Below are 56123 nucleotides of genomic sequence, written 5' to 3'. Positions count from 1 at the left end.
GACTGGTCCGAGGCGGAGTCGGCGTGGCCGTTGATCGTGTGCGGCGCGTCGTCGACGTAGTTGAGGATGTCGTGGCGGAACTGGTCCTTGGACTCGGTCAGCTCGATGCGGTCCTGCGGACGCTTCGGCCCGGAGATCGAGGGCACCACAGTGGAGAGGTCCAGCTCGAGGTACTCGGAGAAGCGCAGCTCGCGCTCCGGGTCGTGCCACAGGCCCTGCTCCTTGGCGTAGGTCTCCACGAGGGAGACCTGCTCCTCGCTGCGGCCGGTCAGGCGCAGGTAGTCCAGGCTGACCTCGTCGATCGGGAACATCGCCGCCGTCGAGCCGAACTCCGGGGACATGTTGCCGATGGTCGCGCGGTTGGCCAGCGGGACCGCGGCCACGCCCTCGCCGTAGAACTCGACGAACTTGCCGACCACGCCGTGGTCGCGGAGCATCTGGGTGATGGTCAGCACGACGTCGGTGGCGGTCGCGCCGGCCGGGATCTGCCCGGAGAGCTTGAAGCCGACCACGCGCGGGATCAGCATCGAGATCGGCTGGCCCAGCATGGCCGCCTCGGCCTCGATGCCGCCGACGCCCCAGCCGAGCACGCCCAGGCCGTTCTCCATCGTGGTGTGCGAGTCGGTGCCGACGCAGGTGTCCGGGTAGGCCCGCAGCGCGCCGCCGACCTCGCGGGTCATCACCGCGCGCGCCAGGTTCTCGATGTTGACCTGGTGGACGATGCCCATGCCCGGGGGCACGACCTTGAAGTCGTCGAAGGCGGTCTGGCCCCAGCGCAGGAAGCGGTACCGCTCGCCGTTGCGCTGGTACTCGATGTCCATGTTGCGCTCGATGGCGTCGGAGTTGCCGAAGGAGTCGATCTGCACCGAGTGGTCGATGACCATCTCGGCCGGCGCCAGCGGGTTGATCCGGTCCGGGTCGCCGCCGAGGTCGGAGACGGCCTCGCGCATCGTGGCCAGGTCGACCACGCAGGGCACGCCGGTGAAGTCCTGCATCAGCACGCGGCCCGGGGTGAACTGGATCTCGGTGTTCGGCTGCGCGGTCTCGTCCCACCGGCCGAGTGCGGAGATGTGCTCGGCCGTCACATTCGCCCCGTCCTCGTGGCGCAGGAGATTCTCCAGCAGCACCTTGAGGCTGTACGGGAGGGACTCGCTGCCCTCCACGGTGTTCAGGCGGAAGATTTCGTAGTCGGCGCCGTCGACGTTCAGAACGCCCTTGGCCCCGAAGCTGTCCACTGTGCTCACGTGGGACTCCTCATGTAGTTGCCGGACTGACACGGCCGACGCCGTCGATGACGACGCCGACTCCGGGCTCCGCGGGCGACGAGGGCGGCGCGCCCTGCTGGTCCGGGTCGCCCCGGCGCCGGCTCGTCGGCGAGCCTGCGGCGTCGGGTCAGCAGCGCGACCCGGTCCCGGCGCATCCGCTGGTCAGACGCCCGTCGGAACCGTATCCGCGACCATCCTACTCGTTCGTCGCACCTGCGTGGGAGCGCGCGACGGAGCCCGCGGCGCGGGCGTCGCCGGCGTGCGGCCCCCGGCTCCGGCGGCGCCGCACGGGATCAGCGCTCGAAGACCGCCACCGACTCCATGTGGTGGGTGTTCGGGTAGAGGTCGAGCACCTGCAGCCGGCGCATGCGCCAGCCGCGGGCCAGCAGATCCTTGGCGTCGCGGGCGAAGGAGGCCGGCTCGCAGGCGACGTAGACCACGCGTCGCGGCCCGGCGTCGTCGAGCCCGGCGACGACGTCGCGGCCGGCGCCGGCCCGCGGCGGATCCAGCAGCACGACGTCGGAGCCGGAGAGCGCGTCCAGCGCCGCCTCCACCGCCGCGCGCCGGACGGTGACCGTCTGGCTGCCCGCGAAGAGCTCGGCGGCGCTGCTGCTCGACGACCGCGCCCCCTCGACGCTGAGCACCGAGCCCTGCGGACCGACCGCCTCGGCCGCCCAGGCGGTGAACAGCCCTGCGCCGGCATAGAGGTCGGCGACGGCGTCGCCGGGCTCGACCTGGGCCAGGTCGGCCACTGTGCGCACCAGCGCCTGCGGAGCGTGCCGGTGGATCTGCCAGAAGCCCTCGGGGCGCACGGCGACGGTGGAGCGGACTCCCTCGGGGCCGGCCACCGGCGTCGGCAGCGGCTCCTCGACCGTCGGCGATCCGACGACCGTCTCGTGCTCGACGACGGTGGACGGAGCCGGCGCACGGCCGCGGCGCGCACCTCGCCCGCGGCGGCGCGGCGGAGCCTCGGTCCGCGCCAGGGCCAGCACGATCGAGCCGATGCGGGAATCCGCGGCGGCCAGCCGGCGCATCCGCTCGGCCAGCGCGCCGTCGGCGGCCCGCTCGGCGTCGGCATGGACGACCAGGGCCACCGGCTCGGCGCCGCCGGGCGCGACCGCCTCGACGCGCCGGGCGCCGGAGAAGTCGGCGGAGAAGAGGGTCGATTCGTGGATGGCCTCGACGGCCAGCGGCATGCCGCGCAGCTCGATCAGGTCATGGCTGCGATGCGGCTTCATCGCCAGCGAGCCGTGCTCGTCGACGCCGAAGGTCACCCGGGTCCGCCAGTGCAGTCCGTTGCTGTGCGGGGTGCCGATGTCGGAGACGTGGATCTCGCCGTCGGCCGGGTCCTGACACATCGCCGCGTCCTGGGCCGAGATCCCGCCGATGCGCTGCAGCGTGTCGCGGAAGACCTGGGCCTTCAGCCGACGCTGGTGCTGGTCGGTGATGTGGCCGAACTCGGCCCCGCCCACCGGCAGCCGCTCCATCTCATGGGCCCGCAGCGAGTCGGCGAGCTTCCAGATGTGCCGGCGCCGATAGTCGGAGCCGTCGACGACTTCGACGACGTCGGCGCGCCAGAACTTCGCCTGCGGCCCGGCGTCGGTGAGCTTGGCGCGCACGACCTCGCCCGGGATGGCGTGACGCACGAAGATCACCCGCCCCTCGTGGCGGGCGATGCAGTGCCCGCCGTGGGCCATCGGGCCGACGTCCAGGGTCAGGATCCGTCCCGTCAGGTCCTGGGTGGTGGTCATCATCGTCACGCGCGTGGCTCCTCTCCCCCATGTGAGGCCTCATGTCCGGCGTCCGGCGGGCTCCCCGCGGCGGACGTGCCGACCGTCCCCTCGACGGCGACGGGTCGGGTGATCATCCAGCCCACCCAGAGGGCCAGCCCATAGAGCGGCAGACCCATCAGCAGGCGGCTGGTGCCCAGGGCGACGAGCTGGTCGCCGAGGTACAGCGGAACCTGGACCACGAGGCGCAGCGCCAGCACGGCGGTGACGATCCACGTGGCCAGCGCATAGCGGCGCCTCCGCCGCGGCTCGCGCCGCCATCCGAGCCCTTCGCCGCGCACCAGCCCGAAGAGGATCCCCAGGAACGGCCAGCGCACGGCGATGGAGACGGAGAAGGCCAGGATGTAGACGATGTTGGTGATGAAGCCCCACAGGTAGTAATCCCGCGCCTGTCCGGTCTGCTGGGCGACGACGGCGCAGAGCACGATCGCCGCGAGGCCGGACAGCGACTGCACCAGGGGGCCGCGCTGGACCAGCCGGACGACGGTGAACGCCGCCCCCAGCACGACGGCGAGCACCGCCGAGAGCGTCAGGTCCTCGCTGACCACGAAGCTGACCAGGAAGGCCGCCGAGGGCAGCGAGGCCTCGAGCAGGCCGCGCACGCCGCCGACGGAGGACATCACGTCCAGCGAGCCGTCGGCGCGGGTGCTCAGCGAGGAGGCCGCCGCCGACAGCGCCCCGGGCTCAGGATCGTGCGAGGACGCTCCCTGCGCGTCCGGCGTCCGGGGCGCGGACTCCTGCGGGTCGCGGTCGTGCTGCTCCGAGGAGCGTCCGGGCGGTGCGGAGGGGCCCATGATTCACCGTCCGGCGGCGTCGTCGGGGCGCCGGCCGGAATCCGCGGCGTCGGCGGAGCGGCCGTCGTCACCCGCCGCGCCGCCCGACGGCTCGCCGCCCTGGCCGACGGAGGCCGCGGCCGGATTCGGCCCCGCACCGGTGGCGCGCTGCTGGGCGGAATTGCGCGGCACGGGCACGCGCTTGGCCCCCTCCGGCGGATTCAGCGGCAGCAGCTCGCGCGGCGGCATCGGCTCCTCGCCGCGGACGACGACGATCCGGGCGAAGAGCTCCTCCACCTCGCGGGCGGCCTTCGCGTCGATCGCTCCGCGGCCGCCGACGACGCCGCGCAGGAACCACCGCGGCCCTTCGAAGCCGATGAACCGGGCCACGCGCCAGCCCGAGCGGCCGTCCTTCAGCGTGGTGGGCACCCGGGCGGCGACCTCCTTGCCGAACCGGCCGTCGACCTGCTTGACCTTGCCCTTCTGCTGGACCACCGAGTCCTGGATCTGCTCGCGGACCTCGTCCCACGTGCCGCCGGACTTCGGGGCGGAGAACGGCTGGACCTGGATGCTGGCCTGGCCCGCGGCGATCGTCAGCGCGACGACGCGGCGGGTCTTCTGGTCGATGTCGAGCCGGACCTTCTGGTCCTTGCTCGCGGGGATCAGCAGGGAGCCGAAGTCGAGGTAGCCCTTGGTCGACTCGATCTCCTCGACGTCGAAGGGGCCCGAGGCACCGCCATCGGCGTCGGCGGCGTCGACTTCGGTGTCATCGGAGGATTCCGCCGGCTGCTCCGGGGCCGTCTCCGTGTCCTTCTCCGTATCCTTCTCCGCGTCCTTCGGCACGTCCTCCTGCGGGGTCTCCTCCGCAGCGGGCGCGTCCGCCGCCTCCTCCGCGGACGCTGCAGACGCGGCGGACTCCGCCGCGTCCGGAGCGACGCCGGCGGCGGGCGACTCCGTCGCACCGGCGGTCTCGGCGTCGGCGGTCCCGGACTCCTCGCGGGCGGCCTCGCCGGTCCGCGCCTCGCCGACGGCGGCGGGCTCGGCCTGACGCTCCGCCTCCCGGGACTTCTTCCTTCTGCCGAAGATCATGGATGGTTCCCCTCGATCCCTTCGTTCGCTGGTCTGGGCCGGCTCGTCCGGGCCGTCGCGACGACCCGGCGGATGCTCGGACGGGTCCGGACGCCGGTCAGACCCCGGTGGAGCCGAAGCCTCCGGCGCCGCGGTCGGAGTCCTCCAGCGACGCGACCGTCGCGAAGTCCGCCCGCCCGACGGGCTGCAGCAGCAGCTGGGCGATCCGGTCTCCGCGCCGGAAGCTCACCGACGTGGAGCGATCCGTGTTGAGCAGGCACACCTTGATCTCCCCACGATACCCAGCATCGATGGTTCCCGGCGTGTTGACAAGGGTGATCCCGTGCTTGACGGCGAGCCCGCTGCGCGGGTGGACCAGCCCCACCCAGCCGGCGGGGACCGCGACGGCGACGCCGGTGCCGACCAGCCGTCGCTCGCCGGGCTCGAGGGTGAAGTCCTCGCTCGTCACGAGGTCGGCTCCGGCATCGGTCTCGTGGGCGTAGTGCGGCGGCGGCAGCTCGGGGTCGAGCTGCTGCAGGGGCACGGTCACGTGCTCGAGGGAGGTCATGCTCGCTCTGGGGTCCTTCCGAGGCGGTCGGTGGCGGGGACTGTCGGACGGCGCGACGGGCTGCGCGCGGCGTTCCGCGGGAGATCCTGCGGGGATCGTCCCGGGACGGCGCCGACCTGCTCGAGTCTACCCATCCGTGAGAAGCTGGGGATCATGACGACGCAGCCGACGGGACAGCCGGCGCCGCAGCCGGCGCCGCACGCCGAGAAGCTCTGGCCCGCCTGGTGGATCTGGCTCTCCGCCTGGCTCGTCGGCGCCTCGGTCTCGCTGGTGTTCTTCCCCGTCGACGTGGGCGTCGGGATCCTGGCCCTGCTGATCGGCCTGGCGCTGGTCTCGGCGGGGCTGCTGGCGACGACGCCGCAGGTCCGGGTGACCGCCGACGGGCTGCAGGTGGGGAGGGCGCGCATCGACCGCGACCACATCGGCCGCGTCGTCGCGCATCGCGGACCCGCCGCCCGCGAGCAGCTCGGTCCGGGCTTCGACGCCACCGCCTACCAGTGCATCCGCGGCTGGATCGACGCAGTGGTCACTGTCGAGATCGTCGACGAGCGCGACGCGACGCCGTACTGGATCTTCTCCACCCGCCGTCCCGAGGCGGTGCTGCGCGCCCTCGGCTCGGACCAGCCGGTGCGCGAGTCCCGCACCAGCGTGCAGGATTGACGACGGCCCCGGCCGGAGCTTCTCCGACCGGGGCCGTCGTCGTCGCGCGCCGCAGGGCGCCTGCGGGTCAGGTCAGGACTCGCAGTCCTTGCAGAAGTACAGGCCCTTGTCCTCGCGGGCGACCTGGGAGCGATGACGCACCAGGAAGCAGGAGGCGCAGGTGAACTCGTCCTGCTGCGCGGGCAGCACACGGACCTGGAGCTCCTCGTCGGAGAGGTCGGCGCCGGGCAGCTCGAAACCTTCGGCGGCCTCGGCCTCGTCCTCGTCGACGGAGGACGACTGATGGCTCGGCTGCCGAGTCTTCAGCTCCTCGATGGAGTCCTCGTTGGCCTCTTCCTCATTCTTGCGCGGCGCATCGTAGTCAGTTGCCATGAAGCTTGCTCCACACTCCGATTCTCGGCACTCGTGGCGCCCGATCGCGCGGATCTGCCATGCTGACGTTGATGGCGTTCCGGCACCCTCGAGCGCGTTGGGTCGCACAGATTGTGTCTCATCGACGCCGAGGCCACAAATCATGTCGGCCGTGTTGAGCCGAGAGCTGACAAGCCGGTCCTCGGGCGCCTCGACGAGGGGCGTCGCCGCCGACTCGCCGGGCCGCTCATCGTACGCTTCATGGCTCAAGGTTCAAGCTCGGCTCCACCTCCTCGACGCCCTCGCACGCAGCTCCGCGCTACAGTGACCGGTGACAATGCGAGCTCGTCACGAGATCGGCCGGCCACCGGCGGGAGGAAGCATCGATGCAGCACCTGCGGATCATGGGCGTCAGGGAGGCTGAGGAGCAGGACGACCTCATCCTCGCCGACGAGTCGGGCACGAAGTATGCCCTGCCCGTCGACGAGGCCCTGCGGGCCGCGGTCAACCGCTCCGCCCACCGCCCGGCCCCCACGCAGGAGGGCGGGGCGCAGAGCACAGGCCCGCTGAGTCCGCGCGACATCCAGGCCTGGATGCGCGCCGGCGCGACGATCGAGCAGGTCGTCGCCGACTCCGGGCTCGACGCCGCCCACGTGGAGCGGTACGCCGGCCCCGTGCAGGCCGAGCGGGGCTACATCGCCCAGCGGGCCCGCGGCGCCGAGATCGCGCCGGCCTCGACCGCCGAGCAGCACCGGGTGGCCTTCGGCGACGCCGCCGCCACGCTCGAGGCGATGGTCTCCGTGCGTCTGCGGGCCGCCGGGGTCGATCTGCGCAGCCTCAGCTGGGACGCCTGGCGTCGCGAGGACGGCCGCTGGAAGGTGCTGTGCTGGTTCGACGCGCACGGCGCCACCGGCGACGCCCCGACGCCGCCGGCGGAATGGATCTTCACCCCCGAGTCGAAGCACCTGCTGGCCGACGGCCCGACCGCCGAGGAGCTGAGCAGCCTGCCTTCGGCGGCTCGCCCGGCCCGGGGCGGTCGGCGGCTCGCCCCGGTGGACGCGCCCTACGACGTCGAGTCCGACGATCACCCCGGCCGCTCCTCCGGCGCCGTGCGGCGCGGACCGCTGCGCCCGGTGCCCGCCGAGGAGCAGGACACCTCGCCGGTCGAGCCGCCCCACGAGGAGCCCGCGGAGCCCTCCGACTCGCCCGAGTCCTCCGCTCCGGCCGGTCCCGGCGGCGCCGTCGGACCGTCCGGTCCCTCGGGCCCCACAGGCGAGGGCGACGAGCAGGAGGCGCTGCTGGAGATGCTGCGGCGTCGACGCGGCCAGCGTCTCGGAGCCGACGAGCAGGCCGACGACGAGCTGGCGATGATGCTCACCCGGGAGGAGCGTCCCGCCTCGGGCCGGCGCGGCGACGACTCCGCGGACTCCGGCGACGCCGCGGACGACGGCGCCGACGCGTCGGACCGCTCCGGCGACCCGGGCCCGCCGCCGGTGACCCCGCTGCGGCCCGTCGACGACACCGCCGACGAGGACCGAGGCTCCGCCCGTCCGGGCGACGACGCCTCCTCGGACGCGGACCGCGAGCACACTGCCGGGCCCGTCGCCCGACCGGACGAGCCCGGCCCGTCCGGCGGCACCGAGGCCGCCGACGCCACCGACGCCTGGGGCTTCAGCTATGAGGAGGGCGGCGACGACGCGGCGGACCCGGAGGACGCCGAGGACGCCGGACGCTCCGGCGACGACGGCCCCGTCGGCGAGGACGACGCCGAGGACGAACGCGGGGCCTCGCGCGCACGGCGCGGCTCACGACGGCCCAGCATGCCGCGCTGGGACGACATACTCTTCGGCAGCCGCGACGACTGACACCGCGATGTATCAGCCCGCACGGACCTGAGGCCGTGCCGCCGGCGGATCCGTCCGGGGCCTGACGGGCCCTGGACGGACACCGTCATGCCGAGGATCCGCGGCTCAGCCGAGGGAGCCGGCGGAGAGCAGCACCAGCGGCACCGCCCGCTCCTCGCGGGTGAGCGATCCGTGCTGGCCGACCATGTCCAGCGGGCCGGTGCCGATCCGTCCGGTGTCGAAGAGCGCCGTCGAGTCCCGCAGGGCGACGACGACGTCGCCGAGCCGCTCGCGCACTGCGGCCGAGACGTCGCCGAACCAGCCGGCGTCGATCGCCTCCTCCCGCTCGAGCACCCAGGCGCGGTCTCCGAGCTCGCGCCTCCAGCGGTCGGCCACCTCGGTCCGGCGCTCGGCGCGGACGGCCTCGGAGTCGTCGCCGGTCGCCACGCGCAGCTGCAGCAGCCGCGGCTCGCCTGCCGTGGAGACCACGCCGTCGAGCAGCTCGGGATGCTCGGCGAGATCGAGGCGATCTTCGGCGGCGACGTCGATCATCCCGTGGTCGGCGGTGAGCAGCACCGAGACCTGGTCGCCGACTTCACGGTCCAGAGCCGCGACGAGGCGCTCGGCCTCGGCGTCGAGGCTCTCCAGCGCGGCGATCCACTCGGCGGAGTCGACGCCGTGCTGGTGGCCGGCCTTGTCCAGCTCGTCGACGTAGAGGTACATCAGCATCGGCTGCGGCGGCCCGCGACGCACGCCGCCGGCCGGATGCAGGTGCTCGCGGATCTCCTCCAGCGCGGCGGTGAAGCGGGCCTCGAGACGGTTCGCCCCGCGGAACCGCCCGCCCTCGAGCACGGCCTCGGTCAGCCGCGAGTCGGCGAAGCGCGGCCGGGAGACGGTCAGCACGCTCGCGCCGGCCTCCTCCGCCCGGCGCAGCACCGAGGGGTGGGGCTGCCAGGTGCGCGGATCGACCTCCGGATCCCAGCCGCCGAGCATGTTCACCACCCGGTCCAGCTCCGGGGAGTAGACGTCGTAGCCGACGAGACCGTGCTCGCCGGGCGTCCGCCCGGTGGCCAGCGAGGCGATGCCGGCCGCCGTCGTCGCCGGTGCGGTGGAGTCCAGCGTCCGCGCCGCGGAGCCGCGACGCCAGCGGGAGGCCAGGAACCGGGCGTGGCCGGTGTGCCGGGCCAGCTGCTCGTCGCCGAGCCCGTCGACCAGCAGCACCACGGAGACGGCGGCCTGCGGCAGGCCGATCCGGTCGTCGAAGCCCGCCAGCCCCAGCGAGGCGGCCGCGGACGTCATCACATGGCGCAGATGCGCCCCGTCGTAGTCGGGCGCGGCGGGCAGGGCGGGATCGCCGGCCGCGTCCCCCGAGGGCTCAGCGGGCATGGCGGATGCAGGCGCGACGCAGCGCGCGCACGAAGGCGCGGGCCTCCTCCACGGCGGTGTCGCCCTCTGCAGTGGCGGCGATCCGCAGCATGATGTCCTCGGGCACGAAGGTGCCGCTGTCGCCGTGGTCGGCCATGCAGTCCGGATCGCCGCAGTGCACCGGGGCGGTCTCGAAGCGGGCGCCTCCGGTCCAGTTGAGATTGAGCGTGACCTCGGCCAGCCCGCGCTCGGGGTGGAACTGCTCGGGGCTGCGGTGGACTTCGGAGAGGATCAGCGACTGCACCCGGCTGACCGGCACGACCTCGGTGGAGATCCGGGCGACGGTGCCGGTCTCCCCCGCGCCGCCGTCGTCGTCGGCCTCCAGATCGTGGTCGTCCAGATGAGCGACGACGATGACCTCCTCGGCCAGCACCACCACGGTGATGTGCCGGTGGACCTCCTCCATGTCGAAGTGCGTGTCGACATGGACGATCTGATGCGTCGGCTCGCGGCCGTCGAGCGCCTCGGTCACCGTGTGATGGACCAGGTCCGGGTAGAACCCGCCGCGCTCGATGGCGCGGCGCAGGGTGTACGTCGAAGGAGTCGAGCCGTCGTCAGCGCTGGAAGTCATGACCTCCATCGTATCCCCGACGCCGCCGCGGCTTCAGCCGTGGCCGCCGCCCTGTGGAGGAGACCCGCACGCCGGCCGCCGGCCGACGCCCCCGGACGCCGCGCCCGGCCCGCCCGCGCGGACTGAGCGCGCACTGGACGCGCACTGAGGACGTCATGGAGATTCGCCCCTGCGGACCTCCTGCTGGATAATGGAGCGGTGCCCGGAAATGCGACCTTCCATCATCAGAACGCCTCCCTGCTGTCCGTGACCGAGGTCGAGGCGCCGGTGACGCTGACGTCCAGAGACCTGGAGCGGCGGCTCGCCGAGGCGTTGAAGCGGCTGAAGCTCCCGTCCGGCCTGCTGCAGCGGGTGGCCGGCGTGAAGGCCCGGCGCAACTGGGAGAAGCCCGGCGACGTGCGCGCCGGCACCGTCGAGGCGGCCCGCCGGGCGCTGGACGCCGCCGGCATCGCCGCCGAGGACGTCACGCTGATGATCAACACTTCGGTCACCCGCGAGCATCTCGAGCCGTCGGTGGCCGTGGGCATCCACCATGAGCTGGGCCTGCCCTCCTCGGCGATGAACTTCGACATCACCAACGCCTGCCTCGGCTTCGTCAATGCGATGACGCTGGCGAGCTCGATGATCGACGCCGGCCAGGCGCAGTACGTGCTGATCGTCGACGGCGAGGACGCCGAGAAGGTCCAGGACGCGACCATCGCGCGGATCAACACCCTCGAGTCGGTCTCCCGCGACGACTTCATGACCGAGTTCGCCTCGCTGACGCTGGGCTCCGGCGCCGCGGCCGCCGTCGTCGGCCCCTCCGACCGGCACCCCGAGGGCCACCGGATCGTCGGCGGGGTCTCGCGGGCGGCGACCCAGCACCACGAGCTGTGCGTCGGCGACCACCGCGGCATGTACACCGATGCCCGCGGGCTGCTCGACGGCGGCCTCGAGCTGGTGATGAACGCCTGGGAGGAGGCGCGGCAGCACTTCAGCTGGCAGGCGATGGACTCCTACATCACCCACCAGGTCTCGCAGCTGCACACCAACTCGATCATCAAGGCCGCCAAGCTCGACAAGCGCCGCGTGCCGGTGACCTACCCGGAGCTGGGCAACGTCGGGCCGGCGTCGCTGCCGATCACGCTGTCCCGCGAGGCCCCCGGGCTGTCCCGCGGGGCGCGGGTGCTGTGCATGGGCGTCGGATCCGGACTGAACACCGCGATGGTGGAGCTGGAATGGTGAGAGGCGCGATCCCGGCGCGAGCCGCGCGGACGCCGCCGCGGCCGATGCCCGGTCTGGACCTGTCCTGGTCGCGGCTGGTCGCCGCGTCGGCGGCCGACGGTCGGCGGACCTTCCACGTGCTCGACACCGGCCCGGCCCTGGCCGCCCGGGGCATCACCCCGGCCGGCACGCTGCTGGCGGTACACGGCAACCCCACCTGGTCCTACCTCTGGCGCGGCGTGCTCGCCGCGAGCCTGGCGCAGGCCGAGGCCGGCGGGACCGCGTGGCGGGTCATCGCCCCGGACCAGCTGGACATGGGCTTCTCCGAGCGGCTCGCCCACCCGGGCCCGCCGCGCGCCGGAGCCGGGACGCACCGGAGCCTGGCGCAGCGCCTCGAGGACCTCGACGGGCTCATGGACGCCCTCGACGTCGACGCCGCCGGCCCGCTGGTCACCCTCGGCCACGACTGGGGCGGGGTGATCTCGCTGGGCTGGGCGATGCGTCACCCGCAGGCCGTCGACGCGGTCACCACGCTGAACACCGCCGTCGACCACCCGGTCGAGGAGCCGATCCCCGCCGCGCTGCGGGCCGCGCTGGCGCCCGGAGTGCTGCCGACGGCGACGGTGACCACGCCGGCGTTCCTGCGCACCACGCTCGCCCTGGCCTCAGGCGGCCTGGCCCCGGAGGTCTCCGCCGCCTATCGGGAGCCCTACGACTCCCCCGCGCTGCGCGGCGGCATCGGCGGCTTCGTCGCCGACATCCCCGCCTCGGCCGAGCACCGGTCCCGCCCGGCGCTGGAGCGGATCTCGGCGGCCCTGCGCGACTGGAGCCGCCCGGCGCTGCTGCTCTGGGGCCCGCAGGACCCGGTCTTCCAGGAACGTCATCTCGCCGACCTCCGCGAGCGGCTGCCCCAGGCGGATCTGCATCGCTTCGAGGGCGCCGGCCACCTGCTGGCCGAGGAGCGCGACGTCGCCGAGCCGCTGCTGAGCTGGCTCGACGACGCAGTGATCGGTCGAGCCGACCGCACCGACGCCGACGACGGCGGCGCCGAGAGTCCCGACGGCGCCGGCGAGGGCGACGACGTCCCCGCCGCCTCCGCGGGCCCGACCGGCCGTTCCCCCGATCCCGTCGGCGACGTCGCCGGACTGCATGCCCAGCTCGCCGCGGCCGCCGCCGGTCCGCGGGCCGGCGACCTCGCCGTCGTCGAGCCCGGCTCGGCGCTGACCTGGGGCGAGCTCGACGCCCGCGTCTCTGCGCTGGCCTCCGGACTCGCCGCCCGCGGGATGCGCCGCGGCGACCGGGTCTCGCTGCTGGTCGAGCCCGGCAACGACCTCACCGTGGTGCTCTACGCCTGCCTGCGCGTCGGAGCGGTCGCCGTCGTCGCCGACGCGGGCCTGGGGCTGCGCGGGATGACCCGGGCGGCGCGCAGCGCCCGCCCCGACTGGGTCATCGGCGCGGCCCCCGGCCTGACCCTCGCCCGGACGCTGGCCTGGCCGGGACGGCGGCTCAGCGTCCGCAGCCTGTCGCCGACGGCCCGCCGCGCCCTGGGCGTGGAGAGCTCGGTCGACGCGCTGCTCGCCGGGCACGCCGGACGCCGCCCGGACGGCCTGGCTCCGCCCTCCGCCGAGGACGAGGCGGCGGTGCTCTTCACCTCCGGCTCCACCGGGCCGGCCAAGGGCGTGGTCTACACCCACGGGCGCCTCGGCGCCCTCGTGGCGCTGCTGCGCCGGCAGTTCGACGTCGAGCCGGGCTCCTCGCTGATCGCTGGCTTCGCCCCCTTCGCCCTGCTCGGACCGGCCATCGGCGCCACCTCGGTCACCCCTGACATGTCAGTGACCAGACCGGCGACGCTCACTGCCGAGGCCGTCGCCGAGGCCGCCCGCGCCGGCGAGGCGACGATGTTCTTCGGCTCGCCGGCCGCGCTGCGCAACGTCGTCGACACCGCCTCCGCGCTCGACCCCGCGCAGCGCGCGGCGCTGGCCCGCATCCGCCTGGTGCTCTCCGCGGGCGCGCCGGTGCACCCGGACCTGCTCGACGCCGTCCAGAAGCTGGTGCCGGCCGCCGAGATCCACACTCCATACGGCATGACTGAAGGACTGCTGCAGGCTGACATCGACCGCGACGGCGTCCACGCCGCCATGGCCACCGGCCAGCCCGGGGTCTGCGTCGGCCGCCCGGTGGCCGGCGTGCAGGTCGGACTGGCCCCGCTGGACGCCGCGGGCCGGCCCGCCGAAGAGCTGGTGGCCCCGGCCGAGGCGCCGGGGACGCTGGCCGAGATCGTGGTCTCCGCGGCGCATCTGAAGGCCGGCTACGACCGGCTGTGGTTCACCGACCGGACCAGTCGCCGCGACACCGCCGACGGCCTGCTCTGGCATCGCACCAATGACGTCGGTCATGTCGACGAGGACGGACGCCTCTGGATCGAGGGGCGCCTGCAGCACGTGATCACCACGCCGGACGGTCCTGTCGGACCGGGCGCGCTGGAGACGCTGATCGACGCGCTCGAGACGGTGGGCCGCAGCGCCGCCGTCGGCGTCGGCCCGCGCGGCACCCAGGCTGTGGTGGTCATCGTCGAGCCGCCCCGCGACACTGACGCCCGCCGACTGACCGCCGGCCGCTCGCCGCTGGCGAGCCCGGATTTCGCCGCCGAGGTGCGCGCGGCCGCCGGCGAGCTCGCCGTCGCCGCCGTGCTCGTCGTCGACGAGATGCCCACCGACATCCGGCACAACTCGAAGATCGACCGCACCCGCCTGGCCGGCTGGGCCGAGCGGGTGACGAGCGGCAGGAGGCCCGGCACACCGTGACAGCGACTCCCGAGCAGAGGACTCCCGGACAGATGCCGACCGAGCAGCCGACCCCCGGCCAGGCGATCGAGGAGATCTCCCCCGGCTCCCGCGTGCTGCTGACCGGCGCCTCCGGACTGCTGGGCCGCAGCGTGGCCCGTCGACTCGTCGCGGACGGCTATGACGTCACCACCCTGCAGCGCAGCGCCTCCACCGTCGACGGCGCCCGCGAGGTCCGCGGCTCGCTGACCGATCCCGACGCCGTCGCCGCCGCGGTCGCCGGCCAGGACGCCATCGTGCACCTGGCCGCCAAAGTCTCGGTCTCCGGCGACCATCGCGACTTCGCCGCCGTCAACGTCGACGGCACCCGCACGCTGCTCGACGCCGCGGAGGCCGCCGGCGTCGAGCATCTGCTCCACGTCTCCTCCCCCTCGGTCGCCCACGCGGGCTCCTCGCTGGTCGGCGAGCCCGCCGGCGACCCCGACCCGGCGCGCGCCGCGGGCTCCTATGCGCAGACCAAGGCCGAGGCCGAGCAGCTGGTCGCCGCCCGCGCCGCGGGCGGGCTGAAGACGCTGATCCTGCGCCCGCACCTGGTCTGGGGGCCCGGCGACGGACAGCTGACCCGGCGCATCGTTGACCGCGCCCGCTCCGGCCGGCTGCCGCTGATCGGCTCGGGCGCCGCCCTGGTCGACACGCTCTACATCGACAACGCCGTCGAGGCCTTCGCCGCCGGCCTGCGCCGGCTGCCGCAGATCCACGGGTCCCGCCTGGTGCTCACCACCGGCGAGCCGCGACCGATCGGCGAGCTGATGATGGGCATCGCCGCCGCCGGCGGCGCCCCGCGGCCGCGTCTGCGGATCACCCCGGGCCTCGCCCGGGCGGCCGGCTCCGCCGTGGAGAAGGCCTGGGCGCTCTCCGAGCGGATCGCCGGCCCGCACGACGACGAGCCGCCGATGACCCGGTTCCTCGCCGAGCAGCTCTCGACCGCCCATTGGTTCGATCAGCGGACCACGCGCCGGGCGCTGGACTGGACGCCGTCGGTGACCATCGATGAGGGCCTGCGCCGGCTGGCCGAGCACGTCGCCCGCACCGGCGGGGTCTGAGCCCGCCCACCGGGCGACTCACCGGCGGCTGATCGCCCGCCGCGCCGAGTCGGTGCGCTGCTGCGGGTCGGCGATGTCCACTGTCGCGTGCAGGATGCGCACCCCGTGCGGGCCGGCCAGCAGCGGGGCCAGCTGCAGCGAGGCGACCTGCGGGTGCTCGTCCTTCAGGATCGCCACCCGCTGGAGGGCATCCTCGACGGCGGCCAGGTCCACCGCCGGCAGGCCGCGGTGGCCGAGCAGCCGCCGGGCCGCCCGCGGGCGACGGACCAGGTCGGCGACGTCCTGGTCGGTCAGCGGGGGCACGGCATGGGCCCAGTCGTCGAGCAGCTCCACCGCATCGCCGGAGAGGCCGAAGGAGACCACCGGACCCATCAGCGGATCCTCCAGCGCGCTGACCATGCAGCCCTGCCCCGCCGGCGCCATGGCCTGGACCTCGAGCCCCGGGTCTCCGTAGCGGGCCAGCTGCTCGCGCATGTCCGCCGCGGTCCGGCGCAGCATCGCCGCGTCGGTGATGCTCAGCCGCACTCCGCCCAGGTCCAGGCGGTGGCGCAGCGCGTCGGTGGTCGCCTTGACGGCCACCGGGTAGCCGAGCCGCTCGGCGGCGGCCACGGCCTCGTCCGCCGTGCGGAAGGGCACCGACTCCATGACCTCCAGCCCGTAGAGTCCCAGCAGCTCGGCGGTCTGCGCGGGATCCAGCCGATGCAGCCGCGGCCCGCCGCCGGCCTCGGCCAGCTGGCCGTCGAGCAGCTCGTCGGCCGCCCGACGGACTGTGGAGCCCTCGAGTCCCTGCGGCACCCAGGTCTCGCCGATGCCGCGCCGTCGCCACCGCTGATACTCGACGATCTTGCCCAGCGCGGCGACGGAACGCTCCGGCGAGGAGAACACCGGAAGCCCCTGCTGCAGCGCGCCGGTCTCCAGCACCGGCGCCGCGCCGGCCAGCAGGTTCAGCGGCGCCTGCGGATCCAGCACGCCGATCGAGGAGAGGACCACCGGCTTGGGATGTCGGCGGGCGGCGGCGGCGATCGTCGCGGTGAGGTCGCGGTGCGTGCCGTCGAGTCCAGGCTGCCGGCAGACGGCGACGGCGTCGACGTCCTCGTCGTCCAGCATCGCCTCCAACGCCGCGGCCATGGCCTCCTCAGGCTGGCCGCGGGTGCCGTCCAGGGCCAGGTCGCCGTCGGAGCGCACCGGATCCAGCCCGTGCCGTGCGGCGGCGTCGGCGAGCGCGGCGGCCATCGCCGGCGAATCCGCCAGCACTCCGAGCCGTCCGCCGACGGGCAGCGGCTGGGTGGCCAGCACCTGCAGCACGTCCATCAGCGAGTCGTGGTTGCCCACCGGGATGACTCCCGACTGCTCGAGCATCGAGTCCACCGCCCCGGCGGGCGCCCGCGTGGTGCGCACATCGTGTCCCGGGGGCAGGCTGCGGCCCATCACCCCGGAGGTCGCCACGACCACCGGTTTGCTCAGCGACAGCCGTCTCGCGATCCGCGAGAACTTCCGCGGGTTGCCCAGCGACTCCAGCGACAGCCCGACGGCGCGGGTGGCGGGGTCGTCCTCGAAGTGCTGCATGGCGTCGTTGCCGGAGAGGTCGGCGCGGCTGCCGGCCGAGATCACCGTGGAGACGCCGACGCCGCGCCGGTGGGCGGCGGCGTGCAGCGAGATGCCCAGCGGGGCGGACTGGCTGAACAGCCCCACGCCGCCGCGCAGCGGCATCTGCGGCGAGAGCGAGGCGTTCAGCGAGACGTCGGGGTCGGTGCGGATGAGTCCGACCGAGGCGGGGCCGATCACCCGCATCCCCCAGCGGCGCGCCAGCCGGACCAGGGCGCGCTGGTCGAAGCCGGCGACGCCGTCGGAACGGGCTCCGGACTCCCCGACCTCGACGGTCTCCCCGGTCTCTCCGTCGGCGTCGCGGGCGACGGCGTCCAGCCCGTCGGTGATCACCACCAGGCCCTTGACCCCGTGACGGCCGCAGTCGGCGACGACGGCGGGCAGCTGCGCGGCCGGCACGCAGACCACGGCGAGGTCGATCGGCTGCTTCAGCTCGCCCAGCGAGGCGTGGGCCGTGGTGCCGCCGACTTCGAAGGCCTCCGGGTTGATCGCGTGCACGCCGCCGGTGAAGCGCCCCTCGACGAGGTTCTGCAGCACCTGGTGGCCCGGCGTCCCCGGCTGCCTCGAGGCGCCGACGACGGCGACGTGCGCCGGGGCCGTCAGCTCGGCGACGCTGCGCGCCTCGGCGCGGTGCTCGCGGGACTCCATGACGGCCCGCGAGCGTTCGGTGGGATCGATCGGGAAGGTCAGCGCGACCACGCCGTCCTCGAAGCGGCGCGAGACCTCGTAGCCGGCCTCGGTGAACACCGCCAGCATCTTCCTGTTCTCCGGCAGCACTTCGGCGGTGAAGCGCTCGATGCCGCGCTCGCGCCCGGCGGCGGCCAGGTGCTCCAGCAGGATGGAGCCCAGCCCGCGGCCCTGATGGGCGTCGGAGATGTTGAACGAGACTTCGGCCTCGGCGGTGTCGTCGATGCGGTCGTAGCGGCCGACGCCGATGATCTGCTCGTCGAGGAGGATGACCAGCGCGACCCGGCCGAGATGGTCGACTCCGGTGAAGTGGGCCAGCTCCTTCGTCGTCAGCGCGGACTTGTAGGTGAAGTAGCGCAGATAGATCGAGGACTCCGACTGGGCGGCGTGCATCCGCTGCAGCCGCTCGGCGTCCTCGGCGCCGATCGGGCGCAGATGGGCGGCCGCGCCGTCGCGCAGCACGACATCCGCCTCCCAATGGGACGGATATCCGACGGATGTGCTGTCCTGGGCCATAGGATCAACACTACGAGATTCCTCTCCGCCGACCCATGCCCGGGGCCGCGGCCGTCCGTTCCGACCGCGCGGCGCCTGCGGCGTCCTCCGCCGCGACGCTCCCTCCCGGGCAGGCGACGGCGGAGCGACGACGTCGGCGGACACGCCCGTCACGATCCGCCGACCCCGTCGCCGACAGACGACGCCTCAGACCCCGCGAAGGACAGCAGACGCCCCCATGGCCCGCCGACCGAGCTCCGCCTCCCGTTCCGCGAACTCCTCGGACCAGCCTCCGGTCACGCCCGAGGACAGCATCGTCGACATCGACGTCTCGTCGGAGATGGAGACCTCGTTCCTGGAGTACGCCTATTCGGTGATCTACTCCCGGGCGCTGCCCGACGCCCGCGACGGGATGAAGCCGGTGCAGCGCCGCATCCTGTACATGATGTCCCAGATGGGCCTGCGCCCGGAGAAGGGGCATGTGAAGTCCGCACGCGTCGTCGGCGAGGTCATGGGCAAGCTGCATCCCCACGGCGACGCGGCCATCTACGACGCGCTGGTGCGGCTGGCGCAGTCCTTCTCGCTGCGGCTGCCGCTGGTCGACGGCCACGGCAACTTCGGCTCGCTCGACGACGGGCCCGCCGCGCCGCGCTACACCGAGGCCCGGATGACGGCGGCGGCGCTGTCGATGACCGCCGACCTCGACGAGGACGTCGTCGACTTCGAGCCCAACTACGACAACCAGCTGCAGCAGCCCACTGTGCTGCCGGCGGCCTTCCCCAACCTGCTGGTCAACGGCACCTCCGGCATCGCCGTCGGGATGGCCACCAACATGGCCCCGCACAACCTGGGCGAGGTCGTCGCCGGCGCGAAGCACCTGGTGCTCAACCCCGACGCCGGCCTCGACGAGCTGATGCAGTTCATCCCCGGCCCGGATCTGCCCTCCGGCGGGCGCATCGTCGGCCTCGACGGGATCCGCGACGCCTACGCCACCGGCCGCGGCTCCTTCAAGACCCGCGCCTCGGTCTCCATCGAGCAGGTCTCGCCCCGGAAGACCGGCATCGTGGTCACCGAGCTGCCCTATATGATCGGCCCGGAGAAGGTGATCGAGAAGATCAAGCAGGCGGTGCAGAGCAAGAAGCTCGCCGGCATCTCCGACGTGCTGGATCTGACCGACCGCACCCACGGGCTGCGGATGATCATCGAGCTCAAGGCCGGGTTCAATCCGCAGGCGGTGCTCGCCCAGCTCTATAAGCTCACCCCGATGGAGGACTCCTTCGGGATCAACAACGTCGCCCTGGTCGACGGTCAGCCGCGGACCATGGGCCTGGCCGAGATGCTGCAGGTCTACGTCGACCACCGGCTCTCGGTCGTCCGCCGACGCACCGCCCACCGGCTGGACCGGCGGCAGCAGCGCCTGCACCTGGTCGAGGGCCTGCTGATCGCCATCGTCGACATCGACGACGTCATCGCCATCATCCGCAACGCCGAGGACACCGCGACGGCGCGCACCCGGCTGATGACCGTCTTCGAGCTCTCCGAGGCGCAGGCCGACCACATCCTGGAGCTGCGGCTGCGCCAGCTGACCCGCTACTCCACGCTGGAGCTGGAGCAGGAGAAGCAGCGGCTGGAGGAGGAGATCGCCGAGCTGTCCGCGATCCTGGACTCCGAGCAGCGGCTGCGCGAGGTGGTCGCCTCCGAGCTGGACGAGGTCGCCGAGCGCCACGCCGCCGACCGCCGCACCCGGCTGCTGGAGTCCGAGGCGCTGGAGGCCCCGGCCCCGGCGCCCTCGACCTCGCCGGACGAGGCGGCCGGCTCGCTGCAGATCGCCGACTCGCCCTGCTGGGCGCTGCTGTCGACCTCGGGGCGGCTGGCGCGCACCGCCGACCGGTCGCCGCTGCTCCACCCCGCCCGCCGGGGCCGGCACGACGCGCTGGTCTCGATGGTGCCCACCTCCGCCCGCGGAGAGATCGGCGCGGTGACCTCGACCGGACGGATGATCCGCGTCCCGGTGGTCGACATGCCCCAGGTGGAGGTCGCCTCCGGGAAGGTGAATCTGAACCAGGGGGTGAAGGTGGCCGACTTCCTGGGCCTGGCGAAGAAGGAGCAGCTGGTCGGCTTCGTGCCGCTGGACGCGGTCTTCGCTCTGGGCACCGCCCAGGGGCGGGTGAAGCGGGTCAATCCGGAGTACCCGCTCAACCGCGACGAGTGGGAGGCGATCTCGCTGAAGGACGGCGACGCCGTCGTCGGCGTCCAGCCAGCAGTCGCCGACGACGATCAGCTGGTCTTCCTCACCGCCGGGGCCCAGCTGCTGCACTACGACGCCTCGCTGGTCCGGCCGCAGGGGCGCTCGGCGGCCGGCATGGCCGGCATCAAGCTCGCCGACGGCGACCGCGTCATCAGCTTCTCCGTGGTCGACGGCGCCGCCCTGGCCGACCGCGAGGGCGGCCCCGCCGAGCAGCTGGCCGGCTTCACGCCTGTGGTGGTCACCGTCGCCGCCGGCGACGAGCCGCTGGAGGGCTTCGAATCCGGCTCGGTGAAGGTCACCGAGCTCAGCGAGTTCCCGGCCAAGGGCCGCGGCACCGCCGGCGTGCGCGCGCATCGGCTGCTGCGCGGCGAGGACCGCCTCACCCTGGGCTGGGCCGGCATGGGGCCGGCGCTCGGCGCGGCGAAGAACGGCTCCGCCCGCGCGCTGCCCGGCGAGACCGCCCGCCGCGACGCCTCCGGCGCCCCGCTGGAGACCGCCGTCGACGCCGTCGCCTCCAGCCCCGAGGCCCTCGCCCGGGCGGCGACGCTGCGGGCGGCCGCGCAGGCCGCCACGGACGACGCCGGCGACGGCGGCGCGGCCTCGGACGCGGCTCCGCAGTGACCCCGGCCCCTTCCCGCGCGGCGAGGTCGACCGTCCAGCATGTGACACACTCCTACTACTCCATGTAGAAAAGCTGCCGGTGGCGGAGTATCGTGGAGATCGACCACCTGACATCTGGAGGACAGCACGCATGGCCACTCTCGGAGACCTCGAGCGCTCCGTCATGACCCTGCTCTGGGACGGCGGCGAGTCGCTCAGCGCCAACGAGGTCCGCGACCGCCTCGACGAGGATCTGGCCGTGACCACAGTGCTGACGGTGCTCTCCCGGCTGGAGAAGAAGTCCATGGTGGCCCGGGAGCGTTCGACCCGTCCGCACCGCTATTCGGCCACCGCCAGCCGCGAGGAGCACACCGTCGAGATGCTCAACGAGGTGCTCGGCACCGCCTCGGACCGCGAGGCCGTGCTGGCACGCTTCATCGGCGGCATCTCCGACGCGGAGGCCGCCGCGCTGCGGCGCCTGCTGGACTCCGAGTGAGTCGCCTCCCGACGCCCGGCGGCGCCGGCGTCGGCCGGCCATGAGGCCCGGCGTCGGGTCATAGACTGTCCCTGTGATTCCGCTGGCCGTCTTCCTCGCCGCCCTGGCGGCGGTGCTCGCCGTCGTGCTGCCGCCGCTGATCAGCCGGGCGCGCTTCCGCACGCGCACCCCCTGGGCGGCCATGCTGCTCTGGCAGGCGGTGGCCCTGGCGGGCGGCCTCTCGCTGATCGGCGCCCCGCTGGTCTACGGGCTCAGTCCCTTCGGCGCGACGCTGCACACCGCCCTGGCGACGATGCTCGAGCTGCTCGTGGCCGGAGACTTCGCCGCCCTGGTGGGCCTGCACGTGCATCCCACCCATGTCTTCGCGCTCTGCCTGGCGGTGCTGCTGGGCCTGCATCTGCTGCTGACGCTGCTGCGCACCTATGTGCGCGTGCTCGCCTCCCGACGCCGACACCGGGATCTGGTCCGGCTGCTCTCGACGCCGGCCGAGCAGAGCGGCGCGACCGGGGCCCACGCCGAGCTCGGCGAGGACGTCGCCCATGTCATCGAGCATGAGGCGCCGCTGGCCTACTGCCTGCCCGGGCGCACCGCGGGGCGGTCGCTGACGGTGGTCTCCCGCGGGCTGCTCGACCAGCTCGCCCCGGAGGAGCTCTCCGCCGTCGTCGCGCATGAGCGCACGCATCTGCAGCAGCGCCACCACCTGCTGACGATGGCCTTCGACGCCTGGTACCGCGCGCTGCCCTGGCTGCCGACTACCCGCCACGGACGCGAGGCGGTGCTGGAGCTGACCGAGATGCTCGCCGACGACGGCGCGCTGCGCGGCCACAGCCGCACCGCGCTGCTGCGGTCGCTGGCGCTGAGCTCGTCGGAGAGCGGCGAGGACGACGCCGGCACCGGGGCCGCGCGCCGCGCCCAGGGAGCCACCCCCGGCGCCGGGGGCACGGTGATCACCACCGCCCGGCTGCAGCGGCTGCTCGTCCCGCCGCCGGCGCTGCCACGGACGGCCGTCGTCGCCGTGGTGCTCGCCTCCGCGGCGCTGCTGGCCGGGCCCACCGCCGTGCTGCTCGTCGTCTGAGCGGCTCCACCGGACGGAGGCGTCAGCGGTCGACGAGCGAGTCCTCCACGGCGGCGTCCTCCAGATCCTCGTCGGAGGGCTTGCCCCGACGCAGCCGCTCCAGCCGCCGGGCCTGCTGCATCCGCTCCTGCGCCGGGGCGGCGACGGCGGCGTGGCGGTCGTCCTCCTCGGCGGCCAGCGCCTCGGCGTCGCGGGTGCGCGCATGCAGCCGCGCGGCGTAGCCCCAGCCGATGAACCCCAGCGCCCCGAAGGCGTACCACTGCATCGTGTAGGACAGATGCGGGCCCTCGTCCACGCTGGGCCGCGCCAGCTGCTCGGGCGCCTGCGCCGGGGCCGGATCCTCCTCGGCCATGCGTCCGTAGGCGCCGGGCATCAGCTCGACGCCGATCTGCTCGGCGTAGGCGGAGAGGTCGATCGAGGCCAGCTGCCCGTCGGGCGCTCCGCGGTCGATGGCCGGCTCGCCGGGCTTCAGCCGCACGGTCAGCTCGACCGTGCCCTCCGGCGGAGCGGGGTTGCTCGCCGGCTGCGACCCGTCCTCGCTGGCGGTGGGCAGCCAGCCGCGGCTGACGACGACGACGTCGTCGGTGCCGGCGACGGCGAACGGCACCAGCTGCTCATAGCCGACCGACCCGCTGTTGGACCGGTTGCGGGCCAGCCGCATGTCCTGCGGACGGTAGCTGCCGGTCATCTCGACCACCGTCCACTCGTCGTCGGCGGCCGGATCCACGAAGGACTCGCGCACGGAGGCGTACCGCACCGGGGCGGCGTCGTAGTTCGTCACCACCCGGTCGATCTCCTCGACGGCCTGCTCGCGACGGTCCAGCTGCCACTGGGCCAGGAAGGAGCAGGCGACGGCGAAGAGCACGCAGAGCGCCAGCCAGCCCAGCCAGCGCGGGGTGAGCAGGAAGCGATACCGGCGGGTCACCCGGGCCCCACATCCTCGGACATGTCGGCGGTGCGGCGCCAGAAGAGCCGCTGCCGGAGGAAGTCCTCCAGCCAGCTGCGGTGCTCGTCGCAGGCCAGCCAGATCTTGCGGCGCTGCTCGTCGTGGATCTTCGGGTTGTTCCAGAGGATCTGCCAGGCCGCCTCGGCCCGGCATCCCTTCCGCGAGCACTGCGGGCTCTCAGGACCCTGCGGTCCGTCCCCGCCCAGGGAACTGAGCAGATCCATCCTCACGCCCCTCTCCGGTCTCGTCTCCGGTCATGTCTCCGGTCTCGTCGTCGGCGACGATCTCGCCGGGGATGATCGTCGCGTCCGCGGCCGGAGCCTCGTCCGGCGCCCCGGAGTCGTCGTCGTAGTCGTCGCCGTCGTCTTCGTCGTGGTCCTCGTCGGGCGCCTCGCCGGGGTCCCCCGCCGGGCCGTCCTGCGCGGCCTCGGCGGCGACCTGGCGGCGGCCCGCCTCCAGCCCGGCGACCGGATCGACGTCGCCGGCGGTGCGATGGTGCTGATAGCGGTCGGTGCCGGCGTTGGCGACCGTCACCGCGATATAGGGCAGCACGGCGGCCGCGGCGAGGAAGACCCAGCTCATCCAGTTCTGCACCAGCACTGCGGCCAGGAAGCACACCATCCGGATGCCCATGGAGATCGCGTAGCGCACCATGCGGCCGTGCTGCTCCTCACTGTGCCGCTGCGGGGCATCGGTGAGGGAATGGACGGGCTCGGTCACCTGCCCATTCTAGTGCCCGTCGGCGCGGGCCCGAGAACTGGGCGGCCTCCGCCGGCCACCGGCGATGTGGCGCGACGGTGACGGGTGCGCTGGCATAGGCTGGAGGCTGATCATGCCCCACCCGGGCGAGGGCGTCGTCGAGCCCCGACGACGCCGGGACTCGCCCGGGCCCAGCGACGACGGGAGACCCATGAGTCCACGCTCTGTTCTGATCACCGGCGGCAACCGCGGCATCGGCCGCGCCATCGCCGAGGAGTTCCTCGCGAACGGCGACAAGGTCGCGGTGACCACCCGCAGCGGCGAGGCGCCCGAGGGCGCGCTCGGCGTCGCCGCCGACGTCACCGACTCCACCTCGATCGACGCCGCGTTCAAGGAGGTCGAGGCGGCTCACGGGCCGGTGGAGGTGCTGGTGGCCAACGCGGGCATCACCCGCGACACGCTGCTGCTGCGCATGGGCGAGGAGGACTTCACCGATGTGGTCGACACCAATCTCAGCGGCGCCTTCCGCGTGCTCAAGCGCGCGTCGAAGGGCATGCTGAAGCTCAAGCGCGGCCGCGTGGTGCTGATCTCCTCTGTGGTGGGCCTCTACGGCTCCCCCGGCCAGATCAACTACGCCGCCTCGAAGTCCGGCCTGGTGGGCATGGCCCGCTCGCTGACCCGCGAGCTCGGCGGCCGCGGCATCACCGCCAACGTCGTCGCCCCGGGCTTCGTGCGCTCGGACATGACCGACGCGCTGGACGAGGAGACCCAGGCGAAGTACCTGGAGTCCATCCCGGCCGGACGCTTCGCCGAGACCGAGGAGGTCGCCCGCGTGGTCCGCTGGCTGTCCTCCGAGGAGGCCGCCTACATCTCCGGCGCCGTGGTGCCGGTCGACGGCGGCCTCGGCATGGGCCACTGATCGCGCCCGCTCCCCCGCACCTCCCCGTTCGCCTCATCCGAAGGACATATCCATGACTGAGCAGACCTCCGAGACGGCCCAGGACCTCGCCGGCACCGGCGCGGTGATCACCGGCTCCTCCCGCGGCATCGGCGCGGCCACCGCGCAGCGGATCGCCGCCCGCGGCGCCGGCGTCGTCATCAACTACCGCCAGAAGGCCCCGCGGGCGAACAAGATCGTCGGCGAGATCCAGAAGTCCAGCGGCCGGGCCGTGGCCGTCGGCGCCGACATCACCGAGGCCGAGGGCGCCCAGGCCCTGGTCGACGCCGCCCGGGAGAACTTCGGCTCACTGAACCTGCTGATCCTCAACGCCTCCGGCGGCATGGAGTCCGACCGCGGCGAGGACTACGCGCTGAAGCTCAACCGGGACGCCCAGGTGCTCATGGCCCGCACGGCCATGGAGGTCATGCCGGCCGGCTCGCAGATCGTCTTCGTCACCAGCCACCAGGCGCACTTCATCAACCAGACCGCGACGATGGACGCCTACGAGCCGGTGGCCCGCTCCAAGCGCGCCGGCGAGGACGCGATCCGCGAGCTGATCCCGGAGCTGGACGAGAAGGGCATCACGCTGACCGTGGTCTCGGCGGACATGATCGAGGGCACCATCACCGCCACGCTGCTCGAGCGCTCCGAGCCGGGCGCGATCGAGACCCGGCGCGAAGAGGCCGGCAAGCTCTACTCGGTGGAGGAGTTCGCCGCCGAGATCGCCGCGCAGGTCAACCGCGAGGGCCTCGAGCAGGGCCACACCGAGCTGGTGGGCGGCGCCGAGGACTTCCTGCGTCAGAACGGCTGACGGCTTCTCGGGCTGGGCCTGGGGAGGGCGCCTCCCCAGGCCCAGCCCGCAGGCGAGCCCCGTCGGGATACTCCACCTCAGGGTGCCTCCGGCCACTCGTCGGCAGAATACGTGGGAGCTTCCTCCGCCTGGTCGCGCCTCTGAGCCTCGATGTCCTCCATGGTCCGTGGCCCGTCCCGCTCGTCCGGACGATCGCGCAGAACGTCCTCGACAGCCAACGAAGACATTCTCGTGCGCAGTTGCGCAGGCGGATCGTCCACTGGATCGAGCGGACCTATCACCGGCGCCGTCGTCAGCGCTGGCTTGGGAAACTGACTCCGGTCGAGTACGAGACCGCCTACACCGAAGGTGTCGCTCTGGCGGTTTGAATCCCGGAGTCGACCAATCCTTCAGCAGACCCTCCAAAGAGATCTACGCGGGGAGGCCGTCCTCACCAACGAGGAGGGTCATGCCACTTGCCGCGCCGACTTGTCGGAACAAATAGCGCACCCCGGTCTCGTTATCCACCAGCACCTGCGTGAGAGTCGACATACTCTTTTCCTCGAGCTCTACCTGAAACCGATCGTTCTCCATAGCACTACGCTCCTCGTATTTCCGGGGCAAGTCGAAATAATACGGTTGCATCACTCCGTGCACGATCAGATGTAGGGGTGCGGAGCAATCGTGATGATTTTCTGAGCCAGGTTCCAGCCGAGAGCCTCTGACATACGTAGTGGTTGCAATGTCGGACTGAAGAGGCGCACCACGGACCAACCCAACTCGCGGATCTTTTCAGGCAATCTCTCCGTCAAGTCAATGAACGTGTAAGTATCAAGCAGCGAGACCCAGTCGTTCACCCCACCTGTGCGTAACGACGGGCCCCTGAATTCGTCAGTCTGTTGCACCCACTGCAGTGCCGTCGGAACAGCCTCAGGCCCAGACCAGTAGCGTGCACGGTCAATCTCTCGCTCAATGGGAAACCTCACCTGCGCGGTATCACCGTACCGCCGGAGATCGATGAGGAGGGTTCGAATCTGCAACGCTTCCTGTACGGCGCGCACCACTGACTGTGAGGCAAGCGGCTCCAGCCCCAACCCCGCCCCAACGACGCCATTGGCGTGATCAATCGCAAGGGCGAGAAGAACCTGGACGTCGCCCGCGGCGTCAAGCGTGAAGCACGAGACATCAACGCCTTCGCTCCCCAACGCATCAACTACCCGTTGCACCTCGGGCGCCGCGCCGTGCCATACCCGCGCCGGGATACGGTGCGCGCGACGTGGCTCGTACCAGGCACGCATCGCAGCATCGCGTTCGACAGTTTCCTTTGCGGCTGATTGCAACGCCATCGCATGCCCAAGGCCCGCCGCCGTGCCAGAAGGACCTGGATCGACGAACGACGATTCACCCACCGGGGGATAGTCGACGGCACTGGCAGGAACGCGGGTGGGTGCACGGACTCCTTCGGCAAGAGTCACGGCATGGTAAGAAGGGGCATCGTCTGATTCAGCGCCTGATGCCCACGATGCGCCGCGAGGCGCCCAAGGCATTGCCTTATCGACGAGCATGTCCCCCTCCATAGAGAGTGCCACCCGCTCGATACTCTCTCCGGCCGCGCGCACCATGGTGCCAGCTCGTCGCAGCCCGGCTGCACCGACCCAGGTGATGTCCAGTGGTGCCTCATCATCTCGCCGATCGCCAATGCCAACGTCGACCGCCACAGTCCACAACGGCCGATCCACGCCCTCGGGGGCGATGACCTGCACGTCCCGGGCGATGCCCGCACACGGATCTAACGTAGCGGTCACATCAACGTGCGGCATGAGCATCCCTAGCCTGAAACAGTGCTGCGTCCTTCGCCATGTGCGCGATCTTCTCGGCAGTGTGTCGACGTGGCAATGGTCTGCCGCCACCGAATCGTGCGATCACCCTGTCTGCAAGTTGGGCCGCGCTGAACGGGGGGACCGCACCGCCGACAAGTCGCTGCATGCGATCAACGATTTGGTCGATCGTGATGTCCCCGGAGGCTTGAAGGGCTCGGGTCAATCGCTCCTGGTCACCCCATTCGCTGCCGACTGTCACCACCTGCGTCAGCCAACCGCCCACTAGCGCTGCCATCGCTTCCATCTTGGTGACCGATACCAACATGGACAGTTCATTGGCCACAAACCACAGTGGCGATGGAGCCATGCCCCGCCCCTGTAATGCCCATCCCGTATGATTTGTCGCACTAGTGAGAGCCACATCCAGCACCCCAGGGCTACCACTTCGAGGACATTCAAGTGCCTGTTCGGCGAAAGTGGCCATACGCCTTATGAGTGCGAGCGCCTCATCGTCTGCTGCTGCGATTGTGGATTCGGCACCGACAAAAGCACCCAATACACGCAACCAAGCTTCGGCGATCCCAGCGTGAAGCAGCGAGGCTGGGACATTGAGAACCTCTGGTTCGTAGACTGCGGCAGAGACAGGTGACCCTTCAAAACTCACTAGGCACTTGTAAGTGTCGTCGTCCAGTGTGGTCTCACAGCAGGCGACCGCCGACACCTCAGCACCAGTGCCCACCGTGGAGGGGACACACAGCAGCGGCAGTGAAATACTGTCTCGCGCTCCCATGACGAGGCCCCCGACACGAGATCGTGCACGAAGAGCATTCGCCCCACCCGGTGTCGCAGCGCACCAGCCGGCGAGCTTTGCCGCGTCCATGGTGTTTCCTCCGCCCAAGGCAATGAGCGAGTCGGCTCCGCTTTCCACCACTGTGCTCGCGAAAGCCTCGACCGCGTCCCAGTCAATCGGGCCGGAGACCACGATGCGCGCGGCAGGCTGGATGCCTGTGCACCTCGAGAGCACACTGTTTGCCGCCTCGACGACCGAGGAGTCGATGAACAGCACTGGATGCGAGGCTGCGGATTGAGTCGTCGCTGCCTGCAGCGCACCCGTCCCGGTGATCTGGTTCGGGGCAGGACCGCGCATCGCTAACGGAGTGCTTCTCACGAGGACTCCGCCAGGTAGGCGGACACACAGGCAGACACGCGCTGCAGTGCTTCGTGCAACTCCGGGCTCGACATTGTGAGGGCCGGCATGAGCTGAATCGACGAGGGAGATGGCTGGACCACAACCCCAGCGGCGCGACACCGATTGACCAGATCGAACACCTCGTCACTGGAGAGGTGGCTGCCATCGAAGTGTCGAATTTGGAGGGCGCGCATTGCACCCCGCCCCGTCGTCGACAACCTGTCGGACGTGGTCGCGATGGCGTCAATCCCGGCCTCGAGTTCAGCAGCGAGGGATGTGACTTTCGTGGCGATGTCGAGCCGCTCGAACTCGTCTATGGTGGCCACGATTGCCGCGCATGACTGGGGCGATCCTGCCTGAGTTTCCCCATGCCAGAACACTTGATCAGCATCATCAAGTACAGCCGTCGCCTCTGCGGAGACCAAGATGGCAGACGCCGCGGAAGTACCGTTGGTGAGCGCCTTGCTGCTTACGAGAATGTCGGGCGATTCGGCCCAGACATCACTGGCGAATCGGGTGCCGGTGCGATAGAAGCCTGTGGCGACCTCGTCAGCCACCAGCATATAACCGTGCTGCATGCGGTTTCGTTGCAAGGCCTCAAGCATGGCGTCGCTGAGGGGGTGAGCGCCCGAACCGAGTACGGGCTCAACAATGACCGCCGCGATCTGATCGCCATAACGGTTCATCACCGTCTCGAGAGCCTCTGGATCATCGTATGGCACCTTGATGTGCAGCTTGTCATCGACGTCGTAGACATCCTGGAACAGATACGCGCCGCTCAGTGCCATCGACGAACTTGTGATCCCGTGATAGCTGCCGATCAGGCTCACAACGCGTCGCCGCGTCGGACCGTGCTTGAGCTTGGTGACCTGCCGACAGAGCTTCACAACTGCGTCTAGTGCTGCACTCCCCGAGGTTGAGTAGAACACCGAGCCGAAACGATCGGACCCGGTCCATTCGAGCAGGCGTTCGGCAGCTTCGCGCGCATAGCTTGAGCCGCGCCGGAAGATCGGAAGTGCGGAGGCCTCCAGGTTTGCGCGATGGATAGCATCGGCAATAGCGGCATTCCCGTACCCGAGACTCGCGTTCCACAGTCCGCTGATCGCGCAGATCGCCTCAGAGCCGTCGCGGAACGTGATGCGCGTTCCCTGCGCGGCAACAGCCTCGACATCACCCCAGGTTCTCGGAGTGATGAAGAACTCGAACGACCGCGAAACGGGCACGCGACGGGCCGCCAGGAGCCGATAATCGCCGACGTCATGTACAGCACCGGCACCGAGGACATCCTGCTCGGCGACCACGTCAAGGCCGGCCTCGGCCAGCTCTTCGCGCAGGTCGTCCATGCTCAGCAGATGCGTCGTCACCGAGTAGGTGCCGACGGAGCCATCCGGTGTGGTTTCCAGCAGAGTTGCAGCGAGGGTTTTATGGTCGTCGTCGAACTCTTCGCGCAGCCACAGGTTCTCACCGACCTGCTGTTCGTTGTCCGTCTGACTATGCGGCACTCGCAGACTGATGAGCAGTTCGCCGTCGGGCCGCAGCCAGCGGCGAATACGCTGCAAGAGCCTCTGTCGCTGCTGTCGGTCGAACAGACTGATCGAGGTGGTGGCTAGCACGACTTTGTCGTAACAGCCCTCAGCTTCCCATTCAAGGACATCTCCGTGGACCGCGACGAGGTTCGGGGAGTTTTCGGCGCGAAGGCGCAACTGTGCAAGCAGGTCTGCGGACAGATCGACTGCGGTCACTTCGGACGCGACCCTCAGCAAGGGCAGAGTCACTCGGCCCGAGCCGCACGCCAGTTCCAGTACTCGGTCACGGCCACGGTCGATGCGGGCAAGAATCTCACGCAACTCCGAGCGATCATTCGCCACGATCTGGTCGTAGAGCAATGCTCCTCGCCCGTCATACAGGGTCGGCACTTCGGCACCGATCGTCATTGGGCTGTCCTTTCCCGCACTGTGTTGAGCGTTGCCTGAAGCCCCAGCGCATCGAGCACGGTCTGTTCCTCCGTGTTGATGACTGCCTCATCCGGCGCGTTGAAGACTGATTCGACGAATTCCGCCACAGTGGTCGGTACGCGGTCGACGCGACGGTTCTCGAGGTTCACGACGTACTGATGGTCTTCAGCGGCAGCGACGAATACCGCATCTGTGCGCTCACTGGCGGAGGCATCCGCGTCAGGGCCGAAACCAGCGACCGAGATCGTGGCGTTCAATCGCGGGCGGAGGGCTCGGATGACCTTTGCCGCGCCGAGGAAACGAGCCATCGCGACGGCATCGTCATGGGGTTCTTCCGTTGGCTCAGTCAGAGTGAGATCAGAATCGACCGGGTTGCCGAAGGGGCCATCGAGCACGGATCCATCGGCGCGCACCAAAAGCCGTGTCGCTCGGGTTCGGCGGGGCAGCAATGGTGACAGCCAGGAGCGCTCGTCGAGCACGGTGGCGATCGGTAGGGTCAGATGCTCCGGGAACTCTCCCCGGTTCTGCGCCTTCTCCACGTCAGTTCGAAGAGCCGACAGATCAACGTCATCAACGACGCTGAAGGCGGTGGGAACCGAGACGGATACGTAGGGTGCGGTGGCGTAGCTCTCGGTCTGGATGAGCACTTCAGGCGAGAGCGAGAGCTCTCCGCCGAGTGGCTCGAGACGTCCCCCGTAGGGCACCAGCGCAGCCCCGATGTCAGCGGCCTCGGACGCTTGAGATTCCTCCACGAAAACCCAGCTGGCATCTCCCAGTGATAGCTCGGTGAGCTTTTCAAGGTCGGCATTCTCGTCGACGAGTACATCGACCGAGTTCGAATTCGCCTGCTCGCCTTCCAGCCACAACCGGAGTCGGTCGACTGACTGACCGATCACCCCGTCTGAGGGTTGCTGTCCACCGTCACCCTGCGTTGCGTCATCGCTCATCGAAACAACCTTTCCCCGACACGTGTGTCTATAACTTCGATGTCGGTCACAGTTTCGGCGGCGTCCCGCAGATCGGCGAACGCGCCATTTATCACATGTGGAAATCTTCTCATCAGCACATCCAGGATGCTGGTGGCGTGCGCGCGGTCGACCACTGGAGCGAAGAATCCGATATTCCACCCGAGTGGTCCCCCCGGCATCGCATCCGGAGATAGCCACGACGGTGGGGTACCCGTTGCATGCTCCAGCATCGCAGAGGACGATTCGAATGCCTCTGACCCGTCTCTCCACTGCACGAGGTCCTGCTGGAATCGCTCGAACGCGTTATCCTGCATTGTCGCCACAATTTCCCTGGCACGCGCCTCGTCTGTCGCGTGCCCGAGCACCGCGGCAGGCCGGTGCCGGAGCCGATTTCGCCGTGACCCCCCGTATATCCTCACGGTCACAGTGACGGCGTCAAGAATGGAGAATGGCACACCGTTGTCGGCAAGGCGCCACCACAGGTCCCAGTCTTCGAGTCCACCGTGGGAGCGGCGCCAGGTGGCAACTTTGAACAGGCTTCGTCGGTGTCCCACTCGGGATGGTTCTGCTACCGGATCGATCACCGCGATCTCGTGCGACCAGTACTCGCCACTGCGTGAGAAGGATCGCTCTTCGACATCTTCATACCGGTAGAGAACTCCTGCGACCGCCGCCGGGTGGGCGTCGCTGATTGCTCGGTCGAGCACTGCAAGGTGCTCGGTGTGGAGCACGTCGTCGTGGTCGACATAGGCGATGTTCTCGCCGCCTGCCAGTTCAGCAAGGCGTGAACGAACGACACCGGGGTCACCTGAGTGCGTGAAGTGGTGAACGTGGATTCGCTCATCGGTGGCAGCGTATGACTCTGCCAGAGACACTGTTCCGTCAGACGAACCATCGTCACCGATGAGGAGTTCGAAGTCACTCATGCTCTGGCGCTGGACGCTTTCGATGGTTTCGCCCAGCAATGCTCCACTCTGATAGGTGGGACAGATGATGGAGAAGCGCCGTCGATGAGGGTTCATGATGTCGCCGCCTGCCACAGGTCGACTACATGTTCTACCAGGTTCCGCGATGGTAGCGATATCTCAGCGGTTCCGGGGTCTGCTCGGACTTCATCGCGCAGCTCCTGCGGCTGGTCGGGAATGGAGAGCGGTGCACAGTATCCCTCGAGCGACAGGTCCGATTCCTGCACAGCGACAAGGGTGGCGAGGGGCAGTGTGCAGGGTTCAGATGGTCCGTCGACGGTTGCCGAGCCGATCACGTCTCCCGGCACAGTCCCTGCGTTTCGCACTGTGACCACGCTTCCCACAGCATGAGCGGGGACGTGTTCAAGTGATCCGATCTGAGCAGTCTCACCGGCGACGAAGACCCCACCGGTCTGCTGCTGCGGAATCGGCACGAGTGTGGCGGCGGCGAATATCGCAGCCACAGCTATCGTCCACACCGTCGCCAGCTGAACGCGTGGTGTGCCACTACGCCATGTCACGCACACGTGCTTCCACATCCGAGTGACTGCCCATACCAGCAACGTTGCCACAAGTGACAACTCGATCCAGATCGCCACAACACCCAGGGAGGCAAGCACCCTACCGACGGACAGTACGAGTCCAAGGATCAGGACGAATGGGAAAAGCATCGACGCGGCGCCAAAGAGTGTCCACTCCCAGCCCACAAAGGGGCCGCGGCGTCGATGTCCGTACAGCATACCAGCCGCAGCATCACGGAAGGCTGCCATCGTCTGCTCACGCAGATTGGGCCGGTCGAGATGCCCCGCCAGTGCCACGTAACCGTCGAACTTCACAAACGGGATCAGGTTGAAGATCCAGTAGAGCATGTTCAAGACAGCCAGCACGGTGAGGGTGCCCGCCACGGTAGGTGGGGTAAACAGTGCGAGAGTGCCGCAGATCGCGGCGATGACGCCTTGGGACATCACACCCGCGAGTGCCACTCTGACCCGTGCTTGCGGTGGGACTGACCAGATGTCGCGCACGTCGCAGAAGAATGCCGGCACCAGATAGAAGAACATGAACCCCATGCGGTGCGTGGTGCCGCCATGGGCTATCAGTGTGGCTGCGTGGGCGAATTCGTGGATAAAGACCGACAGTAGGAGCCCCGCGAGCAACCACCCGTAGCTTGGTACTGTAAGCCTCTCCGAGAGCGTGCTCGAGGGGCTCATCAGGAGAACGGCGACAAGTACCGCCGCGATGCCGTTGACCGTGATCAGGGTAGGCCATGTGGCTCGTGCACGAAGCACCCGCACCACGAAACTGTCGGGGTGAATGAGCTTGCTTGGGTCGAACAGCGTGAACTGCACGGTGAAGGGTGGCCGGAACTGCACACGCGGGGGCCTCCGGGGCGCGGCTGCGACAGCGGGAGTATCACCGACTCGATCTAGCACGGTCTGTACTTGGTCAGCGGTGACTCCGAGGTCTTTCGCGATCTCAGTGGGATCGCGGTCAGGATGATCCTGTGCAGCTTGGATGATGGGAGCGAGGCCTGCGGGAAGGCGCAAGGCCGGACCCTCAGCAGTGGAGACGATCACGCGCCCATCGGTATCCGGTTCGGACAGCGAGATGCGACTGAGCCACCGCCGCTCTCCAGAAGGGTCTACCGATGTCATGCCACCAGATCCGTTCGACGCAGCCGCACGAGCGCAAGCACCGATAGTGCGGCCAGCCAAAGAACATATCCTACGTAACCGCTTGAGACAGACAGGATTTCATCTGTCGTTCCCGTATCTTTCATCATGGCCATGCCGAGCCCGCCAGGCAGCATCCGTCCCACTGTCGGGGCCAGCGTGATGATGTAGGACTCCAACAACGTCGTCCATGCCACAAGGCCGATGACCGTGATGAGTGACTTGCGGGTCTGCCATGCGACAAATTGGCCGAGGTAACCTGCGAATACCGTTGATACTGCGATTCCCGCGGTCACAGTAGTTGTCTTGGATGACCAAGCGAACTCTGCTCCCGATGAAGGAAGCACGATCCACGCTGTCAGCACGGCTGCTGCTGGACCGAGGAGACCAAATGCCAGCATGCCCGGAGCCACCACGACGGCTCGTGACGCAAGGAGCCGGCCGGATCCGCCGGCATGGAGGCGGACACGTCCTACGACGTTGTTCCCGAAATCTCGTGTGACCGAGAGTGCGCCATAGAGCAGGGAGAACAGGTTTGCACCAAATCCGAGGCGGACGAGGTCGAGCGTGCGGGCCTCGTTGATTTCGGCTGTCGTGACCGGGACCGACTCGAGTTCTGACGAGGTGCCATACACTGCGAGTGCGTTCATCCCGATCGCGATAATCAGTAGCGCTGGGAGAACTCCGTTTCGCACGAATCTGTAGAATTCTGCGCGAAGAATCAACCGATCGTCTCCTGTTCTCGTCCAGCCATGTTGAGGTACCACGATTCCATTTCTTCGGCGGAACCCTCGGGCGTTGGGCCGTCATAGCGTAGGGTCTTGTTGACCACCACCACGCGGTCAACCACACGGCGGATCTCGCCGAGCTGATGCGACGACACGATAGTGGTCTTGCCCTCACGCGTACGATCGACGATCAGCTCGCGCAACCACCGAGTAGCTTCGATATCGAGGCCGTTCGTCGGTTCGTCGAGGATTAGCACATCGGGATCACCGACGAGAGCTGCAGCGATGGCAACACGCTGTCGTTGTCCAGTCGACATCTTGCCCACCCGACGATGAGCATAGTCCGAGATTCCGTACTGCCTGACCGCTTCACGCGCAGTCTCGCGCGACAGCCCCTGCGCCAGCGCCTCCCAGACGAGACAACCCTCGCCGGTGAAATCCGTGGTGAGACTTGGCGGGTCGAAGACATACCCGAGCAGGGCCCCGCCGCCGACCAAGTGCGTTGGGGGCTGCCCATCTATGCGCACAGTGCCGTCGCTCGGGAGCTTGATCCCCACCATGCACGACAGCAACGACGTTTTCCCCGCCCCATTGGGCCCCAGCAGCCCAACGCACTGTCCAGCCTCGGTGACGAATGAAATGTCTTGACAAGCGTCCACTGAGCCGTAGCGCTTGGAGAGGTTCTCGACAGCGACGATCGTTGTCACTTGGCGCGCCCACGCGAAGGAGTCAATCCGATAGTGATCCCGACGAGCACTACAAGCATCGCGAGCAGACCGATGCCGACTCCGAGAATAACGGGCGAGGCGTTCATGACGGCAAGAACTGCCACCAGGGCAGCAATGACGGCAACGAGGGAGCCGAGTGCCGCAATGAGGGGAGTATTGTGAGATTTAGCGGACATACCCATCTCCTTAAGAGAAAATAGTTGATGACGGTCCGGCCGTGATCGGGCGCACTGGTCACGGCCGGACCAATTCAATCAAGTGATGGCGACGCCAATGCCGATACCGGCACCGACGACTCCAGCACCTCCGACGCCGATGGCAACGCCGCCGAAGAAGTCACCCCAGTCCCATGCCGCTTCCAGCGACTCGAGGGGCTCGATGTTCGCGACCATCTCGTCGAACTTCGTGTCCACACTCATCGTGCTCTGATCCATGCATTTCACCCCCTCAGAGAGTAATGGTCACAACCTAAGCGAGCTTCACTCGCATCAGGTGATAGCGACGCCGACGGCGATGCCGCCGTACAGCAGAGCGCCACCGCCAACGAGACCGGTACCGATGCCGGCAACCCACTCTCCCCAACCAGGAGCTTCAAGCGGATCAAGCTGCTCAATATTGGCCAGTTCCTTTTCCATGTCACCTCCTCTACTCTGCGCGTTAGGCTAGCACAAGGCTGTGACGAGGTTAATGGGTGCATGTGCTACAGGGGAGTGCAGTAGGTCTCTGAATCCTCCAACGGCGTCTTCGTACTCACTCACCACGAGCTCGGGTCTGCTCAAGGTTCGGTTGACGGTCAAGTCCGGTGGAGTGGTGTATGAGTCGTGATCCTTCTTGGCTGCGGCCCTGGGGCCAGGCCGCCAGCGGATCGATCGTGCGGGAGCCCACCTACTCGCTGAGGAGTTCACGGTCCTCAGCATCGGCATCAGCGTCAGCGTCACTGGCAAGCCGAGTCTGTTCGAGGGCGTCGGGATTCATGTACCGCCGGCCCTCAGTCCAACCGTCATGCTGCTCGGCCAGCGCTGCCCCGACCAGCCGGATGATGGCTTCCCAGTCGGGGAAGATCCCGACCACGTCGGTGCGGCGACGGATCCATGTTCAACCGCTCGTTAGGGTTGATCGACCAGATCTTGGCCCAGAGCTGCTTGGGGAAGCAGGTGTTGGCCAGGATCTCCTCACGAGCCTGTGCGCGGTGAACAGCGACCTTCGGCAGCTTGGCTTCCAGCGCCTCGACGACCCGGTCGCACTGGGCGTGGACTCCTGCAGGGTCGGGCTGGTCATAGGTATAGATGCAGTGATGCTGTGCAGCAGCGTCTTCGCCCACGGCCACGAGGCCTTCGGCGTCTGGCTCATCAGGTTCGCCACATAGTGGGTCCGGCGCCGCTGCCACCCTGCTCCGGGCAGGGTCGCGGCGATCGCGGCTTTCAGCCCCGGATGGGCATCGGAGGTGACCAGCTTGACCCCGGCGAGTCCGCGGGCGACCAGATCCCGGAAGAAGGTCAGCCAGCCGGCCCCGTCCTCGCTGCAGGTGACCTGGATCCGAGGATCTCGCGGTGGCCATCAGCGTAGATCCCTGATGAGCTACCAGCGCGTGGACCGGCACCACGCGGCCGGCTTCGCGGACATTGAGCACCACCGCGTCGGCGGCGACGAACGTATACGGGCCGGCATCCAGCGGGCGGGCGCGGAAGGCTTCGACCTGCTCATCGAGCTCACTCGCCATAGTCGAGACCTGTGATCTGGAGAGGTACTCGATACCCAGGGAACCGACGAGCTTGGGGTACCGCCCGTTGCGATCATGGCGCGAAGCGCCGCAGCGGGGGGAGCCATCCGCCGGGTGGAGACTCCGAGGATGTAGCAGGTCGCGACCACGCTTGTCAGGCCGCGTTCGGCGCGCTTGCGGCGTTCGAGCAGGCGCTGAAGGGAAGTAGGAGCCTTCGCGCAGCTGGGGAACGGCCACATCGAGGGTGCCGGCCCGGGTGTCGAAGGCCCGGTGGCGATACCCGTTGCGCCGGTTGGTCCGGGTCTGTGAGGTGGCCCCGTAGTCGGCGCCGCAGACGGTGTCGGCGTCGGCGGAGAGCAGGGTGTTGATGAAGGTGCTCAGCAGTTCGCGCAGCAGATCCGGGCTCGCCTGATGAATCTGTTCCTCGAGCAGGCGGGTAGGGTCGACACTGGAGGGCGGGCAGTCATCGTGATGCCTTTCATCGAGAGTGCTGTGAGAGGTTCATTCGAAGGATCACACGGTGGCCGTCACGTCTTCGTCAGCGACGCGCTCACCGGGTGCCGTACACCACTCTGACCGACGCTACTCCGTGAGCTCCCCGGCGAGACCCGAGAACAGCCCCGAGACCCACGGCCAGGACCGCAGCCGCGCCGTCTCAGCATGCAGGTCCGAGGCGCGCGACTCCAGCGAGGTGGCCTCCGTGGCGAAACCGTGTAGCACATCAGCGGCCTTGGCAATCACATCCGCCCACACGTCCGTGACTCCCGGCGCCGTGTCGAAGGCTGAATGCACCACGTCCTGGGTCCCCGGCTCCTCATACGAGGAGATCAGCCCCGCCCAGGAGGTGGCGGCGGTCTCCATATCGGCCGGCGCGGCGGCGGCCTCGAACCCCATCGCGTCCGCCGTCTCGCCGAGCGGGCTCCACGGGCCCGAGATCTCGACCGGCATCAGTACGAGCCAGCCGGTCGTTCCGTCCGCCGACGACACGGTCACCCCAACCACCGTCCGGCCGGCGTCACCGCATCCGCTCGGGCGCCGGCCTCTGCCGCCGAGGCCCGCATCTGCTCATCTCCTGCCGAGATCTCCGCCTGAGCCGCCGCCATCGCGGACGCGCATCCTGCGGCATAGTCACCGCTGCGCCTTCCGGTCTGGGCCCGCTGCGCCCACAGTCGCGCGAACGCCTCCCCGACGTCGGAGGCCGTTCCGCACAGGCCGGCGATGCCCTCCTTCGACGACGCGCAGTCACCATGAGCTCGCGCCGACGCCGCCGCGGCCTCGACGTCGCTCACCGTGTACCGGATCGCCGACGGAATGATGTCGAACGTCATCCCCACTGGACGTTCCCCCTTGTAGCTCGTGTGTCATCGGGCTTCCCCAACGCCGTGCATCGTCGAGGCCACCGTACCGATGAACGCCGCGCCTCAGGCCAGCGTGACCAGGTCCTCGTACTCCTCGGTGTAGAGGTCCTCGATGCCGTCGGGCAGCAGCACCACGCGCTCGGGCGCCAGGGCCTCGACCGCGCCCTCATCGTGGGAGACCAGCACGACCGCGCCCTCGTAGTTGTGCAGCGCGTTGAGGATCTCCTCGCGGGAGGCGGGGTCCAGGTTGTTGGTCGGCTCGTCGAGCAGCAGCACGTTCGCCCCGGAGGCGACCAGCGTGGCCAGCGCCAGACGAGTCTTCTCGCCGCCGGAGAGCACGTCGGCGGGTTTCTCGACGTCATCGCCGCTGAACAGGAACGACCCGAGGATGGTCCGCTGCTGGGTGTCGGTGAGCTCCGGAGCGGCGGTCTTCATATTGGCCAGCACCGACCGCTCGGGATCCAGCGTGTCGTGCTCCTGGGCGAAGTAGCCCAGCTTGAGCCCGTGGCCGGCGTGGACCACGCCGGAGTCGGGCTCGCCGACGCCGGCGAGCATCCGCAGCAGCGTGGTCTTGCCCGCGCCGTTGTAGCCCAGCACCACCACGCGGGATCCGCGGTCGATCGCCAGGTCCACGCCGGTGAAGATCTCCAGCGAGCCGTAGGACTTCGACAGCCCCTCAGCGGTCAGCGGCGTCTTGCCGCAGGACGCCGGAGTGGGGAAACGGATGTTGGCGATCTTCTCGGCCTGCCGCTCCCCCTCGAGTCCGGACATCATCCGGTCGGCGCGCTTGAGCATGTTCTGCGCGGCGACCGCCTTGGTGGCCTTCGCGCGCATCTTGTCGGCCTGGGCGCGCAGCGCGGTGGCCTTCTTCTCCGCGTTGGCGTACTCGCGACGGCGGCGCGCCTCGTCCTGCTCGCGCTGGGCCAGGTAGTTCTTCCAGCCCATGTTGTAGACGTCGACGGTGGACCGGTTGGCGTCGAGGTAGAGCACCTTGTTCACCGTGCGCTCCATCAGCTCGACGTCGTGGGAGATCACGATGAACCCGCCGGGGTACTGCTGCAGGAAGTCGCGCAGCCAGATGATCGAGTCCTGATCCAGGTGGTTGGTCGGCTCGTCGAGCAGCAGCGTGTCCGCCCCGGAGAACAGGATCCGCGCCAGCTCCACACGTCGACGCTGTCCGCCGGAGAGCGTCTTCAGCGGCTGGGTGAGGATCCGCTCGGGCAGGTCGAGGTTCGCGCAGATCGTCGCCGCCTCGGCCTCGGCGGAGTAGCCGCCGGCGGCGGTGAACTCCGCCTCCAGTCTCGAGTAGCGGCGCATCGCCCGGTCGCGGACGGCGTCGTCCTCCGACGTCATCTCCTCCTCGGTGCTCCGCATCTTCGCGATGACCTCGTCCAGGCCGCGGGCGGCGAGGATGCGATCCCGGGCGAGCTGCTCCATGTTCTCCACCCGCGGATCCTGAGGCAGGTAGCCGATGGAGCCGCGGCGCTCGATGTGCCCCTCGGCGGGCATGCCGTCGCCGGAGAGGATCTTGGTCATCGTGGTCTTGCCCGCGCCGTTGCGTCCGACCAGGCCGATCTTGTCGCCGGCGTCGATCCGGAACGACACGTCGTCCATGAGGAGCCGCGCGCCGACGCGCAGCTCGAGCTTCGATACGCTGATCACTGCTGAAGAGGACCTTTCCTGCACGGGTGGTGCCCGGTGGGCGGGGTGCTGAGATGATGGAGACCCGATGCGGCCGTGGGGCCGTCGAGGAGGCCATGCCCGTGGAGCACGCGGCACGACCCGGACAGTCTACCGGCGAGCCGGAGCCCCGCCAGTCGGCGGAACGACCGGACCGGACGATCCACGTCGACGGCGCCGGGCTGGACGTCGAGGCGGCCGACGGCGCGCGACGGCGCGTGCTGGCGCCGGTGCACGCGGACCTGAGCGAGGGCGTCGTCGCCGTCGTCGGAGCCAACGGCTCGGGCAAGTCGACGCTGCTGCGGCTGATCGCCGGGCTGGTCGAGCCCAGTCTCGGCGAGGTGCGCTTCTCCCCGGACCCCCCGCGGACCGGCTTCATCTTCGCCGACCCGACCGCCCAGCTGATCATGCCGATCGTCGGCGAGGACATCGCCTTCTCGCTGCGCGGGCGCATCCGCGACCGCCGGGCGCGCAATGCCGAGTCCCGGCGCATCCTGGCCTCGCTGGGGCTGGAGGACCGCGAGCAGGCCAGTGTGCACGATCTCTCCTCCGGCGAGCGGCAGAAGGTCGCGCTGGCCGGAGTGCTGGCCGCCGAGCCCGAGCTCGTCGTCGCCGACGAACCGACGACGCTGCTGGACCTGCGCGCCTCCGCGGAGTTCCGCGAGCGGCTGCTGTCGCTGGGGGTGCCGCTGGTGCTGGCCACCCACGATCTCGACTTCGCCGCCGCCGCAGACCGTGTGCTGGTCTTCGACGACGGGCGGCTGGTCGACGACGACGAGCCTGCGGCCGCGATTCCTCGCTACCGCAGGCTCGCCCTCGGCGACCGCGCCGGCTGAGACGCCCGCAGGCGCTCCTCCGCCGGCGCGGGCCGGATCCCGGTCGGGACCGGGAGGATCAGATGTTGAAGCCGAGGGCCCGCATCTGCTCGCGGCCGTCCTCGGTGATCTTCTCCGGGCCCCATGGCGGCATCCAGACCCAGTTGAGCCGCCATTCGTCGACCATCGTGCCGATCTGCTGGCCGACCTGCTCCTCGAGCACGTCGGTCAGCGGGCAGGCCGCGGTGGTCAGGGTCATGTCGATGACCAGGGCGCCGTCGTCGGAGTAGTTCAGTCCATAGAGCAGCCCCAGATCGACGATGTTGATCCCCAGCTCGGGATCGATGACGTCCTTCAGGGCCTCCTCGATGTCCTCGAGAGGCGTCCGGTCGGTGGTGGCAGTCTCGCTCATCGTGCGGCCTCCTTCCTGATCGCGCACAACGTTCGTCGTAGTCGTCCTATGCCCGTCCGGTCAGGATCGGGCCTGCACGAGGGCGTCGCGCAGCGCCATCCAGCCCAGCAGCGCGCATTTGATGCGGGCAGGATACTTCGCGACGCCGACGAACGCCGAGGCGTCGTCGAGTCGCTCGAGCTTCTCGTCGTCCAGCGGCTGCCCGCGGCCGTGCATCAGCTCGCGGAACAGCGCGTCGAGCTCCTCGACCTCCTCGACGGAGCGGCCGTCGACCAGGTCGTGCAGGACCGACAGCGAGGCCTGGGAGATGGAGCATCCCTGCCCCTCCCAGCCCAGCGAGGCGATGCGCACGCCCTCGGCGTCGGAGCTCAGCTGCACCTTCATCGTGACCTCGTCGCCGCAGGTCGGGTTGACCTGGAACGACTCGCCGTCGAAGGTCTCCAGGTCCCCCGCGCCGTGCCGCTGGCGCGAATGGTCGAGGATGACCTGCTGGTAGAGCTGTTCGAGGGAATCAGCCATGCTCGCCTCCTGCGACGCCGAAGAAGCTGTTCACCCGGTGCAGCCCGTCGATGAACGCGTCGACTTCGGCCTCGGTGGTGTGGATGCCGGCCGAGGCCCGGGCCGAGGCATGCACGCCGAGCCGCCGATGGACCGGCTGCGCACAGTGGTGGCCCACCCGCACCGCCAGACCGGAGTCGTCGAGGACCTGGCCGACGTCGTGCGGGTGGACGCCGTCGACGGCGAAGGCGACCACGGCCAGCCGATCCTGCGGGTCGGTCGGACCGAGCACCCGCACCCCCGGCACCGCGGCGATGCCCTCGAGCAGCCGGCGGGTCAGCCGCTCCTCGTGGGCGGCCAGCCGGTCCATCCCCACCTGCGAGAGGTAGTCGACGGCCGCGTGCAGTCCCACCGTCTGGGCGACCATCTGCGTGCCGGCCTCGAAGCGCTGCGGCGGAGCGGCGAAGGTCGTCGACTCCATGGTCACCGTCTCGACCATCGAGCCTCCGGTGAGGAACGGCGGCATGGCCTCCAGCAGCTCACGGCGTCCGTAGAGCGCTCCGACGCCGGTGGGTCCGAGCATCTTGTGCCCGGAGAAGGCGGCGAAGTCGACGTCGAGGGCGTGCAGGTCCAGCGGCAGGTGTGCGGCCGACTGGCAGGCGTCGAGGACCACGTGGGCGCCGACGGCGCGCGCGGCGGCGGCGACCTCGACCACCGGGCTGATCGCGCCGGTGACGTTGGAGGCGTGGGTCAGCGCGACCACCCGGGTCCGCTCGCCGATGACGTCGAAGGTCTCCGGGTCCAGCCGGCCGTCGTCGGTCACCCCGATCCAGCGCAGCCGCGCCCCGGTGCGCGCGCACAGCTCCTGCCACGGCACCAGGTTCGCGTGGTGCTCGGCCTCGGTGACGACGATCTCGTCGCCCTCGGCCAGCGCGAACTCGGCGGCCGCGGCCGCACCCCCGCGGCCGAGGGTCGCGTTGAGGTAGGCGTGGGCGACCAGGTTCAGCGCCTCGGTGGCGTTCTTGGTCCAGACCAGCTCGTCGCCGGCGACGCCGACGAAGCCGGCCACCGCCGCCCGAGCCTGCTCATAGGCCTCGGTGGCCTCCTCGGCCAGCTGATGCGCGCCGCGGTGGACGGCGGCGTTGTGCCGGCTGCTGAACTGCGCCTCGGCGTCGAGGACCGCCTGCGGCTTCTGCGAGGTCGCCGCCGTGTCCAGATAGACCAGCGGCTTCTCCTCGCGGACCGTGCGGCCCAGCAGCGGGAAGTCGGCGCGCAGCGCCGCCAGCTCCGCCGCGTCCAGCGGACGGGCGGAGCCGGCGGTCGCCGCGGCCTGTTCGACGGAGGTCATCGACGCGTCCTTCAGGCGGAGACCGCGGCCTGGAAGCGGTCGTAGCCGTTGGCCTCGAGCTCGTCGGCCAGCTCCGGGCCGCCCTGCTCGGCGACCTGGCCGTCGACGAACACGTGGACGGTGTGCGGCTTGATGTAGTCCAGGATGCGCGTGTAGTGGGTGATCAGCATCGTGCCCATCTCATTGCTCTCCTGAGCGCGGTTCACGCCCTCGGAGACCACGCGCAGCGCGTCGATGTCGAGGCCGGAGTCGGTCTCGTCGAGGACGGCGAAGCGCGGCTTGAACAGCTCGAGCTGCAGGATCTCCACGCGCTTCTTCTCGCCGCCGGAGAAGCCCTCGTTCACGTTGCGGTTGGCGAAGTCCGCGTCGATCTTCAGCTGCTCCATCGCCCCACGGACCTCCTTGCTCCAGGTCCGCAGCTTCGGGGCCTCGCCGTCGATGGCGGTCTTGGCGGTGCGCAGGAAGTTGGTCATGGTCACGCCGGGGACCTCGACCGGGTACTGCATCGCCAGGAACAGGCCGGCGCGGGCGCGCTCGTCCACCGACATCTCCAGCACGTCCTCACCGTCGAGGGTGATGGAGCCGGAGGTGACCTCGTAGCGCGGGTGGCCGGCGATCGTGGAGGCCAGCGTGGACTTGCCCGAGCCGTTGGGGCCCATGATCGCGTGGATCTCGCCGGAGTTGATGGTCAGGGAGACGCCCTTGAGGATCTCCTTGGAGCCCTGCTCGGTCTCGATGGAGACGTGCAGGTCCTTGATCTCGAGAGTAGACATGGTGTGTGCGGGTCCTTCTGTCGGTCGAAGCTGTGTGTCGAAGCGTGTGTGCAGTCGTCGGCGGGCGCCGCCGGATCAGAAGCCGGCGATCTCCAGCTCGTTCTCCAGGTCCTCGGCCAGCGACTCCTCGATGGAGTCCACGCCGATCGTCTGGATGATCTCGTGGAGGAAGCCGCGGACCACCAGCTGGCGGGCCTCCCGCTCCGGGATGCCGCGGGCCATGAGGTAGAACAGGTGGTTCTCGTCGAAGCGGCCGGTCGACGAGGCGTGGCCGGCGCCCTCGATGACTCCGGTCTGGATCTCCAGGTTCGGCACCGAGTCGGCGCGGGCGCCGTCGGTGAGGACGAGGTTCTGGTTCTTCTCGTAGGAGTCGGTGCCCTCGGCCTCGGCGCGGATGAGCACGTCGCCGATCCAGACGCTCCGAGCCGACTCGCCCTGCAGCGCACCCTTGTAGAGCACGTTGGAGGTGTTGCGCGGGCTGTTGTGGTCCACGAAGGTCCGGTGCTCGAGGTGCTGGCCGGAGTCGGCGAAGTACAGCCCGTACATCTCGGCCTCGGCGCCTTCGGCGGCGTAGCGGAAGTTGGTGTTCAGCCGCACCACGGATCCGCCGAGCGAGACGGCGATGTGCTTGTAGCTGGCGTCCTTGCCGACCTCGGCGTCGTGCTGGCCGACGTGGACGGCGTCGTCGTCCCAGCGCTGCAGCGAGATGACGCGCACGTCCGCGCCCTCGCCGACGAGGGTCTCGACGTTGCCGTTGAACTGCGCGGTGCCGCGGTGCTCGAGGACGAAGACGGCCTTCGAGTTCACGCCGGCCTCGAGGACGATGTGGCTGTTCTCGCGGCGGGCGGCGTCCTGGCCGGTGATCTGCACCCGGATGGGCTCGTCGATCTCGGCGTCGGCCGGGACGCTGATGTGCAGCGCCTCGCCGGCGTTCTGGGCCGCGACGACGGCGGCCCGGTCGGCCGGCTGCAGCACTGTGTGCCGCGGCGTCTCCCCCTCGGCGAGCGAGGAGACCGTCACCGTCTCGGGCGCGGAGACCTGCTGCTCGACCGCCTCGGCGTCGGAGGCGGCGTCGGAGAGCACGCCGGCGAGCTTCTTGATCGGAGTGAAGCGCCACTCCTCCTCGCGGCCCGTGGGCTGGGGGAAGTCGGCGAGGTCGAAGCCGGCGTGCCGGTTGGAGCGCGATCCGACGCCGGAGGTCGGCGACTTCTTCTTCGACTCGCCCAGGCCTCCGTGGGAGTGCTCGGAGGCGGTGTTGGTCTCGGCGGCGAGGTTCTCGCCCTCCTCGGTCATGCCCGGGATGGAGATGCGGCGTTCGCCGACCTCCACTCCGGCGACCTCCTCGGCCGTGGCGTCCTGCTGGTCGGTCGCCGTGCCCGGAGATGCGGGGGTGTTCGTCATCTGTTCTCTCGTCCCTCGGTCGTCGGTGAGATGTCGTCAGGGGATCTGGTCAGGGTGTCGTGCCGGGCGCTCGGCGCGGCCGGCCTCGTGTCGAGGCGGCGTCGCGCGCCCGGGCGTCACGACGCGCCGCCCGCCTCCGCCGGGCGGAGGCGGGCGGCGACAGGGGCGTCGGGATCAGCCGACCGAGCCCTCCATCTGCAGCTCGATCAGCCGGTTGAGCTCCAGGGCGTACTCCATGGGCAGCTCGCGGGCGATCGGCTCGATGAAGCCGCGGACGATCATGGCCATGGCCTCATCCTCGGCCATCCCGCGTGACATCAGGTAGAAGAGCTGGTCCTCGGAGACCTTCGAGACCGTGGCCTCGTGGCCGAGGGTCACGTCGTCCTCGCGGATGTCGATGTAGGGGTAGGTGTCGGTCTTGGAGATCGTGTCCACCAGCAGCGCGTCGCAGACGACCGAGTTGGCCGAGTGCGCGGCGCCCTCGTTGACCTGCACCAGACCGCGGTAGGAGGCGCGGCCGCCGTTGCGGGCCACCGACTTCGAGACGATGGAGCTGGCGGTGTGCGGGGCCATGTGGACCATCTTCGACCCGGTGTCCTGGTGCTGGTCCTGGCCGGCGAAGGCCACCGAGAGCGTCTCGCCCCGGGCGTGCTCGCCGGTCAGGTAGACCGCCGGGTACTTCATGGTGACCTTGGAGCCGATGTTGCCGTCGATCCACTCCATCGTGCCGCCCTCGTCGACGACGGCGCGCTTGGTGACCAGGTTGTACACGTTGTTCGACCAGTTCTGGATGGTCGTGTAGCGCATGCGGGCGTTCTTCTTCACCACGATCTCCACGACCGCCGAGTGCAGCGAGTCGGTGTCGTAGATCGGGGCGGTGCAGCCCTCGATGTAGTGGACGTAGGAGCCCTCGTCGGCGATGATCAGCGTCCGCTCGAACTGGCCCATGTTCTCGGTGTTGATGCGGAAGTAGGCCTGCAGCGGGATCTCGACGTGGACGCCCTTCGGCACGTAGACGAAGGAGCCGCCGGACCACACCGCGGTGTTCAGCGCGGCGAACTTGTTGTCGCCGACCGGGATCACCGAGCCGAAGTACTCCTCGAAGAACTCCGGGTGCTCCTTCAGAGCGGTGTCGGTGTCCATGAAGATGACGCCCTGAGCCTCCAGGTCCTCGCGGATCTGGTGGTAGACGACCTCGGACTCGTACTGCGCGGCGACGCCGGAGACGAGGCTCTCGCGCTCGGCCTCCGGGATGCCCAGCTTCTCGTAGGTCTCGCGGATGTCCTCGGGGAGGTCCTCCCAGGACTGCGCCTGCTTCTCGGTGGAGCGGACGAAGTACTTGATGTTGTCGAAGTCGATCTCGGAGAGGTCGGCGCCCCACACCGGGACCGGCTTGCGGTCGAAGTACTTCAGGCCCTTGCGGCGCAGCTTGAGCATCCAGTCGGGCTCGTCCTTCTTGGAGGAGATGTCCTCGACGACCTCGACGTCCAGACCGCGCTTGGCGTTCGCGCCGGCCGCGTCGCTGTCCGACCAGCCGTACTCATAGGTGCCGAGCCCCTCGAGCTCCGGGTTCTGCTCGAGGACCTCGGAGATGACCCCCGGGTCTTCGGTGCGCTGGATCTGCTCGGTCATGACAACCTCTCTTGTTGACGGGGGGAGATGACGATTCGTCTGCGTCCGCCGCCGGAGAGCCGTCCGCTCCCCGACCCGGCGGTGGTCGATGGGTCCGGGGCCTCGTCGGTCCCGCGATGGTGCCGTCCGGCGGCGAGCTTCTCGCGCCCGACCGGCACGTGGGTGGTGCACACATGCGCCCCGGCCGCCTGGGTCGACAGCCGTCGCACGTCGACGTCCAGCAGGCGGGAGATCATCTCGGTCTCCTCCTCGCAGAACACCGGATGCTCCTCGGCTATTTCCCGGATCGGGCAGTGGCCCTGGCACAGCTGGGTGGACTGCATGGCCAGCAGCGGGCTGTCCCGGCCGACTTTGCGGGTGAAGCCGGCGAAGCCGGCCTAGTTGAGCAGCTGGGAGAGTCGCTCGGTGCGCTCGTCGAGGTCGTCGACGTCGGCCAGCTCGTCGCGCCAGCGTTCCTCGAAGGCGCCGAAGTAGCCGGCGGCCAGCCGGCGCGCGGCGGCATCGTCCGGCTCCTCGGCCTCGTCCTCCACCCCGGGCTCCGCCCCGGCGTCGGAGGTCTCTGCGCCCCGGGCCGGCGTGGGCTCGAGCATCCGCAGCGCCGCGCGGGCCAGCGAGAGGTAGTCGTCGCCGAGGACCTCCTGGCCGCGCTGGGAGATGACGTAGCGCCGCGACGGGCGTCCCGCGCCCTTCTGGCGGGAGGTGACATTCTTGATCTCGACGATGCCCTGCTCGGCCATCGCATCGAGGTGGCGCCGCACCGCCGCGGCGGTCAGGTCCAGCCGACGCCCGAGGGCGGCGGCGCTGATCGGCCCCTCCTCGACGACGAGCTGCAGCACCCGCTCGCGCGTGCCGCCGTCGCCGTCCCGGCCCACGTCGGGGGCGACCGACGCCGGGTCTGCGGAGTTCCGGCTCGAATACATGACTCTATTATGACCTATTCAGATCTGAGTGGCTACCCAGGGGACCCTCACCCGGAGGAGACGTCCGTCGCAGACCGTACTGTCGGCCCAGGTCACCCCGCCGGGGCGGTCGGGGTGAAGGGTGCGGCGCCCGGTGACATCCGGGAGGATCGGGGAGGATCTCACCAGCACCGATCTGAGCACCGATCTGCCGCGAAGGAGGCACGATGGACGCCACCACGATCCAGGAGGCCGGCGACTGGCTGGTGCACCGCTGGTCGCTCTCCGAGCTGCCGACCCCCTGGGCGGTGGCCGGCGTCGCGGCGGCGCTCGTCGTCGCCCTGGCCTGGCGACCGGCCTGGCGGGTCCTCCGCCACGCCGCCACGCTGGTCCACGAGATGGGCCATGTCCTCGTCGCCTGGCTGACCGGCCGTCGCGTCCGCGGCATCCGTCTGCACTCCGACGCCTCCGGGCTGACCTTCTCCGCCGGCCGCCCGCAGGGGCTCGGCGTGCTGCTGACCGTGCTGGCCGGATATCCCGCGCCGGCCCTGGTGGGCCTGGGGCTGGTGGCCGCGGCGGTGTCGGGATGCGCCGGCGCCGGGCTGACCGCGACGATGGTGCTGCTCGTCCTGGCGCTGCTGCTGATCCGCAACGTCTTCGGACTGCTGGTCACCGTCGGGGCGCTGGCCGCCGCCGGCGCCGTCTTCTGGCAGGCCGCACCGATGCTCGCCACTCTGTTCACCCTGGCCGTCGGGCTGCTGCTGGTCTTCTCCGCGGCGCGCGCCGCCCTCGGCCTGTGGGCGGTGAAGGGCACCGGCAGCGACCCCGACCTCGCCGCACGGCATTCCGTGCTGCCCGCGCCGGTCTGGATCGTGCTGTTCCAGGCGATCGCGCTGGCCGCGGCGGTGCTCGCCGTCGCCCTCGCCGTCGGGGCCGCGCTCTGACGGCACCACCGAGCCGAATGCCGCGCCCGCACTTCTACTCCATGTAGAACTGTAGAATGATCGGGTGCCCCAGCCACCCGTCTGCCTGAGCCTGTCCCACGTGCGCTACGCCGTGGGCTCGACGCGCTCCGCCGCCGGCCTGCACGAGATCCTGCGCGGCGTGGACTTCACCGCCCGCCACGGCGAGGTCACCGTGCTGCTCGGCCCCAACGGCGCCGGCAAGACCACGGCGCTGAGCTGCGCCCAGGGGCTGCTGCGCCCCTCGCAGGGCACCGTCCGCCTGCTCGGCGAGGATCCCCACCGCGCCGACGCCGCGCTGCGCGCCCGGGTCGGAGTCATGCTGCAGGACGGCGGCCTGCCGCAGTCGGTGCGCCCGGCGGTGCTGCTGCGCCATCTGGCCAGCCTCCACCGCGACCCCTGGTCGCTCGAGGACCTGATCGACCGGCTGGACATGGCCGACTTCATGCAGACCGCCGTCCGCCGCCTCTCCGGCGGGCAGCGCCAGCGCGTCGCGCTGGCCGCCAGCCTCATCGGCCGGCCCGAGGTCGTCTTCCTCGACGAGCCCTCCTCCGGCCTGGACCCGCAGTCGCGGCAGCGGGTCTTCGCGCTCATCGAGCATCTGCGCGACCTCGGCCTGGGCATCGTGCTGACCACCCACCTGCTCGAGGAGGCGCAGAACCTCGCCGACGCCGTCGCAATCCTCAAGGACGGCGAGGTCGTCCGCCGCGGCACCGTCGAGGAGCTCACCGACGACGGCCGACGGCGCCGGCTGCTCTTCGTCGCCCCGCGCACGCTGACCCGCGACGAGCTCGCCGCCGCACCCACCGAGGTCACCCTCGACGGCGGCCCGGCCAACGCCCCCGGGGCCCGCTGGGCGGCCGCGGCGATCGCCACGCCCGAGGACCTCGCCGCGATGACGCACTGGTGGTCGAGCATCGACCTGATGCCCGCCGAGGTCTCCTTCGAGGCCCGCACCCTCGAGGACGTCTTCTGGGAGGTCTCCGCGGCATGACCGAGCACAGCAGGCACGACCGCGCGCCGAGCACCTCCGCCGGGCCCCGCGCTCTGCCGCCGCGTGCGCTCCCGGCTCCGGCCGGCGCGCGCATCGTCTCCCACGGCCTCTACGAGACCCGCAATGTGCTGCGCAACGGCGAACAGCTGCTGGTCTCGCTGATCCTGCCGCTGCTGGTGCTCGTCGGCGCCCATCGGCTCGAGAGCGTCGCCGGCGGCGCGGTGCCCGGCATCGACACGCTGGCCCCCGGCGTGCTGGCGCTGGCCGTGATGGCCTCGGCCTTCACGGGCCAGGGCATCGCCACCGGCTTCGAACGTCAGTACGGCGTGCTGGCGCATCTGGCGACCACTCCCCTGGGCCCGCTGGGGCTGATCCTGGGCAAGGCGCTGGCGGTGCTCGTCGTCGTCGTCCTGCAGGTCCTGGTGATCGGCACGGCCGGACTGATGCTCGGCTGGCATCCGGCGGCCGCGGCGCTGATCTGGGGCCCGCTCGTGCTGCTGCTCGGCGGCACGGCCTTCACCGCGCTCGGGCTGCTGCTGGCCGGCACCGTGCGCGCCGAGGCGACGCTGGCGCTGACCAACGTCCTCTGGGTGGTGCTCGGCGCCGCCGGCGGCGCCGTGGTGCCGCTGGATCACACCGGCTCGGGCGCGCTGCTGCTGCTTCTGCCCTCGGCCGCGCTGGGCGAGTCCCTGCGCGCGGCCGCCGACGGGACCCTCGACGCGGTCCCGATCCTCGTCCTGGCGGGCTGGGCGACGCTCGCCTCCCTGGCCGCACGAAGGTGGTTCAAATGGCGCTGAGCCTCTCCCCCGTCCTCGACCCGATCCGCCGTCGGCTGCCCACCCGCATCACGCCGATGACGCGGCTGCTGGCGCTGGCCACGCTGATCGCCAACGTCGGCATCATGGTCACCGGCGGGGCCGTGCGGCTGACCGCTTCCGGGCTGGGCTGCCCCGAGTGGCCCCGCTGCACGCCCGAGTCCTGGACCGCGACCCCGGAGATGGGCGTCAACGGCGCCATCGAGTTCGGCAATCGCCTGCTGACCTATGTGCTGATCGCCATCACAGTGGCGATGTTCCTGACAGTGGCCCGGCTGGCGCGCAGCCACCGGCCGCTGTGGGCGCGCAGCCTGATCATCGGTCTGGGCATCCCCTTCCAGGGCGTCATCGGCGGCATCACCGTCTGGACGAATCTGAACCCCTGGGTGGTGAGCCTGCACTTCCTGCTCTCCTCGGCCCTGGTGCTGCTCTCCACCCAGCTGCTGCTGCGCGTGCGGGCCGAGCTCGACGCCGAGGCCTCCGCGACCGGGACGCCGGCGCCGCGCCCGCTCGCCGCCGGCGTCCGCGACCCGCTCAGCCGCGGGATGGCGATGATCGTGCTGGTCACCGCCTGGGCGGCGGTGATCGCCGGGACGGTGGTCACCGGCACCGGCCCGCACGCCGGCGATCCCGGATCCCCGCGGCACGACTTCGACCCGGAGCTGATCACCCGGGTGCACACGATGCCGGTCTACCTGCTCTGCGCGGCGGCCGTGGTCCTGCTCGTCCGCCAGCGACTGCTCGGCGACTCCCCCGCACGACGCCGGGCGGGCTGGTGGCTCGTCGTCGCGATCGTGCTGCAGGCCGCACTCGGCTACACCCAGCACTTCCTGGGACTGCCCATCGGTCTGGTCCTGCTCCACATGCTCGGCTCGGCGCTGCTGATGATCGCCGCGACCGTCGTCTTCGACCGGCATCGGGCGCGCTACTGCACGCGCGGGACGACCGTCGGAGCAGCGACGCCGGCGACGGCCTGACCGTCGATCAGCCGGACGCCAGACTCCCCGGCGCCCCGCCGGTGTCGTCGTAGACGCTCAGCGAGCCGCCGTAGTTGGCCACCAGCACCGAGCCGGTGACTGCGTCGTAGGTGATGCCGACCGGGTGGTGCCCGGTGGACCGACGGTCGATCTCCTCCAGCGTCTCGGCGTCGAACTTCGAGACGGTGTCCTCGTGGTAGTTGACCACGTGCAGGGCGCTGCCGTCGGCGGAGATCGCCATGCTCCGCGGTTCGTCGCCGGTGGCCGTCCGATCGACGACGTCGCCGGTCTCGGGGGCGAGGCGCAGCACGGCATCCGCTCCGGAGACGGTCAGGTAGACGTCCTCGCCGGCGGCGTCGCGGACCAGATGCCGCGGCCGGCTGCCGGTGCGCAGCGCGACCTCGGCGGTGCCCTCCTCCAGGTCCACCGCGTAGACCTCGTCGGCGAACATCGCGGTGGCATAGACCGTGGTGTTGTCCGGCATGGCCACGATCCCGCGCGGCATGCTGTTCAGCGCGATCTGCTCGATCTCCTCGCCGGAGGCGGTGTCGACCACTGACATCGAGGCATCGCACCAGTTCGAGACGAGCAGCCGGGAGTCGTCGGGCGTGAGGGTGAGGAACTTCGGCACGCGGCCGACTTCGATCACCTGGTCCCAGTCCTGCTCGTCGACGCTGTAGCGGTAGACGAAGGAGGGCCGGATGGCCTCGCCGGCGGTGCAGGGATCGTCGGCCGAGGCGCCCAGGTCGCGGTGGTCGCCGTCGTTGAGCTGATAGTTGGAGACGTAGGCGTGCTGCCCGTCGGCGGTCCACGTCGCTTCCACCGGCGACCCGGCCACCGTCTCCGGATAGCCCTCCAGACCGAACTCCGCCGGCTGGACGGTGTCCTCCAGCGTCTGCACGACCTCATGGGTGCGCGCGTCGTAGAGAGTGACGTTGTGCTGATACATCATGTTGTTGGTGATGATCAGCCCATGGTCGCTGGAGACCACCGACTTCGGCGAGATGTCGCCGGCGGTGATCGTGTCCATCGGCTGCAGCCCGGTGGACGACGACGTCGGCCAGTCCGGCCGGTCCTGCTCGTCGTCGGCGTCGCCCTGCTCGCTCGGGTCCGGCTCGACCTCGGCCGAGGCGTCGCCGCCGGATGGCTCGCCGGTCTCCTCCCCGGACTCCCCTGCGTCGGATGACGGGGACTCGGCCTGGGCCGAGCCTCCAGGCTCGGCCGCCGGCTCCGAGCCCTCGCCGGCGCATCCGGCCAGCACCAGGGCGCCGACCACCAGGGATGTGACCGCCGCGGGACGTCGCCGTCGCCGAGTGCTCGGCGGCCCGCTCCCCGATGCGACCGCCGTCCTGGACATGCTTCGGTCCTGCATAGCTCCCCCTCCGATGCGCGGCGGAGCCCGCCCGCGCCGGGTCTCCCGTCGACGCGGAGCCGTCAGGACGTGGGCGAGCTCACATTCTGAGCTGCACCGTACCAGCCGCGGCATCGTGCAGCGGACGCCCCTCGCCGTCGGAGAGGACCGCCGGCACGATCAGCAGCAACAGCACCGTGCGCAGCAGCGCGCGGGGCACGCCGGCCGCGCGCGGGCCGCGGACGACCTGCAGGCGCACCACACGCTTGCCGAGCGTGGTGCCGAGCAGGCCCAGAAGGATGATGTGCATCCCGGCGAAGATCAGCAGCGTCAGCAGCGAATCGCCGTCGAGCCAGGCGGCCGAGATGAGCCCGGCGATCAGCCAGTCGATCAGCAGCGCGAGGAGGCGCCGCCCCATACCCGCCATGCTGCCGGGGCCCGCCTCCGGCAGGCCGAGCTCCTTGCCGGGCCAGGTCGCCGCAGTCGGGGGCTCGGCGGAGGATCGATCGGCCACGGGACTCCTCCTGGAGGGAGACGACGGACAGCACGGGGACGCCGGCGGGTCGCGCGGCGCGGTCAGTGCGGACAGTGCGGACATCGGGACCACCGGGGCCCACGATGCGCCCGACCAGTCTACCGCTCCGGCCGCCTCCCCTCCCCGGCGGAGGCCTCACACCCGCGCCGCCGACGACCAGAATCGGCCGGACGGATGAGCGGGTTAAGTTACATCGCCGAAACATCTGCGTGATGGTCGAGAAACGGCGCCCCCGTAGCGTGGTCGCCAGCGACCGCCGTCGAGTCCTCCGGGAGCCGCGTCGACCGCCGCACCGCACGATGGGACGCCGCGCAGGCGACACATTGGGCGGCCGGCGGCATGCGCCGTCGAGGACGTCGATAGGGTGAATCACGCCGACAGGGGCTCCGTCCGGACCCCGACACCACTCGACAGGAGCAAGGACGCATGTTCAGCACACCCGAAGAGGTTCTGAAGTTCATCAAGGATGAAGACGTCAAGTTCGTCGACGTCCGCTTCACGGACCTGCCCGGCAGCCAGCACCACTTCAACCTGCCGGCCAAGGCCGTCGACCTCGACTTCTTCGAGGACGGGCAGCTGTTCGACGGCTCCTCGATCCGCGGCTTCCAGGGCATCGAAGAGTCCGACATGCAGCTCATCCCGGACGTGGCCACTGCGTTCGTCGACGAGTACCGCGCCGAGAAGACGCTGGCGATGACCTTCTCCATCGTCAACCCGCGCACCGGCGAGCCCTACCGCCGCGACCCGCGCGGCGTCGCGCAGAAGGCCGAGGAGTACCTGAGCTCCTCCGGCATCGCCGACACCGCATTCTTCGCCTCCGAGGCCGAGTTCTTCCTCTTCGACGACGTGAAGTGGCAGTCGGACCCGCAGGCCTCCTTCTACGCCCTCGGCGCCGAGGAGGCGACCTGGACCTCCGGCTCGGAGATCCCCGGCGGCAACCTGGGCCACCAGCTGGGGACCAAGGGCGGGTACTTCCCGGTGCCCCCGCAGGACAAGACCGCCGACGTCCGCGACGCGATCTGCATCGCGCTGGACAACGTGGACCTCGAGGTCGAGCGCTCCCACCACGAGGTCGCCGGCCCGGGTCAGCAGGAGATCAACTACCGCTTCAACACGCTGGTCCACGCCGCCGACGACCTGGTGAAGTTCAAGTACGTCGTGAAGAACACCTCGGAGCAGTTCGGCAAGTCGGCCACCTTCATGCCGAAGCCGGTCTTCGGCGAGAACGGCTCCGGCATGCACTGCCACCAGTCGCTGTGGACCGACGGCGAGCCGCTGTTCTTCGACGAGAAGGGCTACGCGAACCTCTCCGACACCGCCCGCTGGTACATCGGCGGCCTGCTGAAGCACGCGTCGGCGGTGCTGGCCTTCACCAACCCGACGGTCAACTCCTACCGCCGTCTGGTCAAGGGCTACGAGGCCCCGGTGAACATGGTCTACTCGCAGGGCAACCGCTCGGCGGCGATCCGCATCCCGATCACCGGCGCCAACCCGAAGGCCAAGCGTCTCGAGTTCCGCGCTCCGGACCCCTCGTCCAACCCCTACCTGGCCTTCTCCGCGCAGCTGATGGCCGGCCTGGACGGGATCCGCAACCGCATCGAGCCGGCCGAGCCGGTCGACAAGGACCTCTACGAGCTGCCGCCGGAGGAGCTCTCCGGCATCCAGAAGGCCCCGGGCTCGCTGGACGAGGCGCTGGAGGCGCTGGAGGACGACTACGAGTTCCTGCTCGAGGGCGACGTCTTCACCGAGGACCTGGTCAAGACCTGGATCGCCTATAAGCGCGAGGAGGAGATCGAGCCGCTGGCGCTGCGCCCGAACCCCTACGAGTTCGAGCTCTACTACTCGGTCTGATCTGCTCGACCTGATCTCCTCGATCTGATCACTGCCGGCTGAGCACGGCGCCGAACCGCTCCGGATCGGCGCCGGCGAAGGACCTCGGCGA

The 56123-nt window shown here is 70.2% G+C and carries 53 protein-coding genes and 2 pseudogenes (1 of these 55 running past the window's edge); 17 read left to right on the top strand and 38 right to left on the bottom strand.

Features of this window, described 5'->3' with window-relative positions; all coding sequences use genetic code 11:
- From acnA to dut, 5 genes are all read right to left on the bottom strand, one after another.
- On the bottom strand, window positions 1-1244 hold the start of the coding sequence (gene acnA / locus ABD652_RS06135) for an aconitate hydratase AcnA (RefSeq protein WP_344719292.1). Its footprint begins 1579 nt before the window's first position; 1244 of the gene's 2823 nt are visible here — the first part of the coding sequence; it begins with the start codon at window positions 1242-1244; the stop codon falls past the left edge of the window.
- Window positions 1245-1558: 314 nt separating this feature from the next.
- Window positions 1559-3019: a class I SAM-dependent RNA methyltransferase gene (locus ABD652_RS06130; RefSeq protein ID WP_344719430.1), complete on the bottom strand. Its 1461-nt coding sequence runs from the start codon at window positions 3017-3019 to the stop codon at window positions 1559-1561.
- Between the two features lie 2 nt (window positions 3020-3021).
- Entirely contained in the window at window positions 3022-3849 is an 828-nt protein-coding gene (locus ABD652_RS06125; protein WP_344719290.1) for a DUF3159 domain-containing protein, read from the bottom strand.
- A 3-nt stretch (window positions 3850-3852) separates the two neighbouring features.
- On the bottom strand, window positions 3853-4917 hold the full coding sequence (locus ABD652_RS06120; RefSeq protein ID WP_344719288.1) for a DUF3710 domain-containing protein: 1065 nt from the start codon (window positions 4915-4917) through the stop codon (window positions 3853-3855).
- A gap of 97 nt (window positions 4918-5014) precedes the next feature.
- A complete protein-coding gene (gene dut / locus ABD652_RS06115) occupies window positions 5015-5464 on the bottom strand; it encodes a dUTP diphosphatase (protein ID WP_344719286.1) in 450 nt (149 codons plus the stop codon).
- Window positions 5465-5617: 153 nt separating this feature from the next.
- On the opposite strand from dut, the gene ABD652_RS06110 reads away from it, so the two are divergent.
- Window positions 5618-6124 carry a DUF3093 domain-containing protein gene (locus ABD652_RS06110; protein ID WP_153143716.1) on the top strand — a complete coding sequence of 169 codons (507 nt, stop codon included), beginning with the start codon at window positions 5618-5620 and terminating at the stop codon, window positions 6122-6124.
- Between the two features lie 72 nt (window positions 6125-6196).
- Here ABD652_RS06110 and ABD652_RS06105 read toward each other — a convergent pair whose 3' ends face one another.
- A complete protein-coding gene (locus ABD652_RS06105) occupies window positions 6197-6496 on the bottom strand; it encodes a DUF4193 domain-containing protein (RefSeq protein ID WP_010524452.1) in 300 nt (99 codons plus the stop codon).
- 365 nt (window positions 6497-6861) lie between these two features.
- On the opposite strand from ABD652_RS06105, the gene sepH reads away from it, so the two are divergent.
- A complete protein-coding gene (sepH, locus tag ABD652_RS06100; RefSeq protein ID WP_344719282.1) occupies window positions 6862-8340 on the top strand; it encodes a septation protein SepH in 1479 nt (492 codons plus the stop codon).
- Window positions 8341-8445: 105 nt separating this feature from the next.
- Here sepH and ABD652_RS06095 read toward each other — a convergent pair whose 3' ends face one another.
- Window positions 8446-9705 carry an alkaline phosphatase family protein gene (locus ABD652_RS06095; RefSeq protein ID WP_344719279.1) on the bottom strand — a complete coding sequence of 420 codons (1260 nt, stop codon included), beginning with the start codon at window positions 9703-9705 and terminating at the stop codon, window positions 8446-8448.
- Entirely contained in the window at window positions 9695-10315 is a 621-nt protein-coding gene (locus ABD652_RS06090) for a DUF5998 family protein (protein ID WP_344719277.1), read from the bottom strand. The genes ABD652_RS06095 and ABD652_RS06090 overlap by 11 nt, the downstream gene beginning before the upstream one ends.
- A gap of 198 nt (window positions 10316-10513) precedes the next feature.
- Between ABD652_RS06090 and ABD652_RS06085 the strand changes: the two genes are divergently transcribed.
- The 3 genes from ABD652_RS06085 to ABD652_RS06075 are packed head-to-tail and all read left to right on the top strand — an operon-like array spanning window position 10514 to window position 15404.
- Window positions 10514-11539, top strand: coding sequence for a 3-oxoacyl-ACP synthase III (locus tag ABD652_RS06085; RefSeq protein WP_344719275.1), 1026 nt, complete (start codon window positions 10514-10516; stop codon window positions 11537-11539).
- A gap of 44 nt (window positions 11540-11583) precedes the next feature.
- Window positions 11584-14322 (top strand): alpha/beta fold hydrolase, encoded by a 2739-nt coding sequence (locus ABD652_RS06080; RefSeq protein ID WP_344719273.1) that lies wholly within the window; start codon window positions 11584-11586, stop codon window positions 14320-14322.
- Between the two features lie 32 nt (window positions 14323-14354).
- Window positions 14355-15404 (top strand): NAD-dependent epimerase/dehydratase family protein, encoded by a 1050-nt coding sequence (locus ABD652_RS06075; RefSeq protein WP_344719270.1) that lies wholly within the window; start codon window positions 14355-14357, stop codon window positions 15402-15404.
- Between the two features lie 18 nt (window positions 15405-15422).
- Here the strand turns inward: ABD652_RS06075 and ABD652_RS06070 are convergent, their stop codons facing one another.
- Complete coding sequence (locus ABD652_RS06070; RefSeq protein WP_344719267.1) at window positions 15423-18212, bottom strand: bifunctional acetate--CoA ligase family protein/GNAT family N-acetyltransferase; 2790 nt, start codon at window positions 18210-18212, stop codon at window positions 15423-15425.
- A gap of 217 nt (window positions 18213-18429) precedes the next feature.
- On the opposite strand from ABD652_RS06070, the gene ABD652_RS06065 reads away from it, so the two are divergent.
- The 3 genes from ABD652_RS06065 (at window position 18430) to ABD652_RS06055 (ending at window position 22610) form a co-directional block, all read left to right on the top strand.
- Window positions 18430-21060, top strand: a complete 2631-nt coding sequence (locus tag ABD652_RS06065) for a DNA gyrase/topoisomerase IV subunit A (protein WP_344719265.1) — start codon at window positions 18430-18432, stop codon at window positions 21058-21060.
- A 130-nt stretch (window positions 21061-21190) separates the two neighbouring features.
- A complete protein-coding gene (locus ABD652_RS06060) occupies window positions 21191-21535 on the top strand; it encodes a BlaI/MecI/CopY family transcriptional regulator (RefSeq protein ID WP_344719263.1) in 345 nt (114 codons plus the stop codon).
- A gap of 73 nt (window positions 21536-21608) precedes the next feature.
- Complete coding sequence (locus ABD652_RS06055; protein WP_344719261.1) at window positions 21609-22610, top strand: M56 family metallopeptidase; 1002 nt, start codon at window positions 21609-21611, stop codon at window positions 22608-22610.
- Between the two features lie 22 nt (window positions 22611-22632).
- On the opposite strand, the gene ABD652_RS06050 is transcribed toward ABD652_RS06055, so the two are convergent.
- From ABD652_RS06050 to ABD652_RS06040, 3 genes are read right to left on the bottom strand one after another with little or no spacing between them, the layout of a single operon-like run.
- On the bottom strand, window positions 22633-23535 hold the full coding sequence (locus ABD652_RS06050) for an SURF1 family cytochrome oxidase biogenesis protein (RefSeq protein WP_344719259.1): 903 nt from the start codon (window positions 23533-23535) through the stop codon (window positions 22633-22635).
- Window positions 23532-23780: a hypothetical protein gene (locus ABD652_RS06045; protein ID WP_010524495.1), complete on the bottom strand. Its 249-nt coding sequence runs from the start codon at window positions 23778-23780 to the stop codon at window positions 23532-23534. The genes ABD652_RS06050 and ABD652_RS06045 overlap by 4 nt, the downstream gene beginning before the upstream one ends.
- Window positions 23734-24276, bottom strand: a complete 543-nt coding sequence (locus ABD652_RS06040; protein WP_344719254.1) for a DUF3099 domain-containing protein — start codon at window positions 24274-24276, stop codon at window positions 23734-23736. Before ABD652_RS06040 ends, ABD652_RS06045 begins: the two co-directional genes overlap by 47 nt.
- Window positions 24277-24466: 190 nt before the next feature.
- Here ABD652_RS06040 and fabG point away from each other — a divergent pair, with 190 nt between their 5' ends.
- From fabG to ABD652_RS06025, 3 genes and pseudogenes are all read left to right on the top strand, one after another.
- The gene (gene fabG / locus ABD652_RS06035) at window positions 24467-25174 is read left to right on the top strand and encodes a 3-oxoacyl-ACP reductase FabG (protein ID WP_344719251.1); all 708 of its coding nucleotides are present in this window, start codon (window positions 24467-24469) and stop codon (window positions 25172-25174) included.
- 52 nt (window positions 25175-25226) lie between these two features.
- The gene (locus tag ABD652_RS06030) at window positions 25227-26006 is read left to right on the top strand and encodes an SDR family oxidoreductase (RefSeq protein ID WP_344719249.1); all 780 of its coding nucleotides are present in this window, start codon (window positions 25227-25229) and stop codon (window positions 26004-26006) included.
- A 191-nt stretch (window positions 26007-26197) separates the two neighbouring features.
- Window positions 26198-26374: pseudogene (locus ABD652_RS06025) on the top strand (IS3-like element ISAar45 family transposase); the annotation flags it as partial.
- Between the two features lie 43 nt (window positions 26375-26417).
- Here ABD652_RS06025 and ABD652_RS06020 read toward each other — a convergent pair.
- From ABD652_RS06020 to ABD652_RS05945, 16 genes and pseudogenes are all read right to left on the bottom strand, one after another.
- The gene (locus tag ABD652_RS06020; protein ID WP_344719247.1) at window positions 26418-26579 is read right to left on the bottom strand and encodes a DUF6440 family protein; all 162 of its coding nucleotides are present in this window, start codon (window positions 26577-26579) and stop codon (window positions 26418-26420) included.
- A 65-nt stretch (window positions 26580-26644) separates the two neighbouring features.
- Window positions 26645-27805: a YcaO-like family protein gene (locus ABD652_RS06015; RefSeq protein WP_344719245.1), complete on the bottom strand. Its 1161-nt coding sequence runs from the start codon at window positions 27803-27805 to the stop codon at window positions 26645-26647.
- Window positions 27792-28952, bottom strand: a complete 1161-nt coding sequence (locus ABD652_RS06010) for an iron-containing alcohol dehydrogenase (protein WP_344719428.1) — start codon at window positions 28950-28952, stop codon at window positions 27792-27794. Before ABD652_RS06010 ends, ABD652_RS06015 begins: the two co-directional genes overlap by 14 nt.
- A gap of 17 nt (window positions 28953-28969) precedes the next feature.
- Window positions 28970-30928, bottom strand: coding sequence for a daptide-type RiPP biosynthesis aminotransferase (mpaD, locus tag ABD652_RS06005; protein WP_344719243.1), 1959 nt, complete (start codon window positions 30926-30928; stop codon window positions 28970-28972).
- A complete protein-coding gene (locus tag ABD652_RS06000; protein WP_344719241.1) occupies window positions 30925-31896 on the bottom strand; it encodes a hypothetical protein in 972 nt (323 codons plus the stop codon). Before ABD652_RS06000 ends, mpaD begins: the two co-directional genes overlap by 4 nt.
- Window positions 31893-32957, bottom strand: a complete 1065-nt coding sequence (locus tag ABD652_RS05995) for a glycosyltransferase family 2 protein (RefSeq protein ID WP_344719239.1) — start codon at window positions 32955-32957, stop codon at window positions 31893-31895. Before ABD652_RS05995 ends, ABD652_RS06000 begins: the two co-directional genes overlap by 4 nt.
- A complete protein-coding gene (gene mpaP, locus ABD652_RS05990) occupies window positions 32936-34537 on the bottom strand; it encodes a daptide biosynthesis intramembrane metalloprotease (protein WP_344719237.1) in 1602 nt (533 codons plus the stop codon). Before mpaP ends, ABD652_RS05995 begins: the two co-directional genes overlap by 22 nt.
- Complete coding sequence (locus tag ABD652_RS05985; RefSeq protein ID WP_344719235.1) at window positions 34534-35205, bottom strand: hypothetical protein; 672 nt, start codon at window positions 35203-35205, stop codon at window positions 34534-34536. The genes mpaP and ABD652_RS05985 overlap by 4 nt, the downstream gene beginning before the upstream one ends.
- 71 nt (window positions 35206-35276) lie before the next feature.
- Entirely contained in the window at window positions 35277-35990 is a 714-nt protein-coding gene (locus ABD652_RS05980) for an ABC transporter ATP-binding protein (RefSeq protein WP_344719233.1), read from the bottom strand.
- Window positions 35987-36187: a hypothetical protein gene (locus tag ABD652_RS05975; protein WP_344719231.1), complete on the bottom strand. Its 201-nt coding sequence runs from the start codon at window positions 36185-36187 to the stop codon at window positions 35987-35989. Before ABD652_RS05975 ends, ABD652_RS05980 begins: the two co-directional genes overlap by 4 nt.
- Before the next feature lie 78 nt (window positions 36188-36265).
- Window positions 36266-36445 carry a hypothetical protein gene (locus ABD652_RS05970; protein ID WP_344719230.1) on the bottom strand — a complete coding sequence of 60 codons (180 nt, stop codon included), beginning with the start codon at window positions 36443-36445 and terminating at the stop codon, window positions 36266-36268.
- 54 nt (window positions 36446-36499) lie between these two features.
- Window positions 36500-36646: a hypothetical protein gene (locus ABD652_RS05965; RefSeq protein WP_344719228.1), complete on the bottom strand. Its 147-nt coding sequence runs from the start codon at window positions 36644-36646 to the stop codon at window positions 36500-36502.
- A gap of 250 nt (window positions 36647-36896) precedes the next feature.
- Window positions 36897-38163, bottom strand: a pseudogene (locus tag ABD652_RS05960) (IS256 family transposase).
- Between the two features lie 150 nt (window positions 38164-38313).
- Entirely contained in the window at window positions 38314-38724 is a 411-nt protein-coding gene (locus ABD652_RS05955; RefSeq protein WP_344719226.1) for a hypothetical protein, read from the bottom strand.
- Complete coding sequence (locus ABD652_RS05950) at window positions 38721-39059, bottom strand: hypothetical protein (protein ID WP_344719223.1); 339 nt, start codon at window positions 39057-39059, stop codon at window positions 38721-38723. The genes ABD652_RS05955 and ABD652_RS05950 overlap by 4 nt, the downstream gene beginning before the upstream one ends.
- Window positions 39060-39152: 93 nt before the next feature.
- The gene (locus ABD652_RS05945; protein WP_344719221.1) at window positions 39153-40751 is read right to left on the bottom strand and encodes an ABC-F family ATP-binding cassette domain-containing protein; all 1599 of its coding nucleotides are present in this window, start codon (window positions 40749-40751) and stop codon (window positions 39153-39155) included.
- Window positions 40752-40846: 95 nt separating this feature from the next.
- Between ABD652_RS05945 and ABD652_RS05940 the strand changes: the two genes are divergently transcribed.
- Window positions 40847-41605, top strand: coding sequence for an energy-coupling factor ABC transporter ATP-binding protein (locus tag ABD652_RS05940; RefSeq protein WP_344719219.1), 759 nt, complete (start codon window positions 40847-40849; stop codon window positions 41603-41605).
- Window positions 41606-41663: 58 nt separating this feature from the next.
- On the opposite strand, the gene ABD652_RS05935 is transcribed toward ABD652_RS05940, so the two are convergent.
- The 8 genes from ABD652_RS05935 to ABD652_RS05900 form a co-directional block, all read right to left on the bottom strand.
- The gene (locus ABD652_RS05935) at window positions 41664-41996 is read right to left on the bottom strand and encodes a metal-sulfur cluster assembly factor (protein WP_344719217.1); all 333 of its coding nucleotides are present in this window, start codon (window positions 41994-41996) and stop codon (window positions 41664-41666) included.
- 60 nt (window positions 41997-42056) lie between these two features.
- Window positions 42057-42515, bottom strand: coding sequence for a Fe-S cluster assembly sulfur transfer protein SufU (sufU, locus tag ABD652_RS05930; RefSeq protein WP_344719215.1), 459 nt, complete (start codon window positions 42513-42515; stop codon window positions 42057-42059).
- Window positions 42508-43842: a SufS family cysteine desulfurase gene (locus ABD652_RS05925; protein ID WP_344719213.1), complete on the bottom strand. Its 1335-nt coding sequence runs from the start codon at window positions 43840-43842 to the stop codon at window positions 42508-42510. The genes sufU and ABD652_RS05925 overlap by 8 nt, the downstream gene beginning before the upstream one ends.
- 11 nt (window positions 43843-43853) lie before the next feature.
- On the bottom strand, window positions 43854-44615 hold the full coding sequence (gene sufC / locus ABD652_RS05920; RefSeq protein WP_344719211.1) for a Fe-S cluster assembly ATPase SufC: 762 nt from the start codon (window positions 44613-44615) through the stop codon (window positions 43854-43856).
- Between the two features lie 75 nt (window positions 44616-44690).
- On the bottom strand, window positions 44691-46016 hold the full coding sequence (sufD, locus tag ABD652_RS05915) for a Fe-S cluster assembly protein SufD (protein ID WP_344719209.1): 1326 nt from the start codon (window positions 46014-46016) through the stop codon (window positions 44691-44693).
- Window positions 46017-46190: 174 nt separating this feature from the next.
- Window positions 46191-47648 carry a Fe-S cluster assembly protein SufB gene (gene sufB, locus ABD652_RS05910; RefSeq protein WP_344719207.1) on the bottom strand — a complete coding sequence of 486 codons (1458 nt, stop codon included), beginning with the start codon at window positions 47646-47648 and terminating at the stop codon, window positions 46191-46193.
- Window positions 47645-47971, bottom strand: coding sequence for a helix-turn-helix domain-containing protein (locus ABD652_RS05905; protein ID WP_344719205.1), 327 nt, complete (start codon window positions 47969-47971; stop codon window positions 47645-47647). Before ABD652_RS05905 ends, sufB begins: the two co-directional genes overlap by 4 nt.
- 54 nt (window positions 47972-48025) lie before the next feature.
- Window positions 48026-48568: a helix-turn-helix transcriptional regulator gene (locus tag ABD652_RS05900; RefSeq protein ID WP_344719203.1), complete on the bottom strand. Its 543-nt coding sequence runs from the start codon at window positions 48566-48568 to the stop codon at window positions 48026-48028.
- 206 nt (window positions 48569-48774) lie between these two features.
- On the opposite strand from ABD652_RS05900, the gene ABD652_RS05895 reads away from it, so the two are divergent.
- The 4 genes from ABD652_RS05895 (at window position 48775) to ABD652_RS05880 (ending at window position 52295) form a co-directional block, all read left to right on the top strand.
- Window positions 48775-49491, top strand: coding sequence for a M50 family metallopeptidase (locus ABD652_RS05895; RefSeq protein WP_344719201.1), 717 nt, complete (start codon window positions 48775-48777; stop codon window positions 49489-49491).
- 64 nt (window positions 49492-49555) lie between these two features.
- On the top strand, window positions 49556-50503 hold the full coding sequence (locus ABD652_RS05890; RefSeq protein WP_344719199.1) for an ABC transporter ATP-binding protein: 948 nt from the start codon (window positions 49556-49558) through the stop codon (window positions 50501-50503).
- Window positions 50500-51300: an ABC transporter permease gene (locus ABD652_RS05885; protein WP_344719195.1), complete on the top strand. Its 801-nt coding sequence runs from the start codon at window positions 50500-50502 to the stop codon at window positions 51298-51300. The genes ABD652_RS05890 and ABD652_RS05885 overlap by 4 nt, the downstream gene beginning before the upstream one ends.
- Entirely contained in the window at window positions 51291-52295 is a 1005-nt protein-coding gene (locus ABD652_RS05880; protein ID WP_344719193.1) for a COX15/CtaA family protein, read from the top strand. Before ABD652_RS05885 ends, ABD652_RS05880 begins: the two co-directional genes overlap by 10 nt.
- Window positions 52296-52302: 7 nt before the next feature.
- On the opposite strand, the gene ABD652_RS05875 is transcribed toward ABD652_RS05880, so the two are convergent.
- Window positions 52303-53652 carry a YncE family protein gene (locus ABD652_RS05875; RefSeq protein ID WP_344719191.1) on the bottom strand — a complete coding sequence of 450 codons (1350 nt, stop codon included), beginning with the start codon at window positions 53650-53652 and terminating at the stop codon, window positions 52303-52305.
- 94 nt (window positions 53653-53746) lie between these two features.
- Window positions 53747-54160, bottom strand: coding sequence for an RDD family protein (locus tag ABD652_RS05870; RefSeq protein WP_344719189.1), 414 nt, complete (start codon window positions 54158-54160; stop codon window positions 53747-53749).
- Window positions 54161-54607: 447 nt separating this feature from the next.
- Here ABD652_RS05870 and glnA point away from each other — a divergent pair, with 447 nt between their 5' ends.
- Window positions 54608-56032, top strand: coding sequence for a type I glutamate--ammonia ligase (gene glnA, locus ABD652_RS05865; RefSeq protein WP_344719187.1), 1425 nt, complete (start codon window positions 54608-54610; stop codon window positions 56030-56032).
- Window positions 56033-56123: the final 91 nt, after the last annotated feature.

Origin of the sequence: Nesterenkonia halobia, assembly GCF_039536005.1 — a bacterium.
GTDB classification, from domain to species: domain Bacteria; phylum Actinomycetota; class Actinomycetes; order Actinomycetales; family Micrococcaceae; genus Nesterenkonia; species Nesterenkonia halobia.
This window is presented reverse-complemented; position numbering and strand designations above follow the sequence as displayed.

Coding starts and splice junctions, on each gene's coding strand:
- ABD652_RS06130 (WP_344719430.1), bottom strand. CDS start 3,019: ATGATGACCACCACCCAGGACCTGACGGGACGGATCCTGACCCTGGAC.
- ABD652_RS06125 (WP_344719290.1), bottom strand. CDS start 3,849: ATGGGCCCCTCCGCACCGCCCGGACGCTCCTCGGAGCAGCACGACCGC.
- ABD652_RS06120 (WP_344719288.1), bottom strand. CDS start 4,917: ATGATCTTCGGCAGAAGGAAGAAGTCCCGGGAGGCGGAGCGTCAGGCC.
- dut (WP_344719286.1), bottom strand. CDS start 5,464: ATGACCTCCCTCGAGCACGTGACCGTGCCCCTGCAGCAGCTCGACCCC.
- ABD652_RS06110 (WP_153143716.1), top strand. CDS start 5,618: ATGACGACGCAGCCGACGGGACAGCCGGCGCCGCAGCCGGCGCCGCAC.
- ABD652_RS06105 (WP_010524452.1), bottom strand. CDS start 6,496: ATGGCAACTGACTACGATGCGCCGCGCAAGAATGAGGAAGAGGCCAAC.
- sepH (WP_344719282.1), top strand. CDS start 6,862: ATGCAGCACCTGCGGATCATGGGCGTCAGGGAGGCTGAGGAGCAGGAC.
- ABD652_RS06095 (WP_344719279.1), bottom strand. CDS start 9,705: ATGCCCGCTGAGCCCTCGGGGGACGCGGCCGGCGATCCCGCCCTGCCC.
- ABD652_RS06090 (WP_344719277.1), bottom strand. CDS start 10,315: ATGACTTCCAGCGCTGACGACGGCTCGACTCCTTCGACGTACACCCTG.
- ABD652_RS06080 (WP_344719273.1), top strand. CDS start 11,584: ATGCCCGGTCTGGACCTGTCCTGGTCGCGGCTGGTCGCCGCGTCGGCG.
- ABD652_RS06075 (WP_344719270.1), top strand. CDS start 14,355: ATGCCGACCGAGCAGCCGACCCCCGGCCAGGCGATCGAGGAGATCTCC.
- ABD652_RS06070 (WP_344719267.1), bottom strand. CDS start 18,212: ATGGCCCAGGACAGCACATCCGTCGGATATCCGTCCCATTGGGAGGCG.
- ABD652_RS06065 (WP_344719265.1), top strand. CDS start 18,430: ATGGCCCGCCGACCGAGCTCCGCCTCCCGTTCCGCGAACTCCTCGGAC.
- ABD652_RS06060 (WP_344719263.1), top strand. CDS start 21,191: ATGGCCACTCTCGGAGACCTCGAGCGCTCCGTCATGACCCTGCTCTGG.
- ABD652_RS06045 (WP_010524495.1), bottom strand. CDS start 23,780: ATGGATCTGCTCAGTTCCCTGGGCGGGGACGGACCGCAGGGTCCTGAG.
- fabG (WP_344719251.1), top strand. CDS start 24,467: ATGAGTCCACGCTCTGTTCTGATCACCGGCGGCAACCGCGGCATCGGC.
- ABD652_RS06030 (WP_344719249.1), top strand. CDS start 25,227: ATGACTGAGCAGACCTCCGAGACGGCCCAGGACCTCGCCGGCACCGGC.
- ABD652_RS06020 (WP_344719247.1), bottom strand. CDS start 26,579: ATGGAGAACGATCGGTTTCAGGTAGAGCTCGAGGAAAAGAGTATGTCG.
- ABD652_RS06015 (WP_344719245.1), bottom strand. CDS start 27,805: ATGCCGCACGTTGATGTGACCGCTACGTTAGATCCGTGTGCGGGCATC.
- ABD652_RS06010 (WP_344719428.1), bottom strand. CDS start 28,952: ATGCGCGGTCCTGCCCCGAACCAGATCACCGGGACGGGTGCGCTGCAG.
- mpaD (WP_344719243.1), bottom strand. CDS start 30,928: ATGACGATCGGTGCCGAAGTGCCGACCCTGTATGACGGGCGAGGAGCA.
- ABD652_RS06000 (WP_344719241.1), bottom strand. CDS start 31,896: ATGAGCGATGACGCAACGCAGGGTGACGGTGGACAGCAACCCTCAGAC.
- mpaP (WP_344719237.1), bottom strand. CDS start 34,537: ATGACATCGGTAGACCCTTCTGGAGAGCGGCGGTGGCTCAGTCGCATC.
- ABD652_RS05985 (WP_344719235.1), bottom strand. CDS start 35,205: ATGAACGCACTCGCAGTGTATGGCACCTCGTCAGAACTCGAGTCGGTC.
- ABD652_RS05975 (WP_344719231.1), bottom strand. CDS start 36,187: ATGTCCGCTAAATCTCACAATACTCCCCTCATTGCGGCACTCGGCTCC.
- ABD652_RS05970 (WP_344719230.1), bottom strand. CDS start 36,445: ATGGATCAGAGCACGATGAGTGTGGACACGAAGTTCGACGAGATGGTC.
- ABD652_RS05965 (WP_344719228.1), bottom strand. CDS start 36,646: ATGGAAAAGGAACTGGCCAATATTGAGCAGCTTGATCCGCTTGAAGCT.
- ABD652_RS05950 (WP_344719223.1), bottom strand. CDS start 39,059: ATGACGTTCGACATCATTCCGTCGGCGATCCGGTACACGGTGAGCGAC.
- ABD652_RS05940 (WP_344719219.1), top strand. CDS start 40,847: ATGCCCGTGGAGCACGCGGCACGACCCGGACAGTCTACCGGCGAGCCG.
- ABD652_RS05935 (WP_344719217.1), bottom strand. CDS start 41,996: ATGAGCGAGACTGCCACCACCGACCGGACGCCTCTCGAGGACATCGAG.
- sufU (WP_344719215.1), bottom strand. CDS start 42,515: ATGGCTGATTCCCTCGAACAGCTCTACCAGCAGGTCATCCTCGACCAT.
- ABD652_RS05925 (WP_344719213.1), bottom strand. CDS start 43,842: ATGACCTCCGTCGAACAGGCCGCGGCGACCGCCGGCTCCGCCCGTCCG.
- sufC (WP_344719211.1), bottom strand. CDS start 44,615: ATGTCTACTCTCGAGATCAAGGACCTGCACGTCTCCATCGAGACCGAG.
- sufD (WP_344719209.1), bottom strand. CDS start 46,016: ATGACGAACACCCCCGCATCTCCGGGCACGGCGACCGACCAGCAGGAC.
- sufB (WP_344719207.1), bottom strand. CDS start 47,648: ATGACCGAGCAGATCCAGCGCACCGAAGACCCGGGGGTCATCTCCGAG.
- ABD652_RS05905 (WP_344719205.1), bottom strand. CDS start 47,971: ATGCAGTCCACCCAGCTGTGCCAGGGCCACTGCCCGATCCGGGAAATA.
- ABD652_RS05900 (WP_344719203.1), bottom strand. CDS start 48,568: ATGTATTCGAGCCGGAACTCCGCAGACCCGGCGTCGGTCGCCCCCGAC.
- ABD652_RS05895 (WP_344719201.1), top strand. CDS start 48,775: ATGGACGCCACCACGATCCAGGAGGCCGGCGACTGGCTGGTGCACCGC.
- ABD652_RS05885 (WP_344719195.1), top strand. CDS start 50,500: ATGACCGAGCACAGCAGGCACGACCGCGCGCCGAGCACCTCCGCCGGG.
- ABD652_RS05880 (WP_344719193.1), top strand. CDS start 51,291: ATGGCGCTGAGCCTCTCCCCCGTCCTCGACCCGATCCGCCGTCGGCTG.
- ABD652_RS05875 (WP_344719191.1), bottom strand. CDS start 53,652: ATGTCCAGGACGGCGGTCGCATCGGGGAGCGGGCCGCCGAGCACTCGG.
- glnA (WP_344719187.1), top strand. CDS start 54,608: ATGTTCAGCACACCCGAAGAGGTTCTGAAGTTCATCAAGGATGAAGAC.